Origin of the sequence: Sinorhizobium sojae CCBAU 05684 (assembly GCF_002288525.1) — a bacterium.
Lineage (GTDB): Bacteria > Pseudomonadota > Alphaproteobacteria > Rhizobiales > Rhizobiaceae > Sinorhizobium > Sinorhizobium sojae.
In genome coordinates this window covers 1,890,713-1,945,249 of the sequence record NZ_CP023068.1, presented here as the reverse complement: position 1 = coordinate 1,945,249, position 54,537 = coordinate 1,890,713, and the positions used below count along the sequence as shown (strand labels likewise).

Below are 54,537 nucleotides of genomic sequence, written 5' to 3'. Positions count from 1 at the left end.
CGGGCTCCACGCCTCGCCGACCTGCCAGATGGTCTTCGATGCCACTCCCGCCGAACTGATCGGCGCGGAGGGTGAGGGGCTGAAGGCCATGTTCACCGTGATGAACCACGCCAGGCTTGACGTCGCCTTGCAGGGGGTTGCCCACGCCGCACGGGCCTTCGCCATCGCCTCGGCCTATGCGGCCGAGCGGACGCAGGGGCACCGGGCCGACGGCAGCGACGCGGTGCTTGCCGATCACGCCGATGTGCGTCGGATGCTCGATGAGCAGCGCGCGCTGGCGCTCGGCGCCCGGGCAATGGTCCATGTGACGCTGGTGGAGCAGGCGCGTGGCGGAGCGGAGGCTCTCGCGGACTTTCTAACCCCGGTCTGTAAGGTCTTCTGCACGAATGCCGGCATCAGGGCGGCCGATCTCGGCATCCAGATCCTCGGCGGCTGCGGATATCTCACCGAGTACAGAGTGAGCCAGACATGGCGCGATGCCCGGATCACGTCGATCTACGAAGGCGCGAACGGCATCCACGCATTGGCGACCGCCACCAGGGGCTTGCATGCCCAGCAGGGCGCTGGGGCCGATGCTTTCGATGCGCTGATCGGCCGGCTGTCCGATCATCCTGAGATAACGGTCTTGCGCGAGACGTGGCGCGATGCGCGCGTGCTCGTTTCGGCGGCGGCCGATCCGGCGACGCCGGCGCATGATTTCACGGCCCTGACCGCCACGCTGTTCTACCGGGCCGTCTGGGCCCGATTCCGAGCCGTCAGCGACGATCCGGATATCGCTCGACTGTTCAATAGGGTTCTATCGGCGCCGTTAACCGTGGCCCTGCCGATGAAGATGGCCGACGGGGTATAAGCTCAACGAGGGAGCCCATTTTCAAGGATTTTGTTCGATCGGAGCATGATCTCCTGCTCGCCAGCAGGTCACGCGAAGCGGACGGCACTTTTGGCGCGTGCCTTTGCGGCTTCTTCCTCACGGTTGCGTGGCGGCTGGGACGTCTCCAGCGAGTCGAGGAGTTCGCGGGCGCATTGCGCGATTGAACTCACCGCGCGATCGAATGCCGCTTCGTTACGCTTCGCGGGCCTTGTCGTTCCGCTCAGTTTGCGCACGAACTGCAGCGCAGCATCGTGGATTTCCCGGTCGCTCGCCGGCGGTTCGAAATTGAAGAGGGTCCTTATGTTTCTGCACATGACTTGCTCCCGGTCATCCTCATCTGCCTCACCGTGCAGGGTCGAATCCGATGTCTGCTGCCGGAGGTACTCCGACTCTCATTAAGCATCGAAGGCACGGCAAAGCACTCGCAGCATTTGCGCCAAATGGCGCCAGCGGCTCCGCCGCTGGCGTGCGCCCTGTCGATTGCTAACACAGAGGCTCTCCAACAATAGTGCCGAAGGTCGGTTCATTCAAATCAAAGCCGAACCGCTGTCGGGCGTCGTTTCGTTGCCGGGCGGCCGGGCACAGGGTGCTGAACTGCAGCAGCCGGCAGCGGCGATTCGGAATTGACTTGCGGTGGCAGCAATCTCCGTAGCCAGAAGGACTGCCGTTATTCGGCGGCCTTCCGCCGGGGCAGAACCCAGTCGGGGCGTGGGTAGTGGCAGGTGTAGCCGTTGGGGTAGCGCTCCAGGTAATCTTGATGCTCCGGCTCCGCCTCCCAGAAATCTCCGGCGGGTTCGACTTCAGTCACGACCTTGCCTGGCCACAGGCCAGACGCCTCAATGTCTGCGATGGTCTCCTCGGCTATTCGCTTCTGCTCATCGTCGAGGTAATAAATCGCCGACCGATAGGAAGTGCCGATGTCGTTGCCCTGCCGGTTTTTGGTGGTCGGATCATGAATCTGGAAGAAGAGCTCCAGGATCCGCCTGTAGCTGATGGTCCCGGGATCGAAGACAAGTTCGATGCCCTCGGCATGGGTGCCGTGGTTGCGATAGGTCGCGTTCGGTACATCGCCGCCGGTGTAGCCCACGCGGGTTGAAACGACACCCGGGAGCTTGCGGATCAGGTCCTGCATCCCCCAGAAGCAGCCGCCGGCCAAAACAGCCTTCTCGTTCATTCAGATTTCCTCCACCTGGTCGATAAACGCGCCGTAGCCTTGGGCTTCCATTTCCTCGCGTGGAATGAAGCGCAGTGCAGCGGAATTGATGCAATAGCGGAGCCCGCCGCGATCACGGGGACCGTCGGGAAACACATGGCCAAGGTGACTGTCACCATGCGCGGAGCGCACCTCGGTGCGGATCATACCATAGGAATCATCCCGCAATTCGTTGATGTTTGCCGGTACGATCGGTTTGGTGAAACTCGGCCAGCCGCAGCCGGAATCGAACTTGTCGGCCGAAGCGAACAGCGGTTCGCCGGAAACGATGTCGACATAGATCCCCGGCCTTTTGTTGTTGTAATATTCCCCTGTGAAGGGGGCTTCGGTGCCGTTCTGCTGCGTCACCCGATACTGCTCGGGCGAAAGCTTCCTGACGGCTTCGTCACTCTTTGCATAGTTCATTGGCCCTGTCTCCGTTATGGATTTCTGCCTGAATATGGCGATTGCCGGCGAGGATTCCCAATGCCGAAGCGATGGGGGATGAGACTCCTCTTTTCTGCATTATCTGCCATCATCGATAGCAGAGGGTCTGCGGTTGGAGGGTTCCCTATGTCCCGCAGAGTGTCAGCCAGACGACGCCGCCAAAACACAACGGCGTTGCTATGGCGGTGCCCAGCCACACATGTGTAGCCACCTCGCGGCTGAAAGCATCCATATCGTTGCCGGAGCGTCGATGCATCTGGCGCCGCCTCGCCCGCCGGTGGAATAATATGATGACTGCAAATGAAACAAGAAAAAGCGCTATGAGAACTGCGCGAAGTGCCGGCCAAGTGCCGATCGTGGAAACCTCTGGTCCTGCCAGATGGCAGCCGGTCGCCTGAACTCCATAGAGCACCACAAACAGAACACTCCAGACGAGAAACCCCGCCATGATCGAGATGATGGGATTATTGATCATCGCGAAAGCTCGCTGGCGAGGATTGTCATGACGAATGGAAAGCCGGCAGCGGCGAGCCCGGTGACGGCGCTGAAATCGTGCCAGAGCCTCCCCAGGCGCAGATCCACATTGCGTCTCTGCGAGACGTAGCCGCTTCGAATCCGCCAGATACCGTAGCCGGAGATGACAATGCCGAGCCCGCTACGGAGGGCGGCGTAGGTCAGAACCACAAAGACGCTCGACACGAGTGCATGGCTGCGCGGATCCGGCAAGGCAGCCATGGCAAGCCATAGCAGGGTTGCCGCAGCGACCAGATGGGCGAAGCCCGTCAGCGCGAGCCAGCCGATGGCATGCGGGCTGCGGGCCGCCGCGGACCGACCCGCCCAAGCTGCCACCAGCAGTGCAATAGCCGCAATGGCCGGACCGGCCAACTCGACGTGAGGAATTTTCTGCGGCGGCCAGTTCGGTGCGGACACCCAAAGAAAAAGACACCCGAACAACAGTGAGATGTACGCAGTCGCGTCAGCGGCCAGTGCAAAGATCATCGCCCACCATGAGGGTGGACGTGCCGTCTCCATATGAGGCGGCAGCTTTCGGCCGCGACCGACCGGAAGACTTCCGACATCGGTCTTTTCGGCTGTATCCCCACTCCACAGTAGGAACAGAAGGATGATGGATGCGAAGGTGATCGGCGTCAGCCAGTAGAATTTGAAGAGCAGGGACAGGAAGAAACATCCTGTGGCGGCGGCTGTCCAGAGAGGGAGAAAGGTCTGGTTCGGCAAGCGCACGACATGTTCCGGGGTGCCGGAAAGCATTTCGACGGCCAGCAATTCCATGCGCGCGTGGCGAGGCACTCCGAGGTAGCCCTTGCCCGACGCCAGTTGAGAGCCCAGTTGGTCAGGATCGAGCAAGTCGGCGCGACGCTCGATCGAGGGGAGCGACGCGAAGTTGTAGGAGGGTGGCGGCGTCGCCATCGCCCACTCCAGCGTACCGGCTCTCCACGGGTTGCGACGATGTCGACGCCCAAAGCGGAAGAGCAAAATGAAATCGAGAGCGACGAGGGCGAAGCCCATTGTCATCACGAAGCTTCCCATGGACGAGATGAAGTTTAGCGTCTCCCAACCCGATTCAATCGGATACTCGAAGATGCGTCTTGGCATCCCACGCAGCCCTGTCAGGTGCATCATGAAGAACGTGACGTGGAAACCGATGAACAACATCCAAAACGCCGCCTGCGAAAGGTGCTGCACAGGCTGTCGGCCACTCAGGTGCGGTAGCCAATAATAGGCAGCGGCAAGCATCGGGAAAACGAAGCCGCCGACCAGCACATAGTGCAGGTGCGCTACCACGAAATGGGTGTCGTGGGCCTGCCAGTCGAATGGCACGATCGCCAGCATGACGCCGGTGAGTCCGCCGATGACGAAGGTGAACAGAAAGCCGAGGATGTGCAGCATTGGCACCGAGAATCGCGGCCGTCCCTGGCTGAGGGTGGCGAGCCAAGCAAAAATCTGAATCCCCGTGGGTACGGCGACGAGTGCGCTGGCGGCTGAAAAGAAGGACAAGGCAACATGCGGGATACCGACGGCGTACATATGATGAACCCATAGTCCGAAGGACAGAAAGGCCATCGCGACGAGAGCAGCAACAATGAGACGGTATCCGGCGAGCGGAGCGCCGGCAAAGACGGGCAGGATGGTTGAGATCGCTCCTGCGGCCGGAAGGAAGATGATGTAGACCTCGGGGTGCCCGAAGAGCCAGAACAGGTGTTGCCACAGGAGAGGGTCGCCGCCGCGGCTCGGATCGAAGAAGGGCAGATGAAATGCACGTTCCAATTCAAGCAACACCGAGCCTACGATCAGGGGCGGGAAGCCGACCAGCATCATCGTCGCGACGACGAGCATGTACCAGGCAAAGATTGGCATTTTGTCCAATGACATGCCCGCCGCCCTTAGCTTCAAGACAGTCACCATGATCTCGATTGCGGCTGCAAGAGCCGAAATCTCGACGAAGGTGATGGCCAGCAGCCAGACGTCGGCGTTGATGCCGGGGGAATAGCTGTTCGAAGACAGCGGAGGATACATGAACCAACCGCTGTTCGGCGCAACGCCGCCGATGAGGGCGGCAATCAGCATGCTGCCGCCGAAAAGATAGCACCAGTAACCATAGGCCGTCAGCCGCGGAAACGCGAGGTCGCGGGTGCCGAGAAGTTTCGGAAGAAGATAGATCGCGACACCCTCGAAGAACGGAATCGCAAATAGAAACATCATGATGGAGCCATGCATGGTGAAGATCTGTGCATACTGCTCCGCATCCATGAAGGCGCTTTCGGACGAGGCCAGCTGCGTGCGGATCAGCATCGCCAGGAGTCCCCCGATCGCGAAGAACGAAAGCGCCGTCAGCATGAACCTCTTGCCAATGATGTTGTGGTTGACCGCGGCCAGGCGAGCAAGGCCGGGCGGCGTACCCCAAACGCGCTCGAGGGCCTTATGGAGAGCAATCGGCGAGGGATGTTTCATGTCCTCTTCGATCATTGGCGCTCCTGATGGTCCACGGCAGCCGGATAGTCTTCCGGCGCATGGGCAAACACTTCGAAGCGCATTCCCGCATGACCGGTGCCACAATATTCCGAGCACTGGCCGCCGTAGCGGCCGGGCGTGTCGGCTCTCAGCCGAAGATAGGTCGTATGGCCGGGCACCGCATCGATCTTGCCGCCGAGGCGCGGAATCCACAGGCTGTGAATGACGTCTTCACTGGTCACTGCAATTTCTACCGTCCGCCCTGCGGGGATGTGCAATGTCCCGAGAGTGGGCGGCGCTCCAGGAAGGTCCGGGTATCCGAACTGCCAGTTCCACCGTGTCGCGAGCGCCTCGATGCGAACGATATCCGGCGACAAACTGCCTCCGCCCCTCAACAGATGCTCGCCTTGCCAGAAAGCATAGAGTGTCAGAACGAACAGGATCGGCAATGGCAGCGCAATACCGCCGCCAACGATCCAGGACTCCGCTGCGATCCTTCTGCCGAACCCGGGAACGAAAACGGCGGCCAGGAACAGACCGATCACCAGAGAAAAGAGGAGGAACGACGCCGTCAGCATTACCCACCACAATCGCGCGATGGAGTTGGCAGACGGACCGGCTGGTTCCAATGCCGAGAGATCCCCGGTGCAGCCGCCTGCAATGCCAATCGCCGCCATGATCGCCATTTTTGGGAACCACCGGCGGGAAAGCAGAATTGATCGTGATAGAGGAGTTTTGCGATGGACGAGACAGCTGATAGCGCCAACCCGGTCATAGCCGAGATCGCGGAGAAGGACGCGAGCTCCGCGATCGCCGTCGCAGGCCACCCGCTGCATGCGATGAGCGTTCATTTTCCGATCGCGCTGGTGTTCGTCACCCTGGCTATTGACGTATTGTTTTGGTGGTCGGCCGATCCATTTTGGCTCCGGGCGGGGCTTTGGTCCTCCGGCGGCGCCTTCTTCATGGGTGTTGGCGCCGGTGCTGTCGGAACGGTTGAGCTTCTTTCGGTCGCAGGAATCAGAGAGCGTGTAGCAAGCTGGGCCCATGCCATAGCCGCCATGATGTTGATCGCACTCACAGGGCTGAACTGGGGGCTGCGCGTGACCGGCAGCGCCGAAGTCCTGCCCCACGGTCTTCTTGTTTCCGCTCTCTCGGCGGGCGTGACCGGAATGGCAGGCTGGCATGGTGGCAAGCTCATCTTCCATCATGGCGTAGGGCTCATGGTATCGACCAAGGACTGACCGCGCGGACGAGCCGCCGCAGCCCGCCAGGCTCGAACACGGCTAGTACGGCTCCCGCGTCGATGGTTGGCTTTGCCAGGACCACAAACAGAATTGCCAAGACGACTGCGCTCGTGCCGACCGTCGTCAGCAGGAACCGCCAGATGGGATATGTCTCTCCCTCACGAAACAACCTGATGATGACAAGGCCGGTAAGGACGTGAAGGGCAGCCAGAACGGAAACAAAAAAGAGCTTCAGTGAAAACCAGCCTGCAAATGTTTGCTGGCCAAAAATCAACATCGTCCCGGTCGCAATGGCGACGAATGCAGCGGGAGAGATGAGGGCGACATAGGCGAAACGCACCATCATCTGAAGTCGGTAGAGCGCCTCGTTGTCCCTGACACGTGCCCGTTGAACATACAATACCGGTAAGCTGACGAGGCCACCCGCCCATAACGCGATTGTCGCTATATGGAGAAGTTTGATGGCAATGATCATCCGTCGCCTCAAAGCGGTCCGGTGCAAAGCGGCCATACGTGTTGAGGTGGTGTCGTATCCGAGGACATAGAGTGCGTGGCATGACTTACGAAGCAGACATAGGGCGACCGATTGGCATTTCCAGGGGCAGGGGACGGCGGCCACGGGAATGCAGCTTAGACCGCCAGCACCACAAGATGGCCGACGCTCGTCAGCGGTGCGTTCGGCTGGAGCTTTCCGCATGCCCTTTTCATCTTCATGCCAAGCTTTGTTGGCTTTTCCACCATTGTCACGGCCTCGACAATGCGGACATGCGCCCCAATGTGAAGGGGTCAATCGGTCTCTTCCTCCCTCCCTTTCTCGATCGCTTCATCGGCCGCTTCGACATCGGACGGCTCCGGGCGCGGCTGCTCCTGCTCGGCCTCGGCGGCAGGACGATGACAGAGTGCGACGAAGAAGGGGAAGTGGTCCGATCCTATGTTTCCAGCAACGGCCAGGTGGAGCAGCTGGAACGAATCTTCGAAAAACACATGATCCAGAGGCCAGCGCAGAAATGGCCAGTTCGCGTTGAAGGTCGCGTAAGGGCCGCGCCCGATGCGCGGATCGAGCAAGCCGCTGATCTCCTGAAAGAGGCTGTTTGTGCGCGACCAGGCGACGTCGTTCAGGTCGCCCGCGACGATGGCCGGCGCCGTTTCCATCCTGACTTCCCGTCCGACGATCATGAGTTCCGCGTCCCGTCGTGCGGTGTCCTGAAGCGGAGGTGGCTTTGGATGGAGGCCGTAAAGATCGATCCTCGCGCCGGAGGGGAGCAGCAGCCCTGTTTTTATCGAAGGCACGTAGTCATCGATCAGGAACCGAACTTCCGGTCCGATCAATTCGAAACGGGAGAAGAGATGCATGCCATATCCGTTTTCCTGCGGATACGCGACCCCATACGGATAGCTTTCCTTCAACGGCGCTAGCTGGGTGTCCCACCAGGCATCGGTTTCGACAAGGACGAGGATGTCCGGTCTAAGCCTGTCCAGGAGGGAAAGGAGCGGTTCCGCGTTCCGATTCGACTTCAGGACATTCGCCACGAGGAGACGGATGCGCGAACGCTGATCACAGTTCTCTGCCGCCTTCGCCTCCGTAGCGACAATCGGCGTGTAAGGCAGGATTGCAAATATCTGCCAGCCAAGGGCTACCGTCAGCGCGACGGCAAAGGCTGCCGTTCGGCGTCGCCGGATGGGCAGCGAGAAGGGAACGGCGCCCAACATCACCGCCAGAAGGACGGCGACCTGTATGCGCGGGAAATCCCAGATCCGGATCCACCACTCGTCGCTCGGGATGAAGGGAACGACCGTTGCGGCCACGCCCAGCGACCCCAAGCCGATTACTGCCCAGCGTGCCATCACAAAATCGCCTCCTCCGTCGGAACCTCGTGCCGCATTTGCGGTTGGACACCAGAACGATCAGAAAGGAGAAAACCATGAATTGGGATCAGATCAAAGGAAAGTGGAGGCAGTATAAGGGCAAGGCGAAGGAGCAGTGGGGCGACCTCACCGACGATGACCTTGACCAGGCGGAGGGGAACCGCGATCAGCTCGCGGGGCGGATTCAGGAGAGATACGGCATCGCGAAAGAAGAAGCCGAACGCCAGGTGGACGACTGGTCCAGGCGGATGAGTTGATCCGCACGTTCTCCGTTGGGCCCATATTCATGGGCCCTCATCTGCGGACCGCAGAGCGGAACTACCCTTCCAATCGCGAGACGAACGGCCGCGTCCGGTGGTTGGGCGGCGGTGGTCTGTGGCGGTTGTCACATCGGGATACAAGACGGACTCGAGCTCATGCCGCGCAGGGTCGCGGGCCTGCCTGCGAAAGATCCACCTTGATGCTGATCAGACGGGGCCGATCACAGTCCACTAAGTCGGGCTCTGGCATGTCGGTCTGTTTCACGGTCGTACGTCGACTGGCCTTCCCGGCGAACTAAGGAGCGGCAAGGCCCTACATGTCCCGATCGGGTATACTGTGACGTGCCTGATTACGGGTTTCTCTGAGACAATGGAGAAGCTACCGCGCAAGCGTCGAGCGTGGCAGGAGGAGGCCGTGAAAGCGGTCAAGGCTATGAACGAGCTTCAGCAACTTCAGCGGCAGACGTTTGACTACTTTCTCAACGAAGTGAACCCCGCCAACGGCCTGGTTCTCGACAAGACGGCTACCAACTGGCCGTCCAGCATCGCCGCGACAGGTCTCGCGCTCGCCTGCTACCCCGTCGCCGTCAAGCGGGGCATGATGAGCCGCGCAGCCGCCGTCACGCGGACGTTGGCAACACTCCGGTTCTTCTTGGGAAGTTCTCAGGGACCACAGCCCGATGCGACGGGGCACAAAGGCTTCTACTATCATTTCCTCGATATGGCGACCGGGCGTCGCGCCTGGCAGTGCGAGCTGTCGACGATCGACAGCGTCCTGCTCTTGGCTGGGGCCTTGTCGGCTGCGATGTATTTCGACGCGGCGGACGCTCGCGAGCAGGAGATAACCGAGATCGCCGATGCGCTCTACCGCCGAGTGGATTGGCAGTGGGCGCTGAATGGCGCAGAAACGGTAACGCACGGGTGGACACCGGAGACTGGCTTTCTCAAGTACCATTGGGAGGGCTATAGCGAGGCGCTGCTTCTTTATATCTTGGGGCTGGGGTCGCCGACCCACCCGCTCCCGCAATCGAGCTACTCCGCCTGGACCTCCACTTATCGGTGGGAGAGTTGCTACGGTTATGAGTACCTCTACGCGGGGCCGTTGTTCACGCACCAATTATCCCACGTCTGGATCGACTTTCGCGCGATTCAGGACGTTTACATGCGCGGAAGGGGTATCGACTATTTCGAGAACAGCCGCCGGGCAACTCAGGTTCAGCGTGCCTATGCGATCGAGAATCCGTGCAAGTTCGACGGATACCGGGAATGCTGCTGGGGTGTCACCGCCAGCGAGGGCCCCGGTCCCGCGACGCTCAAGTTGAAGGGCGTCAAGCGCGAGTTCTACGACTATGTCGGCCGAGGCGTTCCCTTCGGACCGGACGATGGCACGCTTGCACCTTGGTCGGTTGTCGCCTCCTTGCCGTTCGCGCCTGAAATCGTCCTGCAGGCGATCGACTACTGCGTGCATCAGGCCAAGCTGACGATGTTCAACAGGTACGGCTTCAAGGCGGCCTTCAACCCGACCCATCCGGGCGAACAAGGCAACCCCTATGGCTGGTGGGTGTCGCCCTGGCACTTTGGACTCAATCAGGGGCCGATCGTGCTTATGATCGAGAACCATTGGAGCGGTCTGTTGTGGCGTTTGATGCGAAACTGCCCTTATGTGGTGACGGGATTGCGGCGCGCCGGATTCGACGGGGGCTGGCTGAATGAGCTGCCCTGATCGGTCCTGTGAAAGAGTTCTGCGGTACCAATTTTTCAAGAGGCCGCCTTCTGTTCCTGGCGAGGTTCGCCTCAGAGAGGGGTTCAGACGGGAAGACCATGAAAGTCGCAGTGTTCAGCAGCAAGTCTTACGACCGCGAATTCCTCTGTGCAGCGAATAGCAGCGTCGGACACGAGCTACGGTTTCTCGAAGTTCGGCTTTCCCCCGAAACGGCGGCCTTGGCCATGGGTGCCGAGGCGATCTGCGCCTTCGTCAATGACGACATCGGCGAGCCTGTCCTTCAGGAGCTCGCGAAACTTGGTGTGCAGCTTGTCGCGCTCCGCTGCGCTGGTTTTAATAATGTCGACCTCGAAGCCGCCTGTAATCTTGGCATTAGAGTCGCGCGTGTCCCTGCATATTCGCCCTATGCCGTCGCAGAACATACGACGGCCCTGATCCTCGCCCTGAACCGCAAGATCCACCGGGCCTACAATCGGGTCCGCGAAGGCAACTTTGCCCTCGAGGGATTGTTGGGGTTTGACCTTCGCGGCAAGACGGTCGGCATCGTCGGCACCGGAAAGATCGGCGAGGCATTCGCGCGAATCATGGCAGGATTCGGCTCCAAGCTGCTTGCGAACGACCTCAAGCCGAATCCGGTCTGCGAGGCTCTGGGGGTAACCTATGTTTCGCGCGAGGAGCTCTTCAGGCGATCCGATATTGTCAGCCTGCACTGCCCCCTCACGCCCGAAACCCATTACATGATCAGGAGCGAAACGCTGCCGCAGCTGAAGCGCGGCGCGATGTTGATCAACACGAGCCGCGGCGCCGTGGTGGAAACCCCCGCTGTCATCCAGGGGTTGAAGGACGGGACGATCGGCAGCCTAGGGCTCGACGTGTACGAAGAGGAAGGCGATTTGTTCTACGAAAACCTGTCCGACCGCTTCATTCCGGACGACGTTTTCGCGCGCCTGCTAACGTTCCCCAATGTCCTTATCACCGGTCATCAGGCCTTTTTCACAAAGGAGGCCCTTACCAACATTGCGGAGACGACTATTGCTAATTTCAGCGCATTCGTCGATTGCGGCTGCGCAACTCACGAAGTTTCCGTCGAGAAGATCGCCGGGCCGGGCCGGTGACGGTAGCCGAACGGAGGAGGCGGCGACGGACGGCCGCATTTCACCATATGCCAGTGCCGCCGCAGCAGCGACAACAACAATGCCGGAGGCGGCGTCGACATTGTGGAAAAAAATTTCGCGCAGGGCCTCTTGTCCCTGCCATCGTTTGGAAACTCCATATTGCCTCAAGTCAGATCAACGGAGACTTCCAAATGCATCATCTCAACATACCCGACATGACCTGCGGGCACTGCAGCACGGCGGTGGAGAAGGCGGTAAAAGCGGTCGATCCTAGTAGCAGGCTTACCGTGAATCTCGAGGCGAAGACAGCGTCCATCGACTCTGAGGTCGGCTCTGACGCGTTCATTGTAGCGATTAGAGAAGCTGGCTATCAGGCTTCTTTGGAGACTTCCTGAATTCCTGCTGCAGCGACATCGCATGACACCGGAACACGCGCAAACACGCGCCGGCCCGACGGCGCGTGTGACCGGCTGGCACATTGTGGTGCTCAGCGCCGATAGCCGCGTAATTCGTTGTAGCGCTTGACCTGACCTGGGCTCAAAATCCGCACGATCTGCAGATGGGCAGCGAGATGGATGAAACGAAGCCCTACGCGACTCGCTTCAATCTGCCGAAGTCGGGCGCGAAGGCCGTGCTCGTCAATCGATCTCTCCTGAAAGCCGCTCTCCAGGGCCAATTCGGCGGCGATCAGCCTTCTCCCCTCAGCGATGGCGTCGCCTCGCATTTTATCGAAAATGCGTTGCGCGGCGGCCATCTGTTCCGCCGTCAGGGCCAGTTCACGCTCCATCGTCAGAACATGCGAGGGTCCCGGCACGCCATTCAACTCGGCCGCCTTCGCAAGTCCCCACCCCCCGCCTCGCCCAAGCTCGTGGAGGTCCGCCTCCGACAGGCTCTTGATCTTGCGGAACTCCTGTCCGAGGTAGTGCGACGCATGGACGTGTACTTCCTCCGCCGCTGCGGCAAAAGGCAGAACTGCGGCCAGGAGCGCGAGTAATATGAATTTCATGATAATCACCGGTTGGTTGCTGGTAGACATGAGCTTGCCAACCGACAATCGCCGTGAACATGATAGCCATCATGTCGGATGAGATTGTCGCCCACCTCCGCCCCCGGGCCATAGCGCTCAAGACCCTTGAACGGAAGGAGCATCTCTTTCACCGAGATGATCCGGTCGTGGCGATGTTCCTGGTGACCGAGGGCTGCGTCAAACTCATGCGTTACCAGGAGAACGGGAGCCCCGCCGTATTGCAGCGATCGACGCCGGGCACGATCGTAGCCGAGGCCTCTTTGTTCTCAGGGCACTATCACTGCGATGCGATCGCCGTAACGGCAACGCAGGCATTCGCGGTTCCGGTCGGGGAAGTTCGTCGGCTCCTGAATGAGGACCGTGCTTTTGCGCTGGCGTGGACGATGCACCTTACACGCGAGTTGCAGAATACAAGAAAGCGCGCAGAGATCGTTTCGCTGCGCACAGTGAGCGCCCGGCTAGACGCCTGGCTGACCTGGAATGATGGCAGGCTTCCGACCAAGGGTGACTGGAAAGCACTGGCGGATGAAATTGCCGTGTCGCCCGAGGCGCTGTATCGCGAATTCTCGAGACGCCGGCATTCATAGGATGCGCATGAGTGGACCGGATTTGCGGACTCATTCATAGCATAATCGGCCGGAGACGGGCCGCAAACAGGTCCGGCAGGATGACGCTGAAACATCTCGCCAGCCACTGTCACGGCGACGACCGGCCGGACTGCCCGATTATCGACGAGATTGCCAACGCGATCGCCGACAGCATGGCACGGATCAAGGGACCATTCGGCGTGTCCGCTGTTTGAGATGGAGGTGGTCCGTCGGCCGTTTGATCAAGGTCAAGGCACAGCTTGTAACCGCCGCGCAATGTGCTTCAATAGAGCACAAAGGCCGAGCGAAACATGATCGCCGCCAGCCAGACCGTCCGGAAAGGCGCAAGAGAATTGCTGGCTGTTTTGGTCGCAATCATGTTTTCTGTTCATGCTGATCGCTGAGGCAGCCCTCGTAATGCGGGCCACACATCGTTAGCAGCGAACCCGAGGTCGCAGAGTCCCTCCCGGTTCTGGGACTGCGAGAAGGCTCTGATCATCGCAGCGGCATGGTCCTTGTTCCGGTGGGGGCTGGGGTGGGCAAGCTTGCATCCCGCGGAGTGGCAGCCGGTCCGGTCGTTGGCATTCATCTCGAACAGCGATTGGTGGCCGCCGCATCGCTTTCCCCGCGTCAGTTGACCGGCGTTTCGAACTGACCCTGAAAGGCGGCATGAACGGCTACGAGAGGCGGATCGACGGCGTCGATAGCCTCGGATTGCGAGAAAGCGTCGAGGTCGTCATGCGCACGGGCATCACTTCCAGATCTCCGGCATTGATTGAAGGGCTTTTCCGGGTGCATTGCGCGATACGGTCCTCGTGCCGCCAAGGGGAAGCGTGACGGTCGCCTTCGACGGCAACAATCGCGGGCGCTAAGTTTGTTGCAGGCGGGTTCAAACATGGAGACATTCTTCAATGGACGAGCACGAGCATCGCCACCGACCCGAAGATCACCAGCAGGGCCACCATCATCGCCATGCGAGGCCCACTCGCGGCGAAGATGGGACTGCGCAGCAGCAGGGCGTGGTTTACACCTGCCCGATGCACCCGCAGGTGCGACAGATCGGTCCCGGAAACTGCCCGATCTGCGGCATGGCGCTCGAACCGGAGATCATATCCGCCGAAAATGGTCCCAATCCGGAACTCGTCGATATGCGACGGCGGTTCTGGATCGGGCTGGTTCTGACGCTTCCTGTGCTGGCACTGGAGATGGGCGGCCATCTCACCAACCTCCACATGCTACTAGGCCCCCAAATGTCGAACTGGCTGCAACTTGTCTTCGCGACTCCGGTCGTCCTCTGGGCGGGCGCTCCCTTCTTCGAAAGGGCGTGGCAGTCGATCCTCACCCGGCATCTGAACATGTTTACCCTTATCGCGATGGGCACCGGAGTCGCCTGGGTCTACAGCGTGGTGGCAACTGTGGCCCCGGGCCTGTTTCCGGCAACGTTCCGATCCAATGGGGGGGCCGTTGCGATCTACTTCGAAGCGGCGGCCGTCATCACAGTGCTGGTGCTGCTCGGTCAGGTCCTCGAACTGCAGGCGCGTGAGCAGACCGGAGGCGCGATCCGCGCCCTCCTGGATCTGGCACCGAAGACCGCCCGCAGGATCGGCGCCGATGGCGCCGAGGAGGACGTGCCGCTCGAAGATGTTGCCGTCGGCGACCAGCTGCGTGTCCGTCCGGGCGAGAAGGTCCCGGTCGACGGTACCCTCATCGAAGGCCGCAGCTCGGTCGATGAATCGATGGTCACCGGGGAGTCAATGCCGGTCACCAAGGAGGTTGGCGCGAAATTGATCGGGGGCACGATGAACCGGACCGGCGGCTTCGTCATGGAAGCGGGAAAGGTCGGCCGCGACACCATGCTATCGCAGATCGTCCGCATGGTCGCCGAGGCCCAGCGCTCTCGCGCCCCGATCCAGCGCCTCGCCGACGAAGTGTCTGCCTGGTTCGTGCCCGCTGTCATCCTGATCGCCATCATTGCCTTCGTGGCTTGGATGACGTTCGGCCCAGAACCCCGCTTTACGCACGGACTCGTCGCCGCAGTCGCGGTGCTCATCATCGCCTGCCCCTGTGCGCTGGGCCTCGCGACTCCGATGTCGATCATGGTCGGCGTCGGCAAAGGTGCAAGCGTAGGCGTGCTGATCAAGAACGCAGAAGCGCTGGAACGCTTCGAGAAAGTTGACACGCTGGTGGTCGACAAGACGGGAACCCTGACCGAAGGCAAGCCGAAGGTCACCTCGATCGTCGCAGTGAATGATGTTTCAGACGACGAACTCCTGCGGCTGGCCGGCACGCTGGAACGGTCGAGCGAGCATCCTCTCGCGGCGGCCATCGTCGAGGCGGCCAGTGAACGCGGAGTGGCGCTCTCCACGGCAGAGAACTTCGACAGCCCCGTCGGCAAGGGTGTGACCGGCACCGTTGAGGGCCGCAGCCTCATCATCGGCAGTCACCGGATCATGTCCGAGGAACAGGTGGACGTCTCGGCACTCTCGAAAGAGGCGGAAGGACTGCGGAGTGAAGGCGCGACAGTCATCTTCGCCGCCATCGACGGTCGCCTGGCTGGACTATTCGCAATATCCGATCCGATCAAGGCGACGACACCCGCTGCAGTGGAAGCTTTGGTGAAGGACGGCGTGCGGGTGGTAATGCTCACCGGAGATAACCAGACCACCGCCAATGCCGTCGCCCGGAAGCTCGGTATCACGGAGGTCGCGGCAGAGGTCTTGCCGGAGCACAAGAGTGAGATCGTCGCGCGCCTGCGCAGAGACGGAAGGATCGTCGCCATGGCGGGCGACGGCGTCAACGACGCCCCAGCGCTTGCTGCCGCCGACGTCGGGATTGCCATGGGAACGGGGACAGACGTGGCAATCGAGAGCGCTGGCGTGACGCTGCTCAAGGGCGACCTGCAGGGCATCGCGCGGGCGCGGCAGCTCAGTCACGCGACGATGCGAAACATCCGGCAAAACCTGTTCTTCGCCTTCATCTACAACGCCGCCGGCGTCCCGGTTGCGGCTGGCGTGCTTTATCCCGCCCTCGGACTTTTGCTGTCGCCGATCATCGCGGCAGCCGCCATGGCGCTCTCGTCAGTCAGCGTGATCGGCAATGCTCTCAGGTTGCGGAGTGCTCGGATATGACCTGGGATCGCAGATGGACATTGTTCGCCGCCTCGCTCGCGGTGATTGCCACATTCTTCGTACTCCGAGAGCATTGGCAGCATGCATTGGGGCTCGCACCCTATTTGTTGCTGCTTGCGTGCCCATTAATGCATTTCTTCCATGGCCATGGCGGACATCGCGATCACCGGATGGACGATCTCACATGACCTACGCCTTGCGTCATGCGAGTTCGACTCGATTCCGTGCCGACCGCGTTGCGAGCGTCGCTGCGGCGAGACCGAGAGAGGCTCGGAGTGGAAGGGCGGAACGGTGGCCGCGCCGAATGCGACCAGGAAAAGGCCGATGCTCGCGGTCATACCCATCATCGAGCCTCAGCGGAATGACAGGAATGGCGGACAGCGCCGCGTTCTGCGTCTGGTTCTTTTCTCGCTTGACCTCGCCACCGTTGGAACCCTTACACCTTTAGGCAGCGTCGGACTGGTCAGGCCGGTTTGCGACGGTGCCATATAACAGACGCGAATCGCATTTAGGTTAGAAGCTGATAATTGACAACTTCGGAACCGATGGTAGTCCTCGGGGCATGGGTATGTATCGAATCACATTGCAAAAGATGCTGATTCTATTTCGCTTGGTGATCGTCCTGTCACTGGCGGGGTACTCATTGCCGACCGCCTCCGCCGCGATGCACGGAGTCTGGGCGAACCCCGACGTCATTCAGTCCGATGACCACCACGAAATGGCGACAGCCGAGCATGCGCAAGGCGGTCACCATTCCTCCCCGGACGACTCTCAGAAGCTGGTGAAGACCGATTGCTGCAAAGGGTTCTGTGTCAGCATGGCCATCGTCGCAGTCGTGGACACTGTCGGCGGCCCACGTGTGGCTTCCATCCGCAAGTTCGCCGATGACGCTCGGGCTAAGGGCGAACTCCCGCCGCTCCACCGCCCCCCGAATATCTGAGTAGGACATACCCGTCCTTGCGGGTCTAATCCGTGCCTTCGTGAGCGTGGTTGCTCGCAAGCGCCGCTGCAATTCCTATTCGGATATACCATGAGACCTTTGTTTATCGTGGCTGCCCTCCCGCTGTTTGCCAGCGGATGTGCCGCCACATTACCTCCCGACGTCATTGCTTCGGGCGATCTCGCCGCCTCCGAGGCCGAAGTCCGCCCCCTCAGATATACAAGTCCGGTCTCGGACTACACCCATCGCGTCCCGGTCGATCCCAGGCCATGGCGAAACCGGAATGACGCGCAGGTCCGAGAAGGAGACGCGTCATGAGAGGCAAACTGAAACTGGTCACGATGATCACGCTTCCGCTGTTGCTCGGCGCCTGTGTGTCCGCGTCCGAATATGCCGCGACGAATGCCGGCTTCTCCTCGGTCACGGGCAAGACCGCCGAGGTGACGGGCAAGCAAACCGTCTGGGTCCAGAACCGGCAACAGGCGCAGGTCGTCTCCGATCGCGTCAAGACGCTGATGGCGAAGAAGAGCATGGACGTCGAAACCGCCGTGCAGGTGGCGCTCCTCAACAACAAAGGGCTGCAGGCGGCCTATGCAGATCTCGGCGATTCCGCTGCTAACGCCTGGCAGTCGACGATGCTCGTCAACCCGACGGTTTCAGTGGGGCTGACGGGAATCGGCACGCCGGGCCTCGAAGCGTTCAAAACGGTCGAGGGGATGATCGCCTCGAACATCCTTGCGCTGGCCACGCGGGAACGGAACATCGCCATCGCCGACACCCGTTTCCGACAAGCGCAGTTGAACGCGGCGCTGCGAACCCTGCAGCTCGCCGCCGACACCCGCCGCGCCTGGATCAATGCCGTCGCTGCATGGGAAACGGTCGGCCAGCTCAATCAGGCACAGGCGGCAGCCGATGCCGCCTCCGAGCTTGCCCAAAAGCTCGGCGACACCGGCGCGATGACCAAGGGAGCACAGGCTCGCGAGCACGTCTTCTACGCTGAGCTGGCGGGACAGAAGGCGAAGGCGCGGCTGACGGCAAGGCTCGCGAAGGAGGAGCTGACGCGGCTGATGGGGCTCTGGGGTTCGGACGTCGACTACCAAGTGCCGAACCGCCTGCCGTCCCTGCCGAAGGGGTTGATGAAACGCGACCTGATCGAGGCGGAAGCGCTGCGACGGCGCGTGGACCTCCAGATAGCGAAGCTCGACCTTGAAGCGACGGCCAAGTCCTACAAGCTGACAGAGGCGACGCGCTACGTCACCGACCTCGAAATCCTGACCGGCTTCGAGACCGAACGCGAAAAGGAGGACGGCAATGTCGAGGCGGAGACGACTGGACAGGCTGAACTGGAGTTCGTCATCCCGATCTTCGACAGCGGCAAAGCACGCATGCGCAAGGCTGAGCTCGCCTATATGCGCGCGGCGAACCTACTGGCGGAAAAAGCTGTCAACGTCCGCTCTGAGGCACGCTCCGCCTATCAGGCTTACCGCGCCAACTACGATATCGCCCGGCACTACCGCAACAGCGTCGTACCATTGCGCACCAAGATCGAGGAGGAATCCCTCCTCACCTACAACGCGATGATCACCAACACCTTCGAATTGCTCGCCGACAGCCGCGACAAGGTCAATTCGATCCTGCTCGCGGTCAACGCCAAGCGTGACTTCTGGCTGGCCGAAGCGAACCTCGCCCCCGCCATATACGGTGGCGGTGCGGGTACGGTTGCCGGAGAAACTGAAGTCGCAGCAGCCGCCGATAGCGGTGGTGGCGGTCATTGAGAAAGGAACGGGCCATGTTCAACAGAAGACAATTGCTCGGCGCGAGCGCCGCACTGGTATCGACCGCCGCCTGGGCGAAAACCTCCAACATGGGCCTGCCGGAAGCGGCCGTCATGGAGACTGCCGAAACGCAGCCGCCGGTCAAGCCAACATCCGGTCCCGACTATAATCCCGTTGTCACGCTCAACGGCTGGACGCTCCCCTACCGCATGAACAACGGCGTGAAGGAATTCCACCTCGTCGCCGAGCCGGTCGAGCGCGAGATGGCGGAAGGCATGACTGCCTATCTCTGGGGCTATAACGGCCAGTCGCCGGGCCCGACGATCGAGGCAGTCGAAGGCGACCGGGTGCGCATCTTCGTCACCAACAAGCTGCCCGAGCATACGACGATCCACTGGCACGGCATGATCCTGCCGTCAGGCATGGACGGGGTCGGCGGTTTGTCGCAGCCGCACATACCGGTTGGCAAGACCTTCGTCTACGAGTTCGACCTCGTGAAATCCGGCACGTTCATGTACCACCCGCATTCCGACGAAATGGTGCAGATGGCTATGGGGATGATGGGCTTCTTCGTCGTCCATCCCAAGGACCCGAAGTTCATGCCGGTCGACCGCGACTTCGTCTTCCTGCTCAACGCCTATGACATCGATCCGGGCTCCTACGTTCCGAAGGTCATGGAGATGACGGACTTCAACATGTGGTGCTGGAACAGCCGCATATTTCCCGACATCAGCCCGCTCGTCGTCTCGAAGAACGACCGGGTGCGCGTCCGGGTCGGCAACCTCACCATGACCAACCACCCGATCCACATGCACGGCTACGACTTCGAGGTCACCTGCACCGATGGCGGTTGGGTCCGCCCGGAGGCGCGCTGGCCGGAGGTCAGCATCGACATCCCGGTCGGGGCGATGCGGGCCTATGAGTTCGACGCAAAATACGAGGGCGATTGGGCGATCCATTGCCACAAGTCGCATCACACGATGAACGCCATGGGCCATGACATCCCGACCTTCATCGGCGTCGACAAGGAGAAGGTCGCCGAGAAGATCAAGAAGCTCCAGCCGGAATACATGCCGATGGGCACCAAAGGCATGGCCGACATGGGCGAGATGGAAATGGAGATCCCCGAGAACACCGTGCCGATGATGACCGGCTGGGGTCCGCACGGACCCATCGAGATGGGCGGCATGTTCTCGGTCGTCAAGGTGCGAGAAGGCATCTCGGCCGGCGATTACGCCGACCCCGGCTGGTACGAAAACCCGCCCGGAACCCAGGCGTGGGAGTGGACAGGCGAGCTTCCCGACTGGACCAAGGCCCAGGACGCAAAGACCCAGATCACCCCGAAGCATGCAAACCACGGCTGATCCCGCATGCCTATGTCAATCAACATAAGGACCACACAATGAAGGCTCAATTCTTCGGACTTCTCATCGCCGCGCTCGCCACTCCGGCATTTGCTGGCGGCAATCACGCAGGCGGCCACGGCGAGCCGATGGCCGTCGGCGAGCCGGGCAAAAAAGCCAACGCCACCCAGACGATCCGCGTCACCATGAAGGAAACTGAGGACGGCGAGATGATCTTCACGCCGTCGACCTTCAAGGTTCGCAAGGGCCAGACCATCGCCTTCGCGATCAAGAACGCGGGCGAACTCGAGCACGAGTTCGTGCTCGATCAGGAAGACAAGATCGTCGAGCACAAGGCACTGATGGAGAAGTTCCCGGAGATGGAGCACGACGACCCGAACGCGATCCGCCTCGCGGCAGGTGAATCCGGCGAAATCATATGGAAGTTCACCAATGACGGCACGTTCAAGATCGCCTGCCTGGTGCCGGGTCACTACGACGCCGGCATGCACGGCGACGTCACGGTCGCCGGAAAGTGATGATCGAAAGGAACCTGACATGAAAACGCTGATCAAACTAACCCTCGCCTCCACTCTGGCCATCGGCACCGCCTATGGCTCGTTCGCGGCTGAGTTTACCAAGGGCACGGTCAAGAAGCTCGACGCCAAGGCCAAGAAGGTCACGCTGATCCACGAGGAACTGAAGTCGCTCGACATGCCCGCGATGACCATGGTGTTCCGCGTCCAGGACGACGCCATCCTGGAGAAGCTGAAGGAAGGCGCGAACATCGAGTTCGTCGCTGAGCGCGTCAACGGCAAGCTGACCGTCACGCAGGTCAAGTAATCCCTGCAACAGGACGCGGCCCTCGTGAGCTGCGTCCTCCTCCGCTCACACGTTCGTCAGGTGACCGCTGCAGCAGGCGTTGTAATCAGCACTATGATACGGGGGGCTTGCAGACGGCTTTCCAGAGATCATCCTTCCAGTCGGGCGTGCCAGCCTCCGATGTGGGTATCGCGTAATCGACACCCCTCACGGCGACAGCCGCCGGCGGACTGCACCGGACCGACGCCTTGTGTTTGCCGCGATCGCTGTACGCAACGTCTCCGTCGGCGCTCGTTTGTGAGAGCGAAATGAACACATCGAAGTCGTATTCCACGCTTGCCGCGGCTTCGTTTCCGACAAGGCTCACGCTGACGACGGTGAGGTCGGGAAAGTGCGCCCTGTGAAAGACCACGGGCTCGTTGGCGGCTGCAGAGGTTAACAGCAATGTTTCGATCGCGAGGACTGAAACGACAGTACGCATTCACCCCTCCCTTTGGTGCATGCGACTTCGACACCATAGCACAGCGGCCTCGATAATTCTCCCCGAAACGCATGGGCCCATACCGAGTTGCTAGCAGGATTCGTGTGGGGCACGATTGTGAGCCGACGTCCCGCTGTGGATCCGAGTCCTGCCAATGCGCCAACGAGCCAGGCAACCGCTTTGGTCGGATTTGCCTTCCCCTGCACTCTTCACCGCTCGCATGATCTGGCTCAACGTGATCGAGCGCAACATCGGCTATTCTCAGGTGTCGCGCATCGGAGAGCATGACCGTGCCGTTCACCGAGGAACAATTCTTCCAAGTCTTCGCCGACTACAATGCAGCCGTCTCACCGCTGCCCGCGGTCGCTTACATTCTCGGCTTAACAGCTCTTGGTTTCCTATTTTGGCGGAATCGGATCTCCACGGTACTGATCATGGCGGTCCTCGCGCTGATGTGGCTCGTCAATGGCGTGGGCTATCATTGGTCATTTTTCGCCAGCATCAACCCGGCTGCGCGGATCTTCGGCGCGGCGTTCGTCCTCCAAGCACTGCTCCTGGCGGTCGCTCCCTTTGTCTCACCCGACTTTCGACTTGGCCCCGCGAAGGATGCCCGCACGGTAGTCGGTCTCGCACTCGCCGCCTACGCGATGGTGATCTATCCGATTCTCGGTTGGCTTTTCGGCCAGGTCTACCCGGCGGTACCCGTGTTCGGCATCGCACCGTGCCCAACGACGATCTTCACGATCGGTGTCCTACTGCTCGGATCGTCGCGCACCGCGTGGTGGCTCCTCGTGATCCCGGCGCTCTGGGGGATCGTCGGCGGCAGCGCGGCACTTCTGATCGGCGTGCCGCAGGACTACGGCCTCATCGCGGCATTTCTCCTCGTCCTCGCCTTCGCTACGGCGTACTGGCTCGGCGCCAGTTTCGCGCGTCGCAACGTAGGAGCGAACTCACGCCCTTAGTCACCTATGGCCCCGCCACAGATGCACGCTATGTGCCGGCTCCGCATTTTTTGGTCCACGTCATTGCGAGCACCGCGACCAGGGCACAGCAAGGGGCACCTGCTCTAATGGTGGGGATGCCTATAGGAACGAGTGATTGGAAGGGCGACGCTCCTGGATCACCGGTCAACATCGGAGGCGACTAATTCACCGGGATCATCAGATGCTCGTAAGGTGTGCCCGGCCACATGACGTAAGGTTGGCTCGTGTCCGGATTTTCCTTTTGGTTCGGGTAGCCTTCCACCATCTCCCCGGCATTGAAGATCATCACGTGCGGCCCGGTGTCAACCCAGTCGGCGCCCGTTGCCGGCTCGCTCGCATGCGGATCTGCATTGCTCGCATCCGAGCCGCCCTGCAGCATATAGCCGAAGCCCACCTTGCCGGCCGGCGGATCAGTCTTGTCCATCCACGCTTTGGCCCATTCCATCCCGTTCGCGTCGAGGCACATCGGGTCATTACCCGGGGAAGCGGGGTTGTCAGGCAGGCAGGTGAAGTTGTTGGTGCCCTCGCGCACAGTCCGAGCGTTCATTTCCTTGTCAAACGCGATGACCGTCGCGTCGCGGGCCACCGCCTCAGGTGCCGCGGACATCGCATTGTTAATCAGCTCGTCGTCGCTCATATCGGCTGCAAGCGCGTCGATAGAAAGGCCAAGTCCAGAAAGGCCGACAATGAGGAAAATTGACCGCAAGCGCATCTTACCCTCCCACATCCAGCGTTGGTCGGCGCGAGCGTTGCTATCCGGAATTGGTCAGTCCGCTCACCGTGGGCGACCAAAGAATTATTATGCGCTTCAGGCAATAGCTTTGCTAATCAAAAGATATTTTCAGGGCGGCGCTGGCTCCGCCCAAGCCTCAGCGAGTTCGCTGGTGCGGCCGGCGTGCTCGATGGCCCTTACCAGTTCGGCAGCCTGCATGCGGTCCTTGCTATCTTTGCCCGCCTCACCCGATAGGCCTTGCCTCTCTAAGGCTTTTGTAGCAGACCTTCTGCCCACATCCAAAGATAAGCTGTTGCCCTAAACTCGCCCGGTCCTCTCACAGCGCCGGCACTGGCCGATCTGGAGAAACCTGCAGCTCGTCGGAGACGAATTCCCACAGGGTTCCGATCACCCCGGACGAAAGCTCCTTGCCCTCACCGACGAAGAGGCCGAATTCCACGAACGGAGCGGGCGGCATTCCGTCAGCCCCGCTCAGGACCTTCATCGTGTCGTGCCGGATACTGACGTCGAGTAGCACGGCAACGCCGAGACCAGCTTCGATAGCGGATTGAATCGACGAAAGGCTGGCGCTGGTCAGCACCGTGCGCCAGGGTCTGGTGATCTCGTTGAGGGCTCCGGTCATTTTGCGGTCCCAGGTGCAGGTCCCGTCGAAGGTGATCAGCGGCAACGGCTCCCGGTCCCGTACGACGAAGCCGCGCGCGGCCACCCACTTCAAAGGCAAGCGCCAGGTATGCACCGGCACAGCGCTGATCTCCGCCGGGTCGCCGATGGCGACGTCGATGAGCCCGAGTGAGAGCTTCTTCGAAAGCGTCGCGCTTTCGGCGACGGTCAGATTGAGCGTTACATCCGGACAGGAGGCGGCGAAACGCTGTAGCGCTTTCGGCAGCGAACCGATGGCGATGTCCTCGGTCATGCCGAAGCGGACGGGGCCGTGAGGAGCCTGATCGGACAGCGCCCGTCTGGCGCTCACGCTCAGCCCCAATATCTTCTGGGCATAGGGAAGAAGGACATGGCCGGCCTCGGTCAGATCCATGCCGCGTGCCCCGCGCTTCAACAGCTTCACCCCGAGGTCATCCTCCAGGCGGCGCAATTGCATGCTGACGGCGGCCTGGGTCCTTGCCAGGCGGCTGGCCGCCGCGCTGGCGCTGCCGCATTCCGCCGTCGCGACGAAGGCGCGCAGCAAACCGATCTCCAGATCACGCATAAACATTCCTTATATCTGCATCAGAATTATCTGTGTTCCTTAATGCTACCGCTTTGCTATTCCTGATCAAGAGGAAAGGGAAAGGACATGACGGACATGGAGACGACAGCAGGCGGGGAGTGGGCTGCGCCGATCAAGGGAACCGGTGTTCGCGGGCGCGTTTATCTCTCGATTGTCTTTTGCCTCCTTTCCATGTCGAGCGTCCAGTTTGGCGCCGCGCTTTCGAAGCCGGTGATGCAGGAACTGGGATCGTTCGGCACGACCTGGCTTCGGCTTTGCTTCGCAGCGCTTGCACTCACGCTTTTCGTCCGCCCGCCCTTCCTCAGCTATGGCAAGCGGCAATGGTTCGGCGCGGCGGCGCTCGGTACCGCCATGGCGGCGATGACGCTCTGCTTCTTCGCCGCGGTCGAGCGCATACCCCTCGGCCTGGCCGTCGGCATCGAATTTCTCGGCCCACTGACTGTTGCGACGATTTTCGGCGGCGGCAGATGGCGCCTCCTCTGCCCCGCTATCGCTGCAGCGGGTGTTCTCTGCCTTTCCTGGGACGGCAGCGCCTGGGTGGGGGATATGCCCGGCGTGCTCTTCGCGCTCGGCGCGGCGGCCGGCTGGGGCAGCTATATCGTCCTGATGAAACAGGCTGGGCAACAGTTCACCGGGCTCGAAGGGCTCTCCGTCTCGCTCCTCTTTGCCGCCCTTGTGGCGACGCCTTTCGGCTTGCACCAGGCAGCGCGGGGCATATCGCTTGAGTTCGCCTTTATGACAGGGCCTCTCGCTCTCCTCGTGCCGCTGCTACCCTATGCCCTGGAATTCGTCGCGCTCCGTTGGATGAAGGCGTCCGCCTTCGGCATTCTGATGAGCCTCGAACCGGCCATCGGCGCCGGCGCCGGCTTCATTGTCTTGGGGCAGGCGCTGACGCCAAGCCAGATGCTCGGCGTGGCGCTGGTAATTGCCGCGAGCGCGGCCGGCACGATGTCGAGTCAGGCCTGAGCGTGCTCGCCGCCGCTGCAAGCTCAGGCATCGGCAAGACTGCAGTGGCTGCCATCTTCGGTTCATTAGAGGCGTCCTGTACCGCGTCCTGATCGACCCTGCTGGCGAATCCGGTCGGGATTGAGCTTCATGACGTTCGTTCAGTCAGATTCTTCGAAAGCTCGCCGCCTACCCGCTACGGCAATGCGATCAACGTCATCTACACAATAGAGCAGTATGAAGCTGGCGGTGCTGCAGCGGTGGTGAGGACAAGATGTTCCCGAATGTCACTTCGCTGTCGAGGGTGGCCGTCAGGATCTAGCCCAGCGTGCCATCACAAATTGCCTCCGTCGGAACCTCGTGCCGCATTTGCGGTTGGACACCAGAACGATCAGAAAGGAGAAAACCATGAACTGGGATCAGATCAAAGGAAAGTGGAGGCAGTATAAGGGCAAGGCGAAGGAGCAGTGGGGCGACCTCACCGACGATGACCTGGACCAGGCGGAGGGGAACCGCGATCAGCTCGCGGGGCGGATTCAGGAGAGATACGGCATCGCGAAAGAAGAAGCCGAGCGCCAGGTGGACGACTGGTCCAGGCGGATGAGTTGATCCGCACGTTCTCCGTTGGGCCCATATTTATGGGCTCATCCGTGGAAACGCAGAGCGGAACGCTTCCAATCACGGGACGAACAGCCGCGTCCGGTGATTGGGGCGGCGCTTTTCACATCGGGATTTAGCACGCCGGTCGCGGGAGTTCGCCGCAAAGGATTCTGGAACCTTCGGAACCGCGGGGCCCTCGAGCCTTGGCGACTGAACAAACGGCCCAAGGTCCTCTGAACAATGTGCCAGAATTGCATTTCCAGGCGTGCTCTTTGTGTGGCGCAGCGGCGGGAGCGCTCCCTTTGCTGTCCGGTTGTAGCAAGCTGACTATCGATCTTGTCTCGGCCGAGACGGTGGAAGCGATGGGTTTACGGGCGTGGGAGGAGCTCAAGGCGGCTTCACGGCCTAGCGGTATTCGCGCGCTGCAGGCAATCGCCGACCGTGTCTCCACCAGACTTCTAACCGCCGCTGGGGAGGCATCGGGAGAGTGGGAAGTCTTGGTCCTGGAACGCGCGGAGATAAACGCGTTCGCATTGCCGGGCAACAAGATCGGCATTTTCGAAGGCATGTTCCGGGTGGTCGAAAGCGATGATCAGCTTGCCGCGGTCATCGGGCACGAAATAGGGCATCTCGCTGCAGAGCACAGCCAGGAACGAATGAATGCGCAGCTCCTCACCGGGCTGGGATTGCAGGCACTTTCGCTGTTGCTTAATGTCGGCGATGTGGAGTACGCCGCCGAGATTGCAGCTGCGCTCGGCATCGGCATCGAATACGGGCTCGTGCTGCCGTACTCGCGCCGACAGGAACTGGAGGCCGACCGCCTCGGGGTTGAAAACATGGCTTCAGCCGGATTCGACCCTCGAGCCGCCGTCGAGCTGTGGCGCAGGATGGACGTCGCCGCCGGGACGCGTACGCCCGAGCTCCTCGCGACGCATCCCGCTCCAAGCTCGAGGATCGAGGCCATTGAAGCGATGCTGCCCGAGAACATCTAGGAAACCGGAGCGGCGCGGACCTACAGCGCCGCGCGTCTTTTCAGACGCGCAAAGGTCGCTGTAACTCTTTGAACCTGCGCATCGAGCTTTCCGAAAATCGGGTACGATTTACGGGCCGATGGGCCAGAGCGCCCGTGCCAGCATCGGCTATTCCTCCCCCGTTCTGGCGGGGTTGTCGGCAGCCTCCTTCACCGGGCTGCCCGGCACCCAGCCCGTGGGCAGCGCCTGCGGCTCGGGGGCCATGCCGCGGGTACGTATGAGCGACAGGACGATCGAGCCGCCGATGAGCACCACTGTTATCAGCAGGGCGAGTTCGGTGGGCACGAACTTGCCGCCATAGAAGTAGTTGGCGATCATCTTGAAGCCGATCACGACCAGCACCAGCGATAGCGCATATTTCAGATAGATGAAGCGCGGCACGATGCCCGCCAGCGCAAAGTAGAGCGCGCGCAGCCCCAAAATCGCAAAGACGTTCGACGTGTAGACGATGAAGGGATCCGTGGTGATGGCGATGATCGCGGGGATCGAGTCGACCGCGAAGACCAGATCCGTGAACTCGATCATCATGAGCACGAGGAACAGCGGCGTCGCATAAAGCAGGCCGTTCTGGCGGACGAAGAAGTGCTTGCCGTGAAAGGCCTCGGTCAGGCGGAACCGCCGCCGCACCGCTCTCAGGACGATATTGTTCTCAAGGTCCGGTTTCTGATCGGCCACGATCAGCATCTTGATACCGGTCACGATGAGGAAGGCACCGAACAGAAGGGCCATCCAGGCGAACTCGTGGATGAGCTGCACGCCGGCGAAGATGAGAATACCGCGCATGAAGAGCGCACCCAGGATGCCCCAGAAGAGCACCCGGTGCTGATACTGCGCCGGCACCGAGAAATAAGTGAAGATCAGGACGATGACGAAGATGTTGTCGACGCTGAGCGACTTCTCGATGAGGTAGCCGGTCAGGAAGTCGACGCCGTCCTGCGTACCCCGCAGCCAGAAAAGACCGGCGCCGAACAGGAGGGCGAGCACGACGTAGAAAAGGCTCAGCCACAGGGCTTCGCCGACCTTGATCTCGCGCTCCTTGCGGTGGAGGACGCCAAGGTCGAAGGCCAGGAGCGCCAGGACGAACAGGTTGAATCCGACCCAGAGCCAGATACTCGATTCCATTGCTTTTTCTTCCGCTGATCCTCCCATGCCGGGAGGGAGAGAGGTTGAACGACGAAGGCCGGCTCTTTCGGGCCGGCTTTATAAATGATGCGTCAGAAATCGAATAGTTCGCCGAGCAGTGACTTGCGTTTCTTATAGCGTGGCTGGTCGTATCCGCTCTCGCGATAGGGGCGGGCCTCTTCCTGCCGGTAGGGCCTGTCACCTCGTTGCGCCTCGGCGGGGCTGGACCGCTCGATCAGCTTGTCGAGCTCGCCTCGGTCGAGCCATACACCGCGGCATTTCGGGCAGTAGTCGATCTCGATCCCCTGCCGCTCCGTCATTGTCAGTTCCGTCTCGTCGATCGGGCACTTCATTTGTTTCTCCATGCTCTGGCCGTGCCGCGGCCAATCGGACTGCGGCTGAAGACCTTAACTTAGAGGACGACGGGGCTTCGAAAAGGGTCGGCCAACAAGCAAGATGCGCCACCGCAGCTAACTCGTGGTCCGACATCGCAGTGCTTGCCGCACTGCCAGAGGGGCCCGGACAGGGCGTATCTGGGGTGTTTGCCGCAGTTTTCAAGCTCGTCCCGTGAAAATCTCCCGAAGTCGACGCGGCGCAGGAGATGGGCGTCTGGTTCCAACGGGCGGTGGGACGGGCCAGGTCGGTGCGCACCGCGATCAGATTGGTCGGCTTGCAGCTCGAGCTGATTTTTGTGCCAACTTGTTTGGTCGGGCAGGCTACGTGAAAACCATCGCTTCCGGCTGCGGCTGCCGGCTCAGTCTGAGCCGGGCACCTTGACGTCCTCCTGCAATGTATCCCTGAGATAAAGTTGCACCACCACCACATAAAGGACGACGGTAAGTGGGGTACCGAGGAGAATGCCGAGCGGCCCGAACAGGACACCAAGGGCAACAAGCGCGAAGAGCGTCAGGACCGGCGGCAGATCCACGGTCTCCCTTTGGACGAGCGGCATGATGATGTTGCTTTCGACTTGCTGGACGAGAACGTAGAGCCCGATCACCCATAAGGTTGTGCTTCCGCCCTCAGACGCGCTGAGCAGCACCGCCGGCACCGCGCTCAGAATGGGCCCGACGATCGGGACGAACTCCGATAGCCCTGCAAGAAACCCCAAAGCGAGTGCTGACGGCATCCCGATGAGGTAAAGGCCTAAGGTAACCAGGATGCCGACGACAGTCATCGATACGAGCTGACCGAGCAACCAGAGACGGAGACCCCGGCCCGCATTGTCGAAGGTGGATGAGGCTCGTTTCCGGAACCGCTGAGGTACGAGCTTGAGGATTCCCTCTCTGTATCGGTTCGGCCGGGCCGCCAGGTAGATACCCGCGGCGAGGACGAGCACAAGATCGGCAAGGGCAATGAGGAACGCTGAAGTGAACCCTGCGACCTGGCCGGCAACGCTGCCTCTTCCGGCGAAGCTCCTGATCCGCTCTACCAGCCGTTCGTACAGGTCATCGACCCCAATCCTGTCCCCCACGCCCCTCACGATCTCCGGCAGGCGCTGTACAAGAGAGGACGCCTCGCTCCCGATTTGGGCGCCAAGCAGGAAAAAGAAAGCGCTCATCACCGCGGCGATCGCCACAATCGAGAGGACCAGGGACCCCGGGGATTTGACGGGCGTGTAATCCTCGATCACCTCTGCGCCGCTGCGCAGAATGACCGCGACGACGATCGCCCCAAAGAAGAGCAGCAGCACGTTCGACAGCTGCCAGACCAACAGAGCCAGGACGATAAGGCCGGCGGCCGCCAGCACCAGATAGAAGGGGGTCGGGGCTTTCGCCCTTCGCGGCGTTTGGCCTTTCATCTTCTACCTCCCGCAGAAGAACCGTTGGATGCCCCACTCGTTCCGAGTGCCGCGGTGATTCTTCGGCGTTGGTAGTCTCAGTTGCAGCAATTCAAAGTGCTACAGCAGCGACCCCTTGCGCGTCTGACAAGACGCGCGGCGCTGTCGGAGCGCCCTGAATAAATTGATCCGATCACTCCGTCAGATCGTCGAGAAAGTCCCGGCACCAGCGCGAAACGTCGTGTTCCAACAAGTGATCCATCATCGCTTTCCAACGCTCCTTCCGCTCTTCCAGCGGCATGCTAAGCGCGCGCGCCATGGCGTTTGCGGTACCCTCTACGTCGTAGGGGTTGACGAGAAGCGCGCCCTGCAACTCGCGGGCAGCGCCGGCGAAGCGTGAAAGCACAAGCACGCCTGGGTCGTCCGGATCCTGCGCGGCCACGTATTCCTTTGCGACGAGGTTCATGCCGTCTCGAAGCGGCGTCACGAGGCCGACTCTGCCGAGCCGGTAAAGCCCTGCAAGAATGCGGCGGCCCACCGAGCGGTTGATGTAACGTATAGGCACCCAATCGACGGCGCCGAGTGCGCCGTTTACCCTGCCGGCCTGTTCAGCAACAGTGCGTTGCATGGCTTCATATTCCGGCACTTCGGAGCGCGACTTCGGCGTGATCTGCAGATAGGTGACACGCCCGCGTTGTGCCGGATTGTCCAGGATGAAGCGCTCAAATGCGTCGATGCGCTGCGTGATTCCCTTGGAATAATCCAGGCGATCGACGCCGATAATGAGGCCGCGGTGTTGGATGCTTTCACGCGCCTTTTTGACCGTGCTGTTGGTCAATGCCTTTTTGGCGAATTCGGCGAAGGCGGCGGTCTCGATACTGATTGCATAGACGCCGCCCCTGAATATGCGGCCATAGGCACTGAAGCGGCCTCCGCCAAGTTCGTCACCGATGCCTTCCCGCCTGAGGCATCCGGCGAAGTTCTCGAGGTCATGATCGGTCTGAAAGCCGACGACGTCGTAGTGCGACAAGCCACGCATGATCTCCTCATGAACCGGCATCGTGAAGAGCACGTCCGCAGGCGGCCAGGGAATGTGGAGAAAAAAGCCGATGCGGTTCCTCAAGCCCATCTGACGAAGTTCCGCGGCGAGAGGGATCAAGTGGTAGTCATGCACCCAGATGACGTCATCGGGCCTGACAAGCGGCGCCAGGCGATGCGCGAAGAAGCGGTTGACGCGGAAATAGCCCGCCATTTCCTTGCGACCGTATTCGGCGAGATCAAGCCGGTAGTGGCAGATCGGCCAGAGAACGCGGTTGGCGAAGCCGTGGTAGTATTCCTCTACGTCGGTATCAGTCAGATCCGTCAGCGCATAGATGACATTGCCCTGCTGCAGATGCGCAAGCGGCGCCGGCTCGTGCTCGCCGCTCGACTTTCCCGACCAGCCCATCCATATGCCGCCATGCTCTTCGAGGGCGACTTTCAACGCGACCGCCAGCCCGCCGGCGGGCGCAATGCCGCCCTTGTCCGGGACGGGTACGCGATTGGACACAATGATGAGGCGGCTCATGCTCAATACCTTTCAAGAAAATATGTCAGGTGCTCAAAATTTCAGGAGACTAACATGGCGATGACGTCGCGCAGGACCTTGGCAGAAGTGATGGAGCCGAGCGCTTCGCTCGCAGGCAAAGGCGGCCCGACGCGGATCGAAAAGCCGCCGAGCCGGTTGACCGTGCGAAACATCGCTTCGTCGGTCACATCATCGCCGATCGCGATCGGGCGTCTGCCGGCAAAAACCGGCTGCGCGAGAAATGCCGTCACGGCCTCGCCCTTGTCGGCGCTGGCCGGACGGATTTCGATGACCATCTTGCCGTGCTGGATCGTCCAGTTTGGTCCCGCTCGGATCAAGGCCCGCTCCATCAGCGGTTCAAGTGCCTGTTTTCTGTCCGGCGCAAGTCGGTAATGGGCGGCGACGGCCGCCCCCTTGTCTTCGATTAAAACGCCCGCCCAGTTGGCGGTATCGGCGATAAGATCGATCTTCAGGCGCTCAAATTCGGCGGTCGCCGTGGCTTTGTGCACGCGGCCATCCGGATCGCGGCGTTCGGCGCCATGAAGCCCGGCAATGGGAAAATGGGAGGGCGAAAAAAGCTGGTCCGCATAGTCAAGACTACGACCGGTCACGAGTGCCAGGGCGCCTCCGAGTTTTCTGGACAAGGCCTCGAGATTTGCAGGCAGGGAAGATGGAACGGATACGGCGCCTGGGGTTGCGGCAAGATCGAGCAACGTGCCATCGATATCGAGGAACAGAGCCCAGCTTCCCCGATCGCTCGAGAGCGCGGCGAAAACGAAGTCCTCTCCTGAAACTGCATCCGGTTTCGGAGCGCTGAGCAACTGCTTCCGGTATGACATAGGGCCATAACTATAGCAGATCCCGTCATCGACCAACCCCAACTTTCCAGTGGAGTGCGCTACGGGCTCGCCGCCGGCTGTCCAAGGCGGACGACAGGGCCTCGACGGCTATTGCGCCTTGGCCCGCAGCCGGTCGGTCGCCGATTCCATGACCAGTACCAGCACGAAGATGACGAGAATGATGGTCGAGGCGTTCTTGTATTGAAAAAGGTCGAACGCCACCTTCAGTTCCTGTCCGATGCCGCCGGCTCCGACGAGTCCGAGCACCACGGATGACCGGACCGCCTTTTCCAGCGCGAATTGTGACGTGTTGATCATCGACGGCATGATGTCGGGGATGACCGCACCGGTCAGCACCGAGAAGCGGCTTGCACCGGATGTCAATAACGCCTCCTGCGGTTGTCTGTCGGAATCCTCGATCGCTTCGGCGAAGAAACGACCGCAGAAGCCGATCGTATCGATGAGGATGGTCATGGTCCCGGCCACGGGCCCAAGCCCGATAGAGGCAACGAATATCAGCGCCCAGACCATGTCCGGCACCGTCCGGAAGAGCGAGATGAGCATTTTGAAGACATGCCGCAACGGGCCGAAGGGCGTGAGCGTCCGCGATGCGAACCAGGCGATCGGCAGACTGAGCAGCACGCCGAAAACGGTGCCGACAAAGGCGATCTGCAGCGTCTCGACGGTACGCCACATTACCCGCGTCAGAAAAGCCGGCTCGATGTTCGGCGGCATCATCCGGTCCAGAAGCCCGTACATGCGCGGTAAGCCGGCGACGAGTTGCGACGGAGAGGGCGAGACCTGACCGACCGAGACGATGAAGAGCGCTGCAATCGCAACAAGGACGGCGAAGGTCGCTGGCGGGACGCTATGCACTCTGCCTGGCAGCACTCGATCAGGCATGGAAGACACCATCGACCCCGTCGCGACGCACCTCGCTTGCCGGCAGGTCGATCCAAACCTGGCCGCCCTTGAGGGCAATGACACGATCGGCAAAACTGACAGCATGGTCCATGTCGTGGGTGGTAAAGACCAAGGTGATGCCCTTCGTACGGACGAGGTCGCTGAAGACTTCCATCACGTCACGGCCTGCGATCGGATCGAGGCTGGCCGCCGGCTCGTCGGCGATCATCAAGGCGGGTTGCCGTATGAGCGCCCGTGCGATCGCGACGCGTTGCGCCTGCCCACCGGAGAGTTCGTCCGCCCGGGATCTCGCCTTGGCCGTCAGCTTGACCTGGGCCAGTGCCTCCATGGCCTGTTCACGAATGTCCTGCGGGGCTATCGCCTGATGCCAGGCCCCCCAACCGCCGGCAAGACCCAGCCTGCCCTGTACGACGTTGGTCAGCACCGACTGGCGCCGCACCAGGCCGTGATTTTGGAAAACAAAGCCGACGCGCTGGCGGATGCGGTGCAATTGAGTCTTGCTCGGAGACGCGCGGAAGGTCTCGCCCAGTGTGGCGACCTCGCCACTGCAGAAGGGCGTATGTCCGATCAGACATTTCAGCAATGTCGATTTGCCGGCGCCGTTGGAGCCGATCAGGGCGATTCGCTCGCCGGCCCCGACCCGGATATCGATGCCATCGAGCACCGGCTTGCCGTTGGCATAGCTCTTCTTCAATGCTTCGGTTCGAATGATTTCGGTCATCGACGGCTCCTGGCTACGACCGAAGGCCGGCGAGAGACGCCGGCCACCGATCTGATATTGGCAACAAAGGTTAGTTGACGAAGTCCTTGAATGTGTCGACGCCGATAGTGCGGTACATCGAACGGACATAATCATAGTCGCTGTCCTTGACGTCGCTCAGGAAGAAGCCGCCCTTGAACTTCTGGTTATCCTCGCCCTGCAGCACGCCGTCCATCAACTCCTTGCCATGCTCGACGAAGGCGACCCGCACCTTCTGGAGCACTTCGTCGGAAATGTCCTTGCGGGCTACCAGAATGTCGTTCGGCAGATCGCGACCGCGGGCAAGCACGGTAAAGGCCGTGTCCGGAAATGCTTTGCGCACGGACGCGAGATGGCTGAAGTTGAGGCCGATGGCGGCGATGTCGCCGCGGATCAGCGCCTCCGCCGCGACGTTGCGCGCCAGGATGACAGCCTCGTAATCGGCATTGTAATTGAGACCGGCGTCGGTAAGTGCCTGGGCCGGACCAAGGTGCTGCGACGTCGAGCCGACCGAACCGAATGAAACCTTCTTGCCCTTGAGGTCCTCGAGCGAGCGGATGGGGCCATCGGACAACGCAGCTATCTGAGCGAAATAGTCCGGGCGTTGCCAGGCGACGACGATCTTCGGCTCGGCCAGTTCCTTCATCACGACATATTCGGCCGGTCCGGTCAGGACGAGATCGATCTGGCCGGAGTTCATCGCTTCGACGGCCGAGGTTCGCGAACTGACCGGGAAGAGCTCGACGTCCAGGCCGGTGACTTTCTCAAGTGCCTTTTCGAAGCCGCCGAATTCCTGTTGCAGGGCTTCGAGGCCTTCGATGTCGGTGACGGCGAACTTGAGCGTCTCGGCCACGGCCGGAAGGACCGAAGCAATGGTAAGGGCAAGCGCTGCAATGACTGTGCGGATCATGTTTCGTCCCCTTGCTGTATAGACAGGAAGCATTTCTGTGGTTATCCCTAGCGGCGTCACGTGACGAGCTAGTGACAGTCCCGCGGCTGGCGTTCGGAAAAGACGAGGACAAGATGAATGTGCTGATCAAAAGCGGGATCGTGCTTCGTCCCGAGGGCGCGGCGAAGGCAGACCTCGCCATTGAGGACGGGCGCTTCGCGGCCGTCGTATCGCGTGCGGCGACCACAATCGACGCCGAGGGGCTTGTCGTGCTGCCTGGCATCGTCGACATCCATGGCGATGGTTTCGAGCGGCACCTCATGCCCCGGCCAGGCGTGCGTTTCGACGTCGCGATTGCCCTGCGCGACACCGATCGGCAGCTTGTCGCCAACGGCATTACCACCGCCTTTCACGGCGTCACCGTCTCCTGGGAGCCAGGCCTGCGCTCGGTGGAAGCCGCGGCCGAGGTGATCCGGGCGATCCAGTCTCTCCGCGACAGTCTCTCCTGCGATACGCGTCTGCATATTCGCTGGGAGACCTTTGCACTCGAACAATTGCCGAGGGTTCTCGAGTGGCTCGGCATGGTTCCGCGGCCGATCATCGCGCTCAACGACCACACGACCGGCTCGGTGCTCAAGGGCACGATCGCCCGCAAGCTGCCGCAGATGGCCGAGCGCTCCGGTCTTTCGCAGGAAGCCTACAAGGCGCTGCTCGACAGCGTGTGGGCAAGGCGCGCCGCTGTGCCGGCATCCATTGAAACGGTGGCGAAGGCTGCGAAGGCGAACGGCAACGTGCTGCTTGCCCATGACGAGGCGACGCCCGAGGAGCGGCGGCGCTTCCGTGCCCTCGGCGCCCATTCCTCTGAATTTCCGCTGACGCTGGAAACTGCGGCGGAGGCGTGCCGCCATGACGAGCATGTCATCCTCGGTGCGCCGAATGTCGTGCGCGGCGGCAGTCACAACGGCGCGCTCAACGCCGCCGATGCGATCCGGGCCGGCCTTTGTACCTGCCTCGCTTCGGACTACCACTATCCCTCGCCGCTGCATGCGGCGTTCAAGCTCGCGGGATCCGACCTGGCAGGACTTGGAAAGGCTTGGAAGCTGATATCGTCCAATCCGGCAGCGGCGGCAGGGCTAAATGATCGTGGGACGATCGACCCGGGCAAGCGCGCCGACCTGTTGCTAGTCGACGCCAGCCGTGCAAATCACCCGGAGATCGTCGCTTCCTTCTGCGGCGGCCGTCTGGTCTATGCAACGCGAGCACTGCATGTCGGGCCGGCTCCCGTCGCCGTAGCCTGAGACCCGGAGACAGGCATGCTCGGCCAGCCGAATTCCCCGCTTACCGCTCTTGACGGATTGACCTTGGCGCCGCGCCAGGACAGTCCGATCTGGCAGCAGATTTACAACCACATCCTTGGGCGGATCGAATCCGGCGAACTGTCGCCAGGCGAACAGCTTCCGGGCGAGAACCACATGGCCGCCCGCCTGGGCGTCACCCGCGTCACGCTCCGATGCGCATTGCAGCAGCTCCAGAAAGAGGGACATCTCACCGCCAGAAAGGGCGTCGGCATCTTCGTCCGCAGCCCGCCCGCGGTCTTCTCCATTCGCGACGGCCGGTCCTTTCGTGAGAATATCGACACCCATAGTCGCTCGATCGCGACCATCACACGGCTGCTCGCCCGCGATCAGGCCGATCAGACGAGCGCACACATGCTTGGCGTCGCAGCCGGTTCAGCGATCATCCGCCTGCGCCGGGTGCGTCTGCTCGGCGAGCAGCCGATCTATGTAAACGACAAGTATTTTCCGGCACATCGCTTCCCGGATTTCGAGGATGCCTATGGCGAGCGTCAATCGGTGAGCGACGTGTTCCGCGCCCATGGCATCGACACGTTCCGACGCGCCGAGACGCGGATCAGCGGCGGCTTTGCGTCACCGGAAGAGGCGGAAATCCTGCAACTCACGCCCGGCACGCCGGTGTTCCGGGTCAATGCCCGCAACACCGACCGCGCCAAGGCCACGATCGAATGGACGCGCGGCTGCTGGCCGCTGACATCAGTCGAATTCGTCTTCGGAGCGAGCTGACGAGGAAATGTTTACCCCAATGCTGACGGGCCCAAACCTTTAGCGCCGAGTGCGATGTGACGGAGGCCTTGGCCGGTCTTTCCGGCGGATTCGAAGTTACAGCTTTGCGCGTCCGCATAGCCGCACGGCGCTCGGAAGTCGACGTGGTTTTTTGCTATCTTCTCCTCGGGTCGTGTGGGTTCCCTGTGAAGGCTAGCCGAGCCCGGATCCGGAGAGGAACTGCCTCTCCGGCTGGCGTGCATTGTCGGGGTGGCGGAAGAACAGGGCCGAGGCAGCAGATGCGGCTCAGGCCGCGGGCCGTGTACCGGCTTCGACGAGTCTCCCGATCGGGTGCGGGAGATTTAAGGTAGTCGCGACACGCCGTCAGCATTTTGTCCCCGCACGCGGTCGAGCACGCGGTCGAGCGCATCCGTCAACGCCCTGCTTCCACCATCGCGGTCGAAATCCTCGAAAACCTGCTCGTTCAGGCCGCCCGGGGTCGAAAACTCGCGTCGGAGAGCATCAAGCGCGGTTTGATCCGCCCTGGCCGCTTTCTGCGCCAGACTGGAAAAGAGTGGCGCAAGATAGGCGCGTGCCTTCGCTCGCGCCATGCCTCTTTCCTCGAGCCAGCCGGTTGCCCGGTCGAGGATGCCAAAATAGGTGCCCATCAGCGCGCTGGCGGCCGCAAGCAGGTCGTATTCATCCTTCGTTTCGCATTCGACAGCGCTGCCAAGGGCATCAAAGATGGCCGCGATATCGGCATTGGGCGGGAAGATGGCGGTCACGCCTTCGCACTCGGCGACGAAGGGCAGGGGAATGGCCTGGGTGAGTTCTACGTCTTCCCGGATCCAGGTGAGGAGCCTCGTCCGGTCGATCGCGGCGACGACGCTGACCATCCTCTGGCGCTTCCGAAATGCCAGATCCCGGATCACTTCTTCCGCGATCTGCGGCCGAATGGCGAGAAACAGGAGATCGGCCGCATCGACCACCTCCTGATTGTTCGTCGCGATCCGAACTGAAGGAAACCGGCTCGCGAGCCGGGCTGCGATGTCCGTATTGCGCGGTGAAACAATGATCTCCGCGACAATAAGAGCGGAGCCGGCGATGCCGGCCACCATAGCCTCGGTTATCGCGCCCGTGCCGACAAATCCGATACGCATCTATTCGGCCGCCTTGCGCCGGCCAAGCGAGACATCCGTCGTGTAGTTCTCGCGCATGAAGTCGATGAAGTTCTGCTGGAACTGGCGCGTATGGGCGTGAGAGAGCTCGTCGGCAAGATCGACATTCTTCGTCCGGATCGCTTCCAGCATCAGATTGTGCTCGTCGGTCAGGAGATAGCCCTCATGGGTTCGCTCCAGGTATTCGAAATGCAGGTGAAGCATGCGCTGGCCCTGGTTCAACAGCCGCTCATAGAAGGATGCCAGATAGGGGTTCTTGCCGGCATGGGCGATCGCCATGTGGAACTGCTTGTTGGCCTCTGACATCTGCAGGTGATTGTGGGTCTTGACGGCCGCTTCGAATTCCTTCTGCCGCCTGGCGATCGCTTTCAGATCCGCCTCGGTGCGCAGTTCCGCCGCGAGGCGGGTGTTCATGCGCTGGGCGATGTCGAGCGCCTCGACATATTTCGGGAAGGTCGCGACCTCGATCGGGGCGACGATGGTGCTGCGGTTTGAGAGCGTGACGACAAGGTCTTCGCCCGCGAGCCGGATCAGCGCTTCGCGCACCGGTGAGCGCGACATGTCGAAGCGTTCGGCGAGCGTGTTCTCATCGAGAAGCTGACCGGGAGGTAGGGTGAGCGCCAGGATCTCGTTTCTAAGCGTCTCGTAGACGCTTTTCCAGCCGCTGCCCTTTGCTCGCTTGGTTTCTGTTTCTTCAGACACTTACGTCCCTTTCTCACCATCGAATGCATAAGGCCAGAATGCACCTCTCCAGACAATGTAATTTTTTTGCTTGACAATGTCGACACAGAGACGACATTATTTTCATTGTCGACACGAAGACGACACAAGATCAAGATCGGTTGAAACCGACGAGAGGAGCCGCGCGTCACGCGCACGCCAAACAGAGGAAATGACGATGCTTTCGAAGATGCTTTCGCCCGTTCTGCGGGCGCTGCCTGCGCTCGCCCTGGTTACAGGCCTTTCAACCACCGCCGCTTCCGCCCAAACCGCCGAAGGCTACTGGCAGGGCGTGCAGAGCGCGGGCGTTCTGCGTTGCGGCGCGGCCGTCGCTCCGCCCTACGTCATGCGCGACCCGGCGACCGGTGAATATTCCGGCTTCTTCGCGGATCTTTGCCGTGAGTTCGCCGATGTGCTCAAGGTCAAGCCGCAATTCGTCGACACGACCTGGGACAATATCGTCGCCGGCCTGCAGGCGGGAAAATGGGATCTCTCGCTTGCACTGAACAGGACGCCGGCCCGTGCCATGGCCGTGCAGTTCTCCATCCCGGCGATGGAGTACCAGATCTCGCTCGCCTACAATAAGGACAATCCGAAGATTCCGGCCGGCGCGACTTCGGTTGCGGACATCGACAAGAAGGACGTGACCCTCGCGGTCATGTCGGGAACCGCCCAGGACAAGGCAATCTCCGCCGCGGTGAAGAATGCCACCATCCTGCGTCTGCCGGGCAATGACGAAACGCGCCTCGCGGTCGTCTCCAGACGCGCAGACATTGTCGTCGATGCTTCCGACACCAACCAGCTCTTCCTCCAGTCGAATCCCGATTGGGCGGTCGCCCTGAACCCCGAGCCGGCGCTGGCGAAGCAGGGGGTCGCCTTCGGTCTGCCACATCAGCTCTCGGCCGCCGACGTCGAGGTGGTGAACATCTTCCTCGAAGAGAAGGTTGCGACCGGCCACGTGGACGAGCTGATCCGCAAGGCCGTCGATGAGGTGCTGAAAAGCGCACAGTGACGTTAGCGCATCGGCCCGAAAATCGGAGCCGATTTTCGGAAAGCTCGATGCGCAGATTCAAAGAGTTACAGCGACCTTTACGCATCTGAAACGACGCGCGGCGCTGTAGTCTGGCCGGGCACGGGCAGTCGTTTGCCCGGCCACTCTCATCCCTTCTTTTGACCAGCGAGATCGGCGATGACCATGTCCTTCAGTGCCCCCCTTGTCAAAATACAGTCCCTTCACAAGAGCTACGGGCCGCACATCCAGGTGCTCAAGGGACTCGACATCGAGATGAAGCCCGGCGAACGAGTCGTGGTCATCGGCCCGAGCGGCGGCGGCAAGAGCACCCTGCTGCGCGTGATGATGGGCCTCGAGAAGATCGACAGCGGCGCGATCAGCTTCGGCGGAAAGCCTTACATATCCTCCAAGGGTGCCGACAAGAAAACCGTCATCGATACAGAAGTGCGGCGCTCGATCGGGATGGTGTTCCAGCATTACACGCTGTTCCCGCATCTGAGCGTCATCCAAAACCTGATCTTGGCGCCCTGCAAGGTGCGCGGCGAAAACAGGGCGAGCGCCACCAAGCGCGCCCAGGCGCTCCTCGAACGCTTTGGTCTCGGCGCCAAGGCCAGTGCCTATCCGGCGCAGCTCTCCGGCGGGCAGAAGCAGCGCGTGGCGATCGCCCGCGCCCTGATGCTCGATCCGAAACTGATGCTGTTCGACGAGGTAACGTCGGCGCTCGATCCAGAACTCGTCGCCGAGGTCGAGCAGGTGATCCTGCAGCTCGCCGCCCAGGATATGCCGATGATGATCGTCACCCACGACATGTGGTTTGCGAAGAACATCGCCTCGCGCGTCATCTTCTGCGCCGGTGGCGTGGTCGTCGAGGACGGGCCTCCGGAGCAGGTGCTCGGCTCTCCCAGGGAAGAGCGCACCCGCGAGTTCATCGATCGCGTCTTCCATATTCGACACTAGGAGGGGAAGATGGATTATTCCTTCGATTTCCGGTCCATCTCCTTCGGGCCACTCTGGGATGGACTGATCGTTACCCTTCAATTGACGATCGCCGCCAATCTGATCGGCATCGTGCTCGGCTTTCCGCTGGCGCTCTTGATCATGAGCCGCTTCGCACCAGCCCGGTTGCCGGCGATGCTCTTCGTCGAATTCTTCCGCTGCACGCCGGCGATCGTGCAGATCGTCTGGTTCTTCTACTGCGTGCCGATGCTGTTCAACGTCTTTCTTGGCTCGATGACGATGGGCATCCTGGCGCTCGGCCTCAACCTGATGGCCTTCAACGCCGAGGCCTATCGCGCAGCGATCCAGGCCGTTCCGCGCGAACAGCTCGATGCCGGCATCGCCCTTGGTCTCAACCCGCTCCAGCGCACCCTTTATATCGTGCTGCCGACCGCAGTTCGTGCGTCGATCCCGGTGCTGCTGACAAACGGCATCGGCATCTTCCAGCAGAGCGCGCTGGTCGCCATCGTCGCAGTGCAGGACCTCATGTATCAGGCCAAGACGCTTGCGACGGAGACCTATCGGCCGATCGAGACCTTTACCATCGTCGCTCTCGTCTACTTCGCCGTTTCCTTCCCCGTCTCTCAGATCGTCGGCTATCTCGAACGCCGCCGCCAATTGATGATGAGCTGAGGAGAAGACCCATGACACTCGACTTCTCCATCCTCCTTCGCTTCCAGGATGCGCTGGTGCTCGGTCTCTGGATGACGATCAAGCTGACACTGATCTGCGTGGTGCTCGGCTGCAGCCTCGGTTTCCTCATCGGCCTCGCCCGGACATCGCGCAGCGCCCTGTTGCGAGCGGCCTCCAGCATTTATGTCGAATTCTTTCGCGGCACGCCGGTGCTTGTCCAGCTCTTTTGGATCTTCTTCTGCCTGCCGCTGATCCTCGGCGTCGAGCTCTCCAATCTTACCTCCGGCGTCATCGCGCTCACTCTCTACATGGGTGCGATCAGTAGCGAGACGTTCCGGGCGTCGCTCAAGTCCATCGGACCCGAACAACTCGATGCCTGCGTCGCGCTGGGCCTGCCGCGCCGAGTCCAGGTGACGAGCGTCATTCTCCCGCAGGCGGTGCTCCGCGCCGTGCCGACGCTGCTGTCCAACTGCGTCAGCCTGTTCAAGGAAAGCGCCCTCGTCTCCGCCGTTGGCATGGCCGACCTGATGTTCGTCGGCCAGAACATTTCAAACAACACGGCGCGCCCCGTCGAGGTGCTGACGGTCGTTGCCCTCATCTATTTCGCCATCGCCTTTCCGCTCACGCGTGCCGTCACGCTGATCGAGCGGCGCGTACTCGCAAAACTCGCGATCTGATCCGAGCCTGATCTGAAAAGGAGACCTTTATGAAACTCTCAGGCGTCATGCCCGCCCTCGTAACCCCCTTCGATGCCAACAACAGAATCGACTTCAAGTCCTTCGAAAAGCTCCTGGTGCATCTGCGCGAGGCCGGCGTGACCGGCTGGGTGCCTAACGGTTCCACCGGTGAGTACTTCAGCCAGTCGACGGAAGAGCGCCGCGAAGTGCTGCAGTTCGTGAAGGATTTCGCCAAGCCGGGCGAGGCTCTGATCGCCGGTTCCAACGCCCCAGCCACCCGCGAGGTGATCGAGCAGACCGCAATGGCCAAGGAAATCGGCTACGACACTGTCCTGCTGGCGCCGCCCTTCTATACCCGCCCGACACAAGCGGAACTGATCAAGCACTATGAAACCGTGCTTGCAGCGGTGGATGTCAATCTCGTGCTCTACAGCTATCCGGCCAAGGACGGATCGGACATCAGTTTCGAGCTGCTGGACCATTTTGCCGACAATCCGCGTGTAATCGGCATCAAGGAAAGCTCGGGCGTGCTGCAACGCGCCATCGACATCGCCAGCCGTTACGAGGGAAAGATCCAGCTTGTCAGCGGCTCCGACGACATCGCGCTCGACTTCATGTTCTGGGGGGCCGAGTCCTGGATCTGCGGACCGTCGAACTGCATGGCGAAGGCCTGCTGCGACCTCGACCGCACCTACAAGGCAGGCGACATAGGCAAGGCTCGCGAGATGATGAAGACGCTTTACCGCGCGATGAACATTCTCGAGTCAGGCAAGTTCGTCCAGAAGATCAAGTACGGTTGCGAGCTGCAGGACCTGCCGGTCGGCGAATGCCGCGCACCGCTTGGACCGCTGACGGATGAGGAAAAGGCCGAGTTCCGCGCAGCGATGGAGCCGATCCTGAACTGGTAAGCCACGCGCGGGGCGGCGCGGCAACGCGCACGGCCCCGATAAATCCGTCGGCCTACCGACACAACCGCGGAGCCATTTCGATGCGTTTCAAGAAAGTCCTGTCTGTCGTCAGCTGCCACGGCGAAGGGGAAAGCGGCAAGGTCATCGTCGGCAGGGTCGGCAATCAACGATGAGCAATAACGAGGATACAGTCGCTGTCGTCGGGGCCGGTATCATCGGCACGACGATCGCCTACGAACTCCGACGCCGTGCAAGGGAAGTCGTGCTCATCGAGCGCGAACTCGACGGCAAGGGCGCCTCCTACGGCAACATGGCATCGATCGCGGTGACCGAATTCATGCCCGCCTCGCGGCCGGCCGTCTGGGCGCAGATGCCGAAGTGGCTCCTCGATCCGGAGGGACCGGTGCGCATCCGGCCTTCCTACATGCCGAAACTCACGCCCTGGTTTCTTCGGTTTCTGGAAGCCAGCCGCCCTTCGCGCGTGAAGGAATTGGAGGCGGCAGGCGCGGTGCTATGCAGCCGCGTTTACGAAGATCTGATGCCTCTGTTGAAGGCGGCAGAGCTGACGCACATGCTGACCAAGGAGGGATGCCTCAGCCTCTATGCGGACGAGGCCGAGTTCAGGGCGGACCGGGAGCATATCGAGATTCTCGAACGTTTCGGCTTCCGCCACCAGGTCCTTGGCGGCAACGCCATCCGTGATCTCGAACCGGCACTGACGTCGAAGATCGCCAAAGCGGTACTCTTTCCCGACAACCGCTCGATCGTCGATCCGTACAGGCTGCTCCTGAAACTGCGCGAGAAATTCCTGGCGCTCGGCGGCAGGATCGAGCAGGGCGCGGTCGCCGGCTTCGAGCACGGCGACCGGACCAAAGCGGTGCGCCTTGCCGATGGACGGTCGATCGCCGCCCCCGAGATCATCCTTTGCGCCGGGGCCTATACCGGCAAGCTGGCTCGGCTTCTCGGCGAACCAATCCCGCTCGAAACTGAGCGCGGCTACCACACCCAGATTATGGCGCCGGGCATTACGATGCGCCACTCGGTCATCTGGCCCGCGCGCGCCTTCATGGTGACGCCCACGGCCGGCGGCATCCGCGTCGGCGGCACGGTGGAAATGGCCGGGCTCGATGCTGCGCCGGATTATCGGCGGGCGAAGGTGCTCGTGAAGCGGGCGCAGGAGGCCCTGCCGGACCTTCGGGCGGAGAAGGCCGCGGAGTGGATGGGCCATCGTCCCGCGCTTCCCGACACGGTGCCGATCATCGGTCCCTCCGCAAAGCACCGCGGCGTCTACTACGCTACCGGCCATGGACATCTGGGCCTCACCTATGCCGCGACGACCGCCCGGCTGATCGGCGATCTCGCGACCGGTCAGACACCGCCAATCGATCTTCACCCATATAGGGTCGATCGCTTCTGAACTCGAAGGAAAAACCACATCCGCGTAGGTGGCGGCATCATCCGCCACGTCCAAACAAACCGGAGGCACGACGAATGCGTAAAGAACTCTATATCGATGGTCAGTGGGTAGCGCCGGTCAAGGGCGGGGCTTTCGAGATCGTCAATCCGGCGACGGAAGAGGTGATCCATAGGGCCGCGGCTGCGAGCGCCGAGGATGTGGACATTGCGGTCAAGGCGGCGCGCCGCGCATTCGACAAGGACGGCTGGCCGAAGCTTGCCGGTCGCGAGCGTGCCCGCTATCTCGGGGCAATCGCCGAGGGCATCCGGGCGCGGCAGGCGGAAATCGCCCATCTCGAAGTGATCGACAATGGCAAGCCGTTCCCGGAAGCGGATTGGGATGTCGCCGACGCGGCCGGATGCTTCGATTTCTATGCCGGGCTCGCCGAACAGCTCGACAACAATCCGGAAGAACCGATCGCGCTTGCCGACGCGCGCTTCACCTCCAAGGCGATCAAGGAGCCCGTCGGCGTCGCAGGCGCGATCATCCCCTGGAACTACCCGCTTCTGATGGCCGCCTGGAAGGTTGCGCCGGCCCTTGCCGCCGGCTGCACGGTGGTGCTGAAGCCGGCGGAACTCACGTCGCTGACCGCGCTAGAACTCGCGGCGATCGCGCATGAGGCGGGCCTGCCGCCCGGCGTCCTCAACATTGTTACCGGTGCCGGCTCCGTTGCCGGGCAGGCAATCATCGATCACAGGCAAGTCGACAAGCTGGCCTTCACCGGCTCCGGTCCGGTCGGCTCCAAGATCATGGCGGCGGCCGCCCGCGACATCAAGCGCGTCAGCCTCGAACTTGGCGGCAAGTCGCCCTTCGTTGTCTTCGACGATGCGGATATCGAGGAGGCGGTCGAGTGGATCATGTTCGGCATCTTCTGGAACCAGGGCCAGGTCTGCTCGGCCACGTCGCGGGTCCTGGTGCAGGAAGGCATCTACGAGCGTCTGCTGGCGCGGCTCGTGGAAGAGGCGAAAAAGATCAGGATCGGCAACGGCCTCGAGGAGGGCGTGCTGCTCGGTCCGCTGGTGTCCAGGCGCCAGTACGAGCAGGTCTTCGCGGCGATCGAGGCGGCGAAAGCCGCCGGCGCCACGGTAGCCTGCGGCGGCAAGCGGCCCGCGGGCTTCGAAAAGGGCTATTATATCGAGCCCACGGTGCTGACCAATGCTCCTTTGGACAGCGACGCTTGGCGCGAGGAGATCTTCGGGCCCGTCCTGTGCATCCGGCCTTTCTCGTCCGAGGAGGAGGCAATCGAGCTTGCCAACGATTCCCGCTTCGGTCTCGCTGCGGCGGTGATGTCAAAGGACGACATCCGCGCCGAGCGGGTCGCCGCCGCCTTCCGCGCCGGTATCGTCTGGATCAACTGCTCGCAGCCGACCTTCACCGAGGCACCATGGGGCGGCTACAAGGAATCCGGCATCGGCCGCGAACTTGGGCGTTGGGGTCTCGAAAACTATCTCGAGACGAAGCAGATCACCAAATATGTCAGCGAAGATCCCTGGGGCTGGTACATCAAATGAAAAGCGCCGTTTCCATGAACTGGGACCGTTCCCTCGATCTGCTCGAGGTTCATTGCCAGGGTGAGATCGGCAAGGTGATCATTGGCGGCGCGCCGGAAATCCCGGGCGCGACGATGCTCGACAAGATGAACCACATCAATGAGGTCGAGGACAGCCTCCGCCGCTTCGTGACCTTCGAGCCGCGCGCCAGCGTCGCCATGTCCGTCAATCTGCTTGTCGCGCCGACGCGGCCGGACGCCGATGCCGGCTTCATCGTGCTGCAGGCCGACCGAGCCCATCCGATGTCCGGCAGCAATTGCATCTGCGTCGTCACAGCCTTGCTTGAAAGCGGCGTGATCGGGATGCGGGAGCCGGTGACGATCGTTCGACTCGACACGCCGGCCGGGCTGGTGATCGCGCGCGCCGCCTGCCAGGAGGGGCGCTGCCTGTCGGTCAGCCTCGACAACGTGCCGAGTTTCGCCGAGGCGCTCGACCGGGAGATCGAAACGCCGCGCTGGGGGCGCATCAAGGCCGATATCGCCTTCGGCGGCGTTTACTACGCGCTCGTCGACGTCGACCAGATCGGCGTCGATATCGCGCCGGTCCATGCGCGCTATCTGGCGGAGGCCGGTATCGAGCTGAAGGCGCTTATCACCGAGCAGGTGACGGTGAAGCACCCGGAGCTCCCCGGCGTCGACGAGACCGCCTATGTGATGTTCCGCGGCCGGGAACCGGATGGGGCGGTGCGCACCTGCACGACGCTGCCGCCGGGTCGCGTCGATCGCTCGCCTTGCGGGACGGGCAGTTCCGCCAATCTGGCGGCCCTTTATGCACGCGGACTCTTGTCGGTCGGTGAGGCACGCATCTCGCGCTCGATCATCGGCGGGGAATTCCGGACCGAGGCGATCGGCGAAACGGAAGTGGCCGGCCGCAAGGCCGTGCTGCCGCGGATCACCGGGCGCGGCTACGTCTACGGTCGCTCGCAACTGCGCCTTGACCCGGACGATCCGTTCGCGGCCGGTTTCGCGCTCTCGGATACCTGGGGACCGCAGGTCGGTCTTCTTCTGAAATAGGGAGCAACATGGACGGGCCATTGCAAGGGCAAGCCTTCTCGTCACCGGCGCTTCCGGCGGCATAGGGGCGGTCATCGTCGAACGTCTGGCGGCGGAGGGGGCGCACCCGATCATCCATTATGGGCGGGACAAGGCGGCTGCGGAGGCCATTCTTGCGCGCATCGGCGGCAATGGGCTGATCGTGCAAGCCGATCTCTCCGCGGCCGAAGGCCCGTTCGAAATGTGGCGCAAGGCGGTCGATGCCACGGGGCGCACCTGATGTCGAGTGAGCCGGCGACCGGCAAGGGCGAGGGGCCGCCACGACACCGCCGGCGACAATAATCTTGTGTAAAAACCGATACTAGGGCACAATTTTTGAATGAACCTGATGTGCGGAACGATCGCGAAATCCGGTCGATTCCGGCCGGGCGATCGTTCGCGTGGGGGGCGGCGTCGATGGGCCAGGGGTTCTTCCTTCTGTTCGCTGCGGTGTCCGTGATCACGGCCCTGACCGTGGTGCTGGCGCGCAATCCCATTCACAGCGCCCTGGCGCTGATGGCATGCTTCCTGCAGATCTCCGCGATTTTCGTCCTGCTCGGCGCGCCTTTGCTCGCGGTGATCCAGATCTTCGTCTATGTCGGCGCCATCATGGTCCTGTTCCTGTTCGTGATCATGATGATCGACGTGCGCGAGGCGGTGTTGCAGCGCTTCTTGCCGGGCGGCAACCTGCCGGCGCTGGTGCTGCTCGGCCTGCTCGGCATCGAGATGCTGGCGCTTGTGCTCTGGAGCGATCGATTTTCGGTCTCCGAACCCGTTGCGGTGAGCGGTGGCGATGAGGTCCGCCAGCTTGGGACGACGCTTTTTGCCGACTACCTCCTGCCGTTCGAGGTCGCGTCCGTCATCCTTTTGGCGGCCCTCGTCGGCGCCATCGTACTGGCGCGGAGGGAGTCGGGCTGATGGTTCCGCTCTCCTGGTATATCCTGCTCGGCGTGGTGCTGTTCGTCATCGGAGCGGCGGGCGTACTGCTGAGGCGGAATATACTGGTGGTGCTGATGTCGCTGGAGCTTCTTCTCAACTCCGTCAACATCAATTTCATCGCCTTCGGGCACTATCACGGCGACTTCCGTGGGCGGATCTTCGCGATCTTCGTGATCGCCATCACCGCGGCGGAAGTTGCTGTCGCCCTCGGCATCCTGGTCGCCCTCGTGAGGAACAAATCCACCCTCAAGGTCGACGACGTGACCATGATGAAAGGATAGCGGCTTGGACCCCGTCGTATCGATCCGGCCGCTCATCGCCGTCGCCATTGCGGGGCTGGCTGCCCTGACGATCCTGCTATTGCACAAGCGGGAGACGCTGCGCGATCTCGTTTCGCCCGTGGCCGCGCTTGCCATGTTCCTAACCGTCATCTCGATGGCCCCGACGGTGCTTGCGGGCGGGACCGTCGAATTGCGCCTGTTCGAAATCCTGCCGGGGGTCGACTTCGCCTTCCGCGCCGATGCGCTCGGCATGGTGTTCGCCACGGTCTCTTCGCTTCTGTGGATCCTGGCCGCCTTCTATTCGATCGGCTACATGCGGCATTTGCACGAGCATGCGCAGACGCGGTTCTTCGCCTGTTTCGCCACCAGCCTCGCCGCCGCGGTCGGCGGCGCATTTGCCGCCAACCTGTTCACGCTCGTCATCTTCTATGAGCTGCTCAGCCTCGTCACCTATCCGCTTGTCTACCACCACGAGGACGAGGCGGCGTGGAAGGGCAGCCGCAAATATCTCGTCTATCTGATGGGCGCCTCGAAAAGCGCGCTTCTCGCCGCGCTGGCGCTGACCTATCACGTCGCGGGCTCGCTCGATTTCCTGGCCGGGGGGCTGCTGGCCGTAGCCGACGCCCCGGCGGCGCTGCTGACCGTCGTCTATTTCTGCTATCTCTTCGGCTTCGCCAAGGCCGCCGTCATGCCCATGCATGCCTGGCTGCCCGCCGCAATGGTGGCGCCGACACCGGTCAGCGCGCTGCTGCATGCGGTGGCGGTGGTCAAGATGGGCGTCTTCTGCGTGCTCCGGGTGGTGTTCCACGTTTTCGGCGTCGGGCTGGTCGGGGAGCTCGGCCTCGGCGTCGCGACGGCCTATCTGGTGTCCTTTACCATCATCATCGCGTCGGTCTACGCGCTGACGCGGGACGACTTGAAAGCCAGGCTCGCCTATTCGACCGTCAGTCAGCTCTCCTATATCGTGCTGGGCGCGGTTTTGTTGTCGCCGGTCGCGATCACCGGCGGGATCATCCACATCGCGGCGCATGCCTTCTCGAAGATCACGCTCTTCTTCTGCGCCGGCTCGATCTATTGCGCCTCGGGAAAGCGAAACATCAGCGACATGGCCGGCATTGGCCGCAGGCTGCCCTGGACCATGGGGGCGTTTTTCGTCGCTTCGCTCTCCATGATCGGCGTGCCGCCGACCGCGGGCTTCGTCAGCAAATGGTATCTGGCGCAGGGATCGGTAGAGGCGGGGGAGATGGCGTTCCTCGCAGTGCTGCTGGTGAGCTCGGTGCTGAACGCCGCTTATTTCCTGCCGGTCAGCTATGTCGCATTTTTTGGGGAAGCAACCGCAGGGGAGGGCTCCGCGACGGTCCGTGAAATACCGCTGGTCACGATACCGCTGGTCGCGACCGCCATCCTGTCGGTGCTGATGGGCATCTTCCCCGGCTATTTTCTCACGCTCGCGGATGGAGTGATCCGATGATCAAGCGTGTCGTCGGCTTCTTTGGTGACGAGGAATATGCAGGGCTGCGCCGCCGGCTGTTTTATCTGATCCTCGTCCTGATTGTCGTCGCCGATTTCCTTGTGCCGCGCGAGCATGCCGAATTCCTGTGGGACCGCCTGCCCGGCTGGTCGGCTCTTTACGGCTTCGGCTCCTGCGTTCTGCTCATCTTCGTTTCCAAATTCCTCGGCCATCGCGGGGGCCTGATGCGGCGCGAGGACTATTATGACTGATTTCATCCATCCCGCCCTCCTCTTCATCCTCGGTGCTCTTCCGATCCCCTTTCTCAGCGGACGGATCCGCAAGGCTTATCTTCTGGTGGTCCCGGCACTGGCGATCCTCGCCGTCGCCACGACCTCGCCGGGCAGCTATGGCGCTGCGCAATTCATCGAGCAGGACATTCTGGTCGCGAAGGTCGACAGGCTCAGCATCGTCTTCGCTACCGTCTTCACCATCATGGCGCTGATCGGCACCGTCTATGCGCTGCATCTGCCGCGCGCCGGCCAGCATGTGGCGGCCTTCGTCTATGTCGGCAGCGCGCTCGGCGTGGTCTTCGCCGGCGACTACCTGACCCTTTATCTTTTCTGGGAAGGCATGGCCTTTGCCTCCGCCTACCTGATTTTCGCGGGACGCGGAGAGCGGGCGATCCGCGCCGCGTTCCGCTACCTGATGGTGCACGTCACCGGCGGCGTTGTCCTGCTCGGCGGCATCCTTCTCCACGGCGCGGCCACGGGCTCGCTGCTCTTTGGTCCGATCGCCGGGACGGCGATCGACGGGGAGCTGGGTCTCGGCGCCTATCTGATCCTTGCCGGTTTCCTGCTCAACGCGGCGGTGCCGCCGCTCAACGCCTGGCTCACCGATGCCTATCCGGAGGCGACCGTTACCGGCGCGGTGTTCCTGAGCGCCTTTACCACCAAGACCGCCATCTACGTGCTGGCGCGGGTGTTTCCGGGTGTCGAACTCCTGGTGTGGCTTGGAACCGTGATGGCGATATACGGCGTCATCTACGCGGTTCTGGAGAACGACTGCAGGCGGCTGCTTGCCTACCACATCGTCAGTCAGGTGGGCTACATGGTCGCGGGCGTCGGCATCGGCACCGAAATGGCGGTGAACGGTGCCGCCAGCCATGCCTTCGCCCATATTCTCTACAAGTCGCTGCTGTTCATGGGGGCCGGCGCGGTGATCTACGTCACCGGCCGCCGCAAACTCACGGAGCTCGGCGGGCTCTACAGGACCATGCCGGTGACCGTGGCGCTTTACATGGTCGGCGCCTTTGCGATTTCCGCCTTCCCGTTCTTCTCCGGCTTCGTCACCAAATCGATGGTCGTGGCGGCCGCCGGCGAGGATCACCGGGCGCTGGTGGTGCTGGCGCTGACCATGGCTTCGTCGGGGACCTTCCTGCACACGGGGCTCAAGCTTCCCTATTACATGTTTTTCGGTACCGACCGGGGGCTCGCGGCGCGGGAGCCGCCGCACAACATGCTGATTGCCATGGGCATGGCAGCGGTGCTCTGCATCGCCATCGGGGTTTTCCCGGAGCCGCTTTACGCCCTTCTGCCCTATTCTGTCGACTTCGAGCCCTATACCGGCCAGCACGTTGCCGAGAGCCTCGGCATTCTGATGTTCACGGCACTCGGCTTCGTCATCTTCTTGAGGGCGCTCGATCCGGAAAACACGATCAGCATCGACACCGACTGGTTCTACCGCAAGGGTGCGCGCTATTTCATGTGGTTCGCCGAAAGGCCGCTTGCGCGCTATGAGAAGGCGGTGAGCGACGTTTCTGAGACGGCGGTGCTGCCCTTCCTGCACGGATCGGCGCGCGCGGGGCTGCGGCTCGATATTCACGGCGTCGATGGCGTGGTAAACGGCATCGCCCATTCGATTTTCAGCGGCGGCAGCGTGCTCCGGCGGCTGCAGACCGGGCTCGTCACCCACTACGCGCTGGCAATGGTCGCCGGTCTGATCGCGGCTATTCTGGTCTTCGCCGTGGTGTGGCGGTAGGGGGTGCGATGGGATTTCCGCTCCTCAGCCTGATCATTCTCACGCCCGCCGCCGGCGCAGCGGTGCTGATGTTTCTGCGCAGCGACGATGCGGTGCGGTGGGCGGCGCTCGGCGTTACCGTCATCGACCTCGCGCTCACGGTGGTAATGCTCGCCGGCTTCGATACCGCCACGTATGAGATGCAGTTCACCGAGACGCGCCCCTGGGTGCCGGCACTCGGGATTACCTATGCTCTTGGCGTCGACGGAATAAGCGCCCTTTTCGTATTCCTGACCGCGCTGTTGGGCTCGGTTTCGGTGCTTGCGTCCTGGGTGGCAATCGACCGCAGGGTAAAGGCATTCATGATCAGCTTGCTCGTTATGCAGGCGCTGATGCTGGGGGTCTTCTCAGCGCTCGACCTGTTCCTGTTCTACGTCTGCTGGGAGGCGATGCTGATCCCGATGTACCTGATCATCGGGGTGTGGGGCGGCGACGGCCGGGTCTATGCGGCGTTCAAGTTCTTCCTCTACACGTTGGCCGGCAGCCTTCTCTTCCTGGTCGGCGTCATCGTGCTCTACTTCCATGGCGGCGAGACCTTCGACATTCTCGTTCTGATGGATCAGGATCTGCCGTTCGGGGTCCAGTCATGGCTGTTCTTCGCCTTCCTGGTCGCCTTCGCCGTCAAGGTGCCGATGGTCCCGGTCCATACCTGGCTGCCGGACGCGCATGTGCAGGCGCCGACGGCGGGCAGCATCATCCTCGCCGGCGTGCTGCTGAAGATGGGCGCCTATGGCTTCCTGCGGTTCTCGCTGCCGATGCTGCCGGAGGCCTCGGTCTATTATTCGACGCTGATGCTGGCGATTTCGGCGGTCGCGATCGTCTATGGCGGGTTCCTTGCGCTGGCGCAGGACGATCTGAAGAAACTGGTGGCCTATTCCAGCATCAGCCATATGGGCTTCGTGACGCTCGGGATCTTCGCGCTGAATGCCCGCGGGCTCGAGGGCAGCATCCTGCAGATGTTCAACCATGGCATAACGACGGGCGCCTTGTTCCTGTTCGTCGGCCTGATCTACGAGCGGACCCACACGCGCAGCATCGCGGAATATGGCGGGCTGATGAAGGTGGCGCCGGTCTATACCGCCTTTCTTGCGCTGTTCACCCTGTCGTCCATGGCACTGCCGGGAACGAACGCCTTCGTCGGCGAGTTGCTGGTGCTTTCGGGCGCCTTCGGGGCGAACCTCGCCTTCGGCGCGGTCGCCATTCTCGGCGCGATGCTGAGCGCGGCCTATCTGCTCGGCATGTACAGGAACATCGCGCTCGGTCCTGTCCGCGTGAGCGCCGGGCCGACGCTGCGCGACGTCAACGCCCGGGAAATGGCTGCGATCCTGCCGCTCGCCGCCTTCGTGCTGTGGGTCGGGCTCTATCCGAAACCCTTCCTCGACATCATCGACACATCGGTGACGCATCTGCTGGTCGAGGTGCATAGCAGGGGGAGGGGCCAATGAGCGCCGCCGTGCTCTACCAGTGGGTGCTGGCGAGCCTGCCCGAGATCCTGGTGGTCACCGGCGCCTGTATCCTGTTGATCGCGGGGCAGCTTATCCGCAGGGGACAAGAGCATCTGATCGTCTGGGCTTCCGTTGCGGTCGTGCTGATCGCCGCTTTGGCCACCTTCCTGCTCGCCGGCGAGGTGCGGCCGGCCTATTCGGGCATGTTCATCGTCGACCGCTTCGCGGTGTTCTTCAAATTCGTATTCTACCTCGCCACCGTTCTCACATTCCTGCTGTCGCGGAAATATGCCGAAATCGAGGGGATCGGGATCAGCGAATATTATGTGCTGCTGCTCTTTTGCCTGTCGGGCATGATGATCATGGCCTCGGCGACCGACCTTCTGTCGATCTATGTGGGCCTGGAGCTGATGGTGCTCTGCACCTATGTGCTGACCGGCTTTCTGCGGCGGGAGCGGCGATCGAACGAGGCGGCGCTGAAATATGTGATCCTCGGTGCCGTCTCGACCGGCATGTTCCTTTACGGCGTTTCGCTGGTCTACGGGCTCACCGGCACGACGGCTCTCAACGGGATGACTGCGGCGGCGACCGGCGATCCGCGCGATCCCGCACTTCTGCTGGCGGTGGTCTTCATCGTCGCCGGGCTCGTCTTCAAGATCGGCGCGGTGCCGTTTCATATGTGGCTGCCGGACGTCTATGAAGGCGCTCCCACGACGATCACCGCCTTCATGTCGGTGGCGCCCAAGGCCGCAGGCTTTGCGGTGATCCTCAGAGTGTTCCTCAACCCGCTGATCGCAGCCTCCGATGTCTGGATCATCGTGGCGGCGATCGGCGTCATGACCATGGCGCTCGGCAGTTTTGCCGCGCTGGTGCAGGACAATATCAAGCGGCTGCTTGCCTATTCCAGCATCGCCCATGCCGGCTTCGCCATCTTCGGCGTCGTGGCCGGCGGCC

59 protein-coding genes and 1 pseudogene (2 of these 60 only partly in view) are annotated in these 54,537 nt (G+C 61.8%); 38 read left to right on the top strand and 22 right to left on the bottom strand.

Annotated features, from left to right (window positions below):
- A protein-coding gene (locus SJ05684_RS26825; protein ID WP_034855309.1) for an acyl-CoA dehydrogenase family protein crosses the window boundary here: on the top strand, positions 1-850 show its 3' portion. Its footprint begins 725 nt before the window's first position; only the last 850 of its 1,575 coding nucleotides appear in the window; its start codon lies beyond the left edge, outside the window; its stop codon occupies positions 848-850.
- A gap of 68 nt (positions 851-918) precedes the next feature.
- On the opposite strand, the gene SJ05684_RS26820 is transcribed toward SJ05684_RS26825, so the two are convergent.
- The 6 genes from SJ05684_RS26820 to coxB form a co-directional block, all read right to left on the bottom strand.
- Positions 919-1,185 carry a DUF2277 domain-containing protein gene (locus SJ05684_RS26820; protein ID WP_034855308.1) on the bottom strand — a complete coding sequence of 89 codons (267 nt, stop codon included), beginning with the start codon at positions 1,183-1,185 and terminating at the stop codon, positions 919-921.
- A gap of 353 nt (positions 1,186-1,538) precedes the next feature.
- Positions 1,539-2,045, bottom strand: a complete 507-nt coding sequence (msrA, locus tag SJ05684_RS26815; protein ID WP_034855307.1) for a peptide-methionine (S)-S-oxide reductase MsrA — start codon at positions 2,043-2,045, stop codon at positions 1,539-1,541.
- A complete protein-coding gene (gene msrB, locus SJ05684_RS26810; RefSeq protein WP_034855306.1) occupies positions 2,046-2,489 on the bottom strand; it encodes a peptide-methionine (R)-S-oxide reductase MsrB in 444 nt (147 codons plus the stop codon).
- 145 nt (positions 2,490-2,634) lie between these two features.
- Entirely contained in the window at positions 2,635-2,985 is a 351-nt protein-coding gene (locus SJ05684_RS26805; RefSeq protein WP_034855305.1) for a hypothetical protein, read from the bottom strand.
- A complete protein-coding gene (gene ctaD, locus SJ05684_RS26800; protein WP_034855304.1) occupies positions 2,982-5,495 on the bottom strand; it encodes a cytochrome c oxidase subunit I in 2,514 nt (837 codons plus the stop codon). The genes SJ05684_RS26805 and ctaD overlap by 4 nt, the downstream gene beginning before the upstream one ends.
- Positions 5,492-6,166 carry a cytochrome c oxidase subunit II gene (gene coxB / locus SJ05684_RS26795; protein WP_034855303.1) on the bottom strand — a complete coding sequence of 225 codons (675 nt, stop codon included), beginning with the start codon at positions 6,164-6,166 and terminating at the stop codon, positions 5,492-5,494. The genes ctaD and coxB overlap by 4 nt, the downstream gene beginning before the upstream one ends.
- Positions 6,167-6,220: 54 nt before the next feature.
- Here coxB and SJ05684_RS26790 point away from each other — a divergent pair, with 54 nt between their 5' ends.
- Complete coding sequence (locus SJ05684_RS26790) at positions 6,221-6,721, top strand: DUF2231 domain-containing protein (protein WP_034855299.1); 501 nt, start codon at positions 6,221-6,223, stop codon at positions 6,719-6,721.
- On the opposite strand, the gene SJ05684_RS26785 is transcribed toward SJ05684_RS26790, so the two are convergent.
- Both SJ05684_RS26785 and SJ05684_RS26780 read right to left on the bottom strand, forming a co-directional pair.
- Positions 6,699-7,199 carry a CopD family protein gene (locus SJ05684_RS26785; RefSeq protein WP_034855297.1) on the bottom strand — a complete coding sequence of 167 codons (501 nt, stop codon included), beginning with the start codon at positions 7,197-7,199 and terminating at the stop codon, positions 6,699-6,701. The genes SJ05684_RS26790 and SJ05684_RS26785 overlap by 23 nt on opposite strands.
- Before the next feature lie 311 nt (positions 7,200-7,510).
- Positions 7,511-8,569 carry an endonuclease/exonuclease/phosphatase family protein gene (locus tag SJ05684_RS26780; protein ID WP_034855295.1) on the bottom strand — a complete coding sequence of 353 codons (1,059 nt, stop codon included), beginning with the start codon at positions 8,567-8,569 and terminating at the stop codon, positions 7,511-7,513.
- 77 nt (positions 8,570-8,646) lie between these two features.
- Between SJ05684_RS26780 and SJ05684_RS26775 the strand changes: the two genes are divergently transcribed.
- The 4 genes from SJ05684_RS26775 (at position 8,647) to SJ05684_RS26760 (ending at position 12,083) form a co-directional block, all read left to right on the top strand.
- Positions 8,647-8,847, top strand: coding sequence for a CsbD family protein (locus SJ05684_RS26775; RefSeq protein ID WP_034855248.1), 201 nt, complete (start codon positions 8,647-8,649; stop codon positions 8,845-8,847).
- Between the two features lie 436 nt (positions 8,848-9,283).
- A complete protein-coding gene (locus SJ05684_RS26770; RefSeq protein WP_034855320.1) occupies positions 9,284-10,573 on the top strand; it encodes a glucoamylase family protein in 1,290 nt (429 codons plus the stop codon).
- Between the two features lie 98 nt (positions 10,574-10,671).
- Entirely contained in the window at positions 10,672-11,688 is a 1,017-nt protein-coding gene (locus SJ05684_RS26765) for a 2-hydroxyacid dehydrogenase (RefSeq protein ID WP_034855293.1), read from the top strand.
- Positions 11,689-11,879: 191 nt separating this feature from the next.
- Positions 11,880-12,083: a heavy-metal-associated domain-containing protein gene (locus tag SJ05684_RS26760; RefSeq protein WP_374188709.1), complete on the top strand. Its 204-nt coding sequence runs from the start codon at positions 11,880-11,882 to the stop codon at positions 12,081-12,083.
- Positions 12,084-12,175: 92 nt separating this feature from the next.
- Here the strand turns inward: SJ05684_RS26760 and SJ05684_RS26755 are convergent, their stop codons facing one another.
- On the bottom strand, positions 12,176-12,694 hold the full coding sequence (locus SJ05684_RS26755) for a hypothetical protein (protein ID WP_034855319.1): 519 nt from the start codon (positions 12,692-12,694) through the stop codon (positions 12,176-12,178).
- A 71-nt stretch (positions 12,695-12,765) separates the two neighbouring features.
- Between SJ05684_RS26755 and SJ05684_RS26750 the strand changes: the two genes are divergently transcribed.
- The 10 genes from SJ05684_RS26750 (at position 12,766) to SJ05684_RS26705 (ending at position 21,331) form a co-directional block, all read left to right on the top strand.
- Positions 12,766-13,302, top strand: a complete 537-nt coding sequence (locus SJ05684_RS26750; protein WP_244426643.1) for a Crp/Fnr family transcriptional regulator — start codon at positions 12,766-12,768, stop codon at positions 13,300-13,302.
- Positions 13,303-13,382: 80 nt separating this feature from the next.
- The gene (locus SJ05684_RS26745) at positions 13,383-13,517 is read left to right on the top strand and encodes a hypothetical protein (protein ID WP_374188708.1); all 135 of its coding nucleotides are present in this window, start codon (positions 13,383-13,385) and stop codon (positions 13,515-13,517) included.
- 696 nt (positions 13,518-14,213) lie between these two features.
- Positions 14,214-16,430 (top strand): copper-transporting P-type ATPase, encoded by a 2,217-nt coding sequence (locus SJ05684_RS26740; RefSeq protein WP_085939080.1) that lies wholly within the window; start codon positions 14,214-14,216, stop codon positions 16,428-16,430.
- Positions 16,427-16,618: a DUF2933 domain-containing protein gene (locus SJ05684_RS26735; protein WP_083846157.1), complete on the top strand. Its 192-nt coding sequence runs from the start codon at positions 16,427-16,429 to the stop codon at positions 16,616-16,618. Before SJ05684_RS26740 ends, SJ05684_RS26735 begins: the two co-directional genes overlap by 4 nt.
- Before the next feature lie 374 nt (positions 16,619-16,992).
- Positions 16,993-17,370 carry a hypothetical protein gene (locus tag SJ05684_RS26730; protein WP_034855287.1) on the top strand — a complete coding sequence of 126 codons (378 nt, stop codon included), beginning with the start codon at positions 16,993-16,995 and terminating at the stop codon, positions 17,368-17,370.
- A 90-nt stretch (positions 17,371-17,460) separates the two neighbouring features.
- Complete coding sequence (locus SJ05684_RS30720) at positions 17,461-17,688, top strand: hypothetical protein (protein WP_083846156.1); 228 nt, start codon at positions 17,461-17,463, stop codon at positions 17,686-17,688.
- Positions 17,685-19,145 (top strand): TolC family protein, encoded by a 1,461-nt coding sequence (locus SJ05684_RS26720; protein ID WP_095694393.1) that lies wholly within the window; start codon positions 17,685-17,687, stop codon positions 19,143-19,145. The genes SJ05684_RS30720 and SJ05684_RS26720 overlap by 4 nt, the downstream gene beginning before the upstream one ends.
- Positions 19,146-19,159: 14 nt before the next feature.
- A complete protein-coding gene (locus SJ05684_RS26715; protein ID WP_034855254.1) occupies positions 19,160-20,509 on the top strand; it encodes a multicopper oxidase family protein in 1,350 nt (449 codons plus the stop codon).
- Between the two features lie 38 nt (positions 20,510-20,547).
- Positions 20,548-21,027 (top strand): cupredoxin domain-containing protein, encoded by a 480-nt coding sequence (locus SJ05684_RS26710; protein WP_034855253.1) that lies wholly within the window; start codon positions 20,548-20,550, stop codon positions 21,025-21,027.
- A gap of 19 nt (positions 21,028-21,046) precedes the next feature.
- Entirely contained in the window at positions 21,047-21,331 is a 285-nt protein-coding gene (locus tag SJ05684_RS26705) for a copper-binding protein (protein WP_034855252.1), read from the top strand.
- 91 nt (positions 21,332-21,422) lie between these two features.
- Here SJ05684_RS26705 and SJ05684_RS26700 read toward each other — a convergent pair whose 3' ends face one another.
- A complete protein-coding gene (locus SJ05684_RS26700; protein WP_034855251.1) occupies positions 21,423-21,791 on the bottom strand; it encodes a hypothetical protein in 369 nt (122 codons plus the stop codon).
- 284 nt (positions 21,792-22,075) lie between these two features.
- On the opposite strand from SJ05684_RS26700, the gene SJ05684_RS26695 reads away from it, so the two are divergent.
- Entirely contained in the window at positions 22,076-22,753 is a 678-nt protein-coding gene (locus SJ05684_RS26695; RefSeq protein ID WP_050980027.1) for a DUF6064 family protein, read from the top strand.
- Between the two features lie 181 nt (positions 22,754-22,934).
- Here SJ05684_RS26695 and SJ05684_RS26690 read toward each other — a convergent pair whose 3' ends face one another.
- Both SJ05684_RS26690 and SJ05684_RS26685 read right to left on the bottom strand, forming a co-directional pair.
- A complete protein-coding gene (locus SJ05684_RS26690; RefSeq protein WP_244938029.1) occupies positions 22,935-23,501 on the bottom strand; it encodes a hypothetical protein in 567 nt (188 codons plus the stop codon).
- A gap of 322 nt (positions 23,502-23,823) precedes the next feature.
- Complete coding sequence (locus SJ05684_RS26685) at positions 23,824-24,711, bottom strand: LysR family transcriptional regulator (protein WP_034855265.1); 888 nt, start codon at positions 24,709-24,711, stop codon at positions 23,824-23,826.
- Positions 24,712-24,807: 96 nt separating this feature from the next.
- Here SJ05684_RS26685 and SJ05684_RS26680 point away from each other — a divergent pair, with 96 nt between their 5' ends.
- From SJ05684_RS26680 to SJ05684_RS26670, 3 genes are all read left to right on the top strand, one after another.
- Positions 24,808-25,698, top strand: coding sequence for an EamA family transporter (locus SJ05684_RS26680; RefSeq protein ID WP_083846155.1), 891 nt, complete (start codon positions 24,808-24,810; stop codon positions 25,696-25,698).
- A 387-nt stretch (positions 25,699-26,085) separates the two neighbouring features.
- Positions 26,086-26,286, top strand: coding sequence for a CsbD family protein (locus SJ05684_RS26675; RefSeq protein WP_034855248.1), 201 nt, complete (start codon positions 26,086-26,088; stop codon positions 26,284-26,286).
- 194 nt (positions 26,287-26,480) lie between these two features.
- Positions 26,481-27,269, top strand: coding sequence for a M48 family metallopeptidase (locus tag SJ05684_RS26670; protein ID WP_157211978.1), 789 nt, complete (start codon positions 26,481-26,483; stop codon positions 27,267-27,269).
- Between the two features lie 147 nt (positions 27,270-27,416).
- Here SJ05684_RS26670 and SJ05684_RS26665 read toward each other — a convergent pair whose 3' ends face one another.
- The 8 genes from SJ05684_RS26665 to SJ05684_RS26630 form a co-directional block, all read right to left on the bottom strand.
- Positions 27,417-28,430 carry a TerC family protein gene (locus SJ05684_RS26665; RefSeq protein WP_034855247.1) on the bottom strand — a complete coding sequence of 338 codons (1,014 nt, stop codon included), beginning with the start codon at positions 28,428-28,430 and terminating at the stop codon, positions 27,417-27,419.
- A gap of 92 nt (positions 28,431-28,522) precedes the next feature.
- Complete coding sequence (locus tag SJ05684_RS26660) at positions 28,523-28,783, bottom strand: TFIIB-type zinc ribbon-containing protein (RefSeq protein ID WP_034855245.1); 261 nt, start codon at positions 28,781-28,783, stop codon at positions 28,523-28,525.
- Positions 28,784-29,184: 401 nt separating this feature from the next.
- Positions 29,185-30,231, bottom strand: coding sequence for an AI-2E family transporter (locus tag SJ05684_RS26655; RefSeq protein WP_050980025.1), 1,047 nt, complete (start codon positions 30,229-30,231; stop codon positions 29,185-29,187).
- A gap of 172 nt (positions 30,232-30,403) precedes the next feature.
- Complete coding sequence (gene otsA / locus SJ05684_RS26650) at positions 30,404-31,777, bottom strand: alpha,alpha-trehalose-phosphate synthase (UDP-forming) (protein WP_034855244.1); 1,374 nt, start codon at positions 31,775-31,777, stop codon at positions 30,404-30,406.
- Positions 31,778-31,818: 41 nt separating this feature from the next.
- The gene (gene otsB, locus SJ05684_RS26645; RefSeq protein WP_034855260.1) at positions 31,819-32,616 is read right to left on the bottom strand and encodes a trehalose-phosphatase; all 798 of its coding nucleotides are present in this window, start codon (positions 32,614-32,616) and stop codon (positions 31,819-31,821) included.
- A gap of 108 nt (positions 32,617-32,724) precedes the next feature.
- Positions 32,725-33,519 (bottom strand): phosphonate ABC transporter, permease protein PhnE, encoded by a 795-nt coding sequence (gene phnE, locus SJ05684_RS26640; protein WP_050980024.1) that lies wholly within the window; start codon positions 33,517-33,519, stop codon positions 32,725-32,727.
- Positions 33,512-34,261 carry a phosphonate ABC transporter ATP-binding protein gene (locus SJ05684_RS26635; protein WP_050980023.1) on the bottom strand — a complete coding sequence of 250 codons (750 nt, stop codon included), beginning with the start codon at positions 34,259-34,261 and terminating at the stop codon, positions 33,512-33,514. The genes phnE and SJ05684_RS26635 overlap by 8 nt, the downstream gene beginning before the upstream one ends.
- A 70-nt stretch (positions 34,262-34,331) precedes the next feature.
- Positions 34,332-35,189, bottom strand: coding sequence for a PhnD/SsuA/transferrin family substrate-binding protein (locus SJ05684_RS26630; RefSeq protein ID WP_034855240.1), 858 nt, complete (start codon positions 35,187-35,189; stop codon positions 34,332-34,334).
- Positions 35,190-35,302: 113 nt separating this feature from the next.
- Here SJ05684_RS26630 and SJ05684_RS26625 point away from each other — a divergent pair, with 113 nt between their 5' ends.
- Both SJ05684_RS26625 and SJ05684_RS26620 read left to right on the top strand, forming a co-directional pair.
- Positions 35,303-36,466, top strand: a complete 1,164-nt coding sequence (locus tag SJ05684_RS26625; RefSeq protein ID WP_034855238.1) for an alpha-D-ribose 1-methylphosphonate 5-triphosphate diphosphatase — start codon at positions 35,303-35,305, stop codon at positions 36,464-36,466.
- Positions 36,467-36,481: 15 nt separating this feature from the next.
- A complete protein-coding gene (locus SJ05684_RS26620; RefSeq protein WP_050980022.1) occupies positions 36,482-37,249 on the top strand; it encodes a GntR family transcriptional regulator in 768 nt (255 codons plus the stop codon).
- 341 nt (positions 37,250-37,590) lie between these two features.
- Here SJ05684_RS26620 and SJ05684_RS26615 read toward each other — a convergent pair whose 3' ends face one another.
- Together SJ05684_RS26615 and SJ05684_RS26610 are read right to left on the bottom strand one after the other, a co-directional pair.
- A complete protein-coding gene (locus tag SJ05684_RS26615; RefSeq protein ID WP_034855236.1) occupies positions 37,591-38,388 on the bottom strand; it encodes a pyrroline-5-carboxylate reductase in 798 nt (265 codons plus the stop codon).
- The gene (locus SJ05684_RS26610; protein WP_034855234.1) at positions 38,389-39,108 is read right to left on the bottom strand and encodes a GntR family transcriptional regulator; all 720 of its coding nucleotides are present in this window, start codon (positions 39,106-39,108) and stop codon (positions 38,389-38,391) included. It abuts the gene before it with no gap.
- Between the two features lie 196 nt (positions 39,109-39,304).
- Here SJ05684_RS26610 and SJ05684_RS26605 point away from each other — a divergent pair, with 196 nt between their 5' ends.
- The 16 genes and pseudogenes from SJ05684_RS26605 to SJ05684_RS26530 all read left to right on the top strand — a co-directional run.
- On the top strand, positions 39,305-40,138 hold the full coding sequence (locus SJ05684_RS26605) for a substrate-binding periplasmic protein (RefSeq protein ID WP_034855231.1): 834 nt from the start codon (positions 39,305-39,307) through the stop codon (positions 40,136-40,138).
- Between the two features lie 177 nt (positions 40,139-40,315).
- Positions 40,316-41,095 carry an amino acid ABC transporter ATP-binding protein gene (locus tag SJ05684_RS26600; RefSeq protein ID WP_034855229.1) on the top strand — a complete coding sequence of 260 codons (780 nt, stop codon included), beginning with the start codon at positions 40,316-40,318 and terminating at the stop codon, positions 41,093-41,095.
- 9 nt (positions 41,096-41,104) lie between these two features.
- The gene (locus tag SJ05684_RS26595) at positions 41,105-41,767 is read left to right on the top strand and encodes an amino acid ABC transporter permease (RefSeq protein WP_034855227.1); all 663 of its coding nucleotides are present in this window, start codon (positions 41,105-41,107) and stop codon (positions 41,765-41,767) included.
- Positions 41,768-41,778: 11 nt separating this feature from the next.
- Positions 41,779-42,444 carry an amino acid ABC transporter permease gene (locus SJ05684_RS26590; RefSeq protein ID WP_034855225.1) on the top strand — a complete coding sequence of 222 codons (666 nt, stop codon included), beginning with the start codon at positions 41,779-41,781 and terminating at the stop codon, positions 42,442-42,444.
- A 29-nt stretch (positions 42,445-42,473) separates the two neighbouring features.
- A complete protein-coding gene (locus SJ05684_RS26585) occupies positions 42,474-43,352 on the top strand; it encodes a dihydrodipicolinate synthase family protein (RefSeq protein ID WP_034855223.1) in 879 nt (292 codons plus the stop codon).
- Positions 43,353-43,521: 169 nt separating this feature from the next.
- Positions 43,522-44,769, top strand: coding sequence for an NAD(P)/FAD-dependent oxidoreductase (locus SJ05684_RS26580; RefSeq protein ID WP_034855220.1), 1,248 nt, complete (start codon positions 43,522-43,524; stop codon positions 44,767-44,769).
- 74 nt (positions 44,770-44,843) lie between these two features.
- Positions 44,844-46,319 (top strand): aldehyde dehydrogenase family protein, encoded by a 1,476-nt coding sequence (locus tag SJ05684_RS26575; protein ID WP_034855218.1) that lies wholly within the window; start codon positions 44,844-44,846, stop codon positions 46,317-46,319.
- A 14-nt stretch (positions 46,320-46,333) separates the two neighbouring features.
- A complete protein-coding gene (locus SJ05684_RS26570) occupies positions 46,334-47,371 on the top strand; it encodes a proline racemase family protein (RefSeq protein ID WP_034855256.1) in 1,038 nt (345 codons plus the stop codon).
- Positions 47,372-47,390: 19 nt separating this feature from the next.
- Positions 47,391-47,624 (top strand): annotated as a pseudogene (locus SJ05684_RS26565) (SDR family NAD(P)-dependent oxidoreductase); the annotation flags it as partial.
- A gap of 182 nt (positions 47,625-47,806) precedes the next feature.
- Positions 47,807-48,307: an NADH-quinone oxidoreductase subunit J family protein gene (locus SJ05684_RS26560; RefSeq protein WP_034855216.1), complete on the top strand. Its 501-nt coding sequence runs from the start codon at positions 47,807-47,809 to the stop codon at positions 48,305-48,307.
- Positions 48,307-48,609: an NADH-quinone oxidoreductase subunit NuoK gene (gene nuoK, locus SJ05684_RS26555; RefSeq protein WP_034855214.1), complete on the top strand. Its 303-nt coding sequence runs from the start codon at positions 48,307-48,309 to the stop codon at positions 48,607-48,609. Before SJ05684_RS26560 ends, nuoK begins: the two co-directional genes overlap by 1 nt.
- A 4-nt stretch (positions 48,610-48,613) precedes the next feature.
- Positions 48,614-50,080 (top strand): monovalent cation/H+ antiporter subunit D family protein, encoded by a 1,467-nt coding sequence (locus SJ05684_RS26550; protein ID WP_034855212.1) that lies wholly within the window; start codon positions 48,614-48,616, stop codon positions 50,078-50,080.
- Positions 50,077-50,331 carry a hypothetical protein gene (locus tag SJ05684_RS26545; protein ID WP_034855210.1) on the top strand — a complete coding sequence of 85 codons (255 nt, stop codon included), beginning with the start codon at positions 50,077-50,079 and terminating at the stop codon, positions 50,329-50,331. Before SJ05684_RS26550 ends, SJ05684_RS26545 begins: the two co-directional genes overlap by 4 nt.
- Positions 50,324-52,099, top strand: coding sequence for a Na(+)/H(+) antiporter subunit D (locus tag SJ05684_RS26540; RefSeq protein ID WP_034855201.1), 1,776 nt, complete (start codon positions 50,324-50,326; stop codon positions 52,097-52,099). The genes SJ05684_RS26545 and SJ05684_RS26540 overlap by 8 nt, the downstream gene beginning before the upstream one ends.
- Positions 52,100-52,107: 8 nt before the next feature.
- On the top strand, positions 52,108-53,583 hold the full coding sequence (locus SJ05684_RS26535) for an NADH-quinone oxidoreductase subunit M (protein WP_034855199.1): 1,476 nt from the start codon (positions 52,108-52,110) through the stop codon (positions 53,581-53,583).
- Positions 53,580-54,537 carry the 5' portion of an NADH-quinone oxidoreductase subunit N gene (locus SJ05684_RS26530; protein ID WP_034855198.1) on the top strand. The gene runs 482 nt beyond the window's last position, so the window shows 958 of its 1,440 coding nt (coding positions 1-958); it begins with the start codon at positions 53,580-53,582; its stop codon lies beyond the right edge, outside the window. Before SJ05684_RS26535 ends, SJ05684_RS26530 begins: the two co-directional genes overlap by 4 nt.

Coding starts and splice junctions, on each gene's coding strand:
- SJ05684_RS26820 (WP_034855308.1), bottom strand. CDS start 1,185: ATGTGCAGAAACATAAGGACCCTCTTCAATTTCGAACCGCCGGCGAGC.
- msrA (WP_034855307.1), bottom strand. CDS start 2,045: ATGAACGAGAAGGCTGTTTTGGCCGGCGGCTGCTTCTGGGGGATGCAG.
- msrB (WP_034855306.1), bottom strand. CDS start 2,489: ATGAACTATGCAAAGAGTGACGAAGCCGTCAGGAAGCTTTCGCCCGAG.
- SJ05684_RS26805 (WP_034855305.1), bottom strand. CDS start 2,985: ATGATCAATAATCCCATCATCTCGATCATGGCGGGGTTTCTCGTCTGG.
- ctaD (WP_034855304.1), bottom strand. CDS start 5,495: ATGATCGAAGAGGACATGAAACATCCCTCGCCGATTGCTCTCCATAAG.
- coxB (WP_034855303.1), bottom strand. CDS start 6,166: ATGGCGATCATGGCGGCGATTGGCATTGCAGGCGGCTGCACCGGGGAT.
- SJ05684_RS26790 (WP_034855299.1), top strand. CDS start 6,221: ATGGACGAGACAGCTGATAGCGCCAACCCGGTCATAGCCGAGATCGCG.
- SJ05684_RS26785 (WP_034855297.1), bottom strand. CDS start 7,199: ATGATCATTGCCATCAAACTTCTCCATATAGCGACAATCGCGTTATGG.
- SJ05684_RS26780 (WP_034855295.1), bottom strand. CDS start 8,569: ATGGCACGCTGGGCAGTAATCGGCTTGGGGTCGCTGGGCGTGGCCGCA.
- SJ05684_RS26775 (WP_034855248.1), top strand. CDS start 8,647: ATGAATTGGGATCAGATCAAAGGAAAGTGGAGGCAGTATAAGGGCAAG.
- SJ05684_RS26770 (WP_034855320.1), top strand. CDS start 9,284: ATGAACGAGCTTCAGCAACTTCAGCGGCAGACGTTTGACTACTTTCTC.
- SJ05684_RS26765 (WP_034855293.1), top strand. CDS start 10,672: ATGAAAGTCGCAGTGTTCAGCAGCAAGTCTTACGACCGCGAATTCCTC.
- SJ05684_RS26760 (WP_374188709.1), top strand. CDS start 11,880: ATGCATCATCTCAACATACCCGACATGACCTGCGGGCACTGCAGCACG.
- SJ05684_RS26755 (WP_034855319.1), bottom strand. CDS start 12,694: ATGAAATTCATATTACTCGCGCTCCTGGCCGCAGTTCTGCCTTTTGCC.
- SJ05684_RS26750 (WP_244426643.1), top strand. CDS start 12,766: ATGTCGGATGAGATTGTCGCCCACCTCCGCCCCCGGGCCATAGCGCTC.
- SJ05684_RS26745 (WP_374188708.1), top strand. CDS start 13,383: ATGACGCTGAAACATCTCGCCAGCCACTGTCACGGCGACGACCGGCCG.
- SJ05684_RS26740 (WP_085939080.1), top strand. CDS start 14,214: ATGGACGAGCACGAGCATCGCCACCGACCCGAAGATCACCAGCAGGGC.
- SJ05684_RS26735 (WP_083846157.1), top strand. CDS start 16,427: ATGACCTGGGATCGCAGATGGACATTGTTCGCCGCCTCGCTCGCGGTG.
- SJ05684_RS26730 (WP_034855287.1), top strand. CDS start 16,993: ATGGGTATGTATCGAATCACATTGCAAAAGATGCTGATTCTATTTCGC.
- SJ05684_RS30720 (WP_083846156.1), top strand. CDS start 17,461: ATGAGACCTTTGTTTATCGTGGCTGCCCTCCCGCTGTTTGCCAGCGGA.
- SJ05684_RS26720 (WP_095694393.1), top strand. CDS start 17,685: ATGAGAGGCAAACTGAAACTGGTCACGATGATCACGCTTCCGCTGTTG.
- SJ05684_RS26715 (WP_034855254.1), top strand. CDS start 19,160: ATGTTCAACAGAAGACAATTGCTCGGCGCGAGCGCCGCACTGGTATCG.
- SJ05684_RS26710 (WP_034855253.1), top strand. CDS start 20,548: ATGAAGGCTCAATTCTTCGGACTTCTCATCGCCGCGCTCGCCACTCCG.
- SJ05684_RS26705 (WP_034855252.1), top strand. CDS start 21,047: ATGAAAACGCTGATCAAACTAACCCTCGCCTCCACTCTGGCCATCGGC.
- SJ05684_RS26700 (WP_034855251.1), bottom strand. CDS start 21,791: ATGCGTACTGTCGTTTCAGTCCTCGCGATCGAAACATTGCTGTTAACC.
- SJ05684_RS26695 (WP_050980027.1), top strand. CDS start 22,076: ATGACCGTGCCGTTCACCGAGGAACAATTCTTCCAAGTCTTCGCCGAC.
- SJ05684_RS26690 (WP_244938029.1), bottom strand. CDS start 23,501: ATGTGGGAGGGTAAGATGCGCTTGCGGTCAATTTTCCTCATTGTCGGC.
- SJ05684_RS26685 (WP_034855265.1), bottom strand. CDS start 24,711: ATGCGTGATCTGGAGATCGGTTTGCTGCGCGCCTTCGTCGCGACGGCG.
- SJ05684_RS26680 (WP_083846155.1), top strand. CDS start 24,808: ATGGAGACGACAGCAGGCGGGGAGTGGGCTGCGCCGATCAAGGGAACC.
- SJ05684_RS26675 (WP_034855248.1), top strand. CDS start 26,086: ATGAACTGGGATCAGATCAAAGGAAAGTGGAGGCAGTATAAGGGCAAG.
- SJ05684_RS26665 (WP_034855247.1), bottom strand. CDS start 28,430: ATGGAATCGAGTATCTGGCTCTGGGTCGGATTCAACCTGTTCGTCCTG.
- SJ05684_RS26660 (WP_034855245.1), bottom strand. CDS start 28,783: ATGAAGTGCCCGATCGACGAGACGGAACTGACAATGACGGAGCGGCAG.
- SJ05684_RS26655 (WP_050980025.1), bottom strand. CDS start 30,231: ATGAAAGGCCAAACGCCGCGAAGGGCGAAAGCCCCGACCCCCTTCTAT.
- otsA (WP_034855244.1), bottom strand. CDS start 31,777: ATGAGCCGCCTCATCATTGTGTCCAATCGCGTACCCGTCCCGGACAAG.
- otsB (WP_034855260.1), bottom strand. CDS start 32,616: ATGTCATACCGGAAGCAGTTGCTCAGCGCTCCGAAACCGGATGCAGTT.
- phnE (WP_050980024.1), bottom strand. CDS start 33,519: ATGCCTGATCGAGTGCTGCCAGGCAGAGTGCATAGCGTCCCGCCAGCG.
- SJ05684_RS26635 (WP_050980023.1), bottom strand. CDS start 34,261: ATGACCGAAATCATTCGAACCGAAGCATTGAAGAAGAGCTATGCCAAC.
- SJ05684_RS26630 (WP_034855240.1), bottom strand. CDS start 35,189: ATGATCCGCACAGTCATTGCAGCGCTTGCCCTTACCATTGCTTCGGTC.
- SJ05684_RS26625 (WP_034855238.1), top strand. CDS start 35,303: ATGAATGTGCTGATCAAAAGCGGGATCGTGCTTCGTCCCGAGGGCGCG.
- SJ05684_RS26620 (WP_050980022.1), top strand. CDS start 36,482: ATGCTCGGCCAGCCGAATTCCCCGCTTACCGCTCTTGACGGATTGACC.
- SJ05684_RS26615 (WP_034855236.1), bottom strand. CDS start 38,388: ATGCGTATCGGATTTGTCGGCACGGGCGCGATAACCGAGGCTATGGTG.
- SJ05684_RS26605 (WP_034855231.1), top strand. CDS start 39,305: ATGCTTTCGAAGATGCTTTCGCCCGTTCTGCGGGCGCTGCCTGCGCTC.
- SJ05684_RS26600 (WP_034855229.1), top strand. CDS start 40,316: ATGACCATGTCCTTCAGTGCCCCCCTTGTCAAAATACAGTCCCTTCAC.
- SJ05684_RS26595 (WP_034855227.1), top strand. CDS start 41,105: ATGGATTATTCCTTCGATTTCCGGTCCATCTCCTTCGGGCCACTCTGG.
- SJ05684_RS26590 (WP_034855225.1), top strand. CDS start 41,779: ATGACACTCGACTTCTCCATCCTCCTTCGCTTCCAGGATGCGCTGGTG.
- SJ05684_RS26585 (WP_034855223.1), top strand. CDS start 42,474: ATGAAACTCTCAGGCGTCATGCCCGCCCTCGTAACCCCCTTCGATGCC.
- SJ05684_RS26580 (WP_034855220.1), top strand. CDS start 43,522: ATGAGCAATAACGAGGATACAGTCGCTGTCGTCGGGGCCGGTATCATC.
- SJ05684_RS26575 (WP_034855218.1), top strand. CDS start 44,844: ATGCGTAAAGAACTCTATATCGATGGTCAGTGGGTAGCGCCGGTCAAG.
- SJ05684_RS26570 (WP_034855256.1), top strand. CDS start 46,334: ATGAACTGGGACCGTTCCCTCGATCTGCTCGAGGTTCATTGCCAGGGT.
- SJ05684_RS26560 (WP_034855216.1), top strand. CDS start 47,807: ATGGGCCAGGGGTTCTTCCTTCTGTTCGCTGCGGTGTCCGTGATCACG.
- nuoK (WP_034855214.1), top strand. CDS start 48,307: ATGGTTCCGCTCTCCTGGTATATCCTGCTCGGCGTGGTGCTGTTCGTC.
- SJ05684_RS26545 (WP_034855210.1), top strand. CDS start 50,077: ATGATCAAGCGTGTCGTCGGCTTCTTTGGTGACGAGGAATATGCAGGG.
- SJ05684_RS26540 (WP_034855201.1), top strand. CDS start 50,324: ATGACTGATTTCATCCATCCCGCCCTCCTCTTCATCCTCGGTGCTCTT.
- SJ05684_RS26535 (WP_034855199.1), top strand. CDS start 52,108: ATGGGATTTCCGCTCCTCAGCCTGATCATTCTCACGCCCGCCGCCGGC.